Annotated in this window: 49 protein-coding genes and 1 riboswitch (1 of these 50 only partly in view); of the genes, 12 read left to right on the forward strand and 37 right to left on the reverse strand. The window is 59.3% G+C overall.

Annotation, left to right across the window (positions count from 1 at the left end; genetic code table 11):
* Positions 1-863, reverse strand: the 5' end (the start) of a protein-coding gene (gene dnaE, locus HMPREF2751_RS05005) for a DNA polymerase III subunit alpha (RefSeq protein ID WP_016422978.1). The gene continues 2,695 nt to the left of window position 1, outside the view; the window shows 863 of its 3,558 coding nt (coding positions 1-863); its start codon is at positions 861-863; its stop codon lies off the left edge, out of view.
* 243 nt (positions 864-1,106) lie between these two features.
* Here dnaE and HMPREF2751_RS10800 point away from each other — a divergent pair, with 243 nt between their 5' ends.
* From HMPREF2751_RS10800 to HMPREF2751_RS05015, 3 genes are all read left to right on the forward strand, one after another.
* Positions 1,107-1,271 (forward strand): hypothetical protein, encoded by a 165-nt coding sequence (locus HMPREF2751_RS10800; protein WP_016422979.1) that lies wholly within the window; start codon positions 1,107-1,109, stop codon positions 1,269-1,271.
* An 80-nt stretch (positions 1,272-1,351) separates the two neighbouring features.
* Complete coding sequence (locus tag HMPREF2751_RS05010) at positions 1,352-2,641, forward strand: alanine racemase (protein WP_070595603.1); 1,290 nt, start codon at positions 1,352-1,354, stop codon at positions 2,639-2,641.
* On the forward strand, positions 2,638-4,065 hold the full coding sequence (locus tag HMPREF2751_RS05015; protein WP_048734784.1) for a D-arabinono-1,4-lactone oxidase: 1,428 nt from the start codon (positions 2,638-2,640) through the stop codon (positions 4,063-4,065). The genes HMPREF2751_RS05010 and HMPREF2751_RS05015 overlap by 4 nt, the downstream gene beginning before the upstream one ends.
* On the opposite strand, the gene rarD is transcribed toward HMPREF2751_RS05015, so the two are convergent.
* The 4 genes from rarD to lspA form a co-directional block, all read right to left on the reverse strand.
* Positions 4,062-5,030 (reverse strand): EamA family transporter RarD, encoded by a 969-nt coding sequence (gene rarD, locus HMPREF2751_RS05020; RefSeq protein WP_049193996.1) that lies wholly within the window; start codon positions 5,028-5,030, stop codon positions 4,062-4,064. The two genes, HMPREF2751_RS05015 and rarD, sit on opposite strands and share 4 nt — an antisense overlap.
* 123 nt (positions 5,031-5,153) lie before the next feature.
* On the reverse strand, positions 5,154-5,879 hold the full coding sequence (locus tag HMPREF2751_RS05025; RefSeq protein ID WP_049170281.1) for a hypothetical protein: 726 nt from the start codon (positions 5,877-5,879) through the stop codon (positions 5,154-5,156).
* Positions 5,876-6,787, reverse strand: a complete 912-nt coding sequence (locus tag HMPREF2751_RS05030; protein WP_042389388.1) for an RluA family pseudouridine synthase — start codon at positions 6,785-6,787, stop codon at positions 5,876-5,878. Before HMPREF2751_RS05030 ends, HMPREF2751_RS05025 begins: the two co-directional genes overlap by 4 nt.
* Before the next feature lie 68 nt (positions 6,788-6,855).
* Positions 6,856-7,425 (reverse strand): signal peptidase II, encoded by a 570-nt coding sequence (lspA, locus tag HMPREF2751_RS05035; protein WP_070429556.1) that lies wholly within the window; start codon positions 7,423-7,425, stop codon positions 6,856-6,858.
* Positions 7,426-7,515: 90 nt separating this feature from the next.
* Between lspA and HMPREF2751_RS05040 the strand changes: the two genes are divergently transcribed.
* Positions 7,516-8,544: a hypothetical protein gene (locus HMPREF2751_RS05040; RefSeq protein ID WP_224433257.1), complete on the forward strand. Its 1,029-nt coding sequence runs from the start codon at positions 7,516-7,518 to the stop codon at positions 8,542-8,544.
* A gap of 178 nt (positions 8,545-8,722) precedes the next feature.
* Here HMPREF2751_RS05040 and HMPREF2751_RS05045 read toward each other — a convergent pair whose 3' ends face one another.
* Positions 8,723-9,490: a WKL family lipoprotein gene (locus HMPREF2751_RS05045; protein ID WP_049190453.1), complete on the reverse strand. Its 768-nt coding sequence runs from the start codon at positions 9,488-9,490 to the stop codon at positions 8,723-8,725.
* A 91-nt stretch (positions 9,491-9,581) separates the two neighbouring features.
* On the opposite strand from HMPREF2751_RS05045, the gene HMPREF2751_RS05050 reads away from it, so the two are divergent.
* Positions 9,582-10,568, forward strand: coding sequence for an asparaginase (locus tag HMPREF2751_RS05050; RefSeq protein ID WP_080969603.1), 987 nt, complete (start codon positions 9,582-9,584; stop codon positions 10,566-10,568).
* Position 10,569: 1 nt separating this feature from the next.
* On the opposite strand, the gene HMPREF2751_RS05055 is transcribed toward HMPREF2751_RS05050, so the two are convergent.
* The 22 genes from HMPREF2751_RS05055 to HMPREF2751_RS05160 all read right to left on the reverse strand — a co-directional run bounded on the left by HMPREF2751_RS05055 (position 10,570) and on the right by HMPREF2751_RS05160 (position 39,151).
* Complete coding sequence (locus HMPREF2751_RS05055) at positions 10,570-11,232, reverse strand: DapH/DapD/GlmU-related protein (protein ID WP_080969604.1); 663 nt, start codon at positions 11,230-11,232, stop codon at positions 10,570-10,572.
* Between the two features lie 66 nt (positions 11,233-11,298).
* On the reverse strand, positions 11,299-12,765 hold the full coding sequence (locus HMPREF2751_RS05060; protein WP_049190455.1) for a DNA polymerase IV: 1,467 nt from the start codon (positions 12,763-12,765) through the stop codon (positions 11,299-11,301).
* A gap of 15 nt (positions 12,766-12,780) precedes the next feature.
* On the reverse strand, positions 12,781-16,041 hold the full coding sequence (gene ileS / locus HMPREF2751_RS05065) for an isoleucine--tRNA ligase (RefSeq protein ID WP_080969605.1): 3,261 nt from the start codon (positions 16,039-16,041) through the stop codon (positions 12,781-12,783).
* 420 nt (positions 16,042-16,461) lie between these two features.
* Positions 16,462-17,475 carry a DivIVA domain-containing protein gene (locus HMPREF2751_RS05070; protein WP_049170271.1) on the reverse strand — a complete coding sequence of 338 codons (1,014 nt, stop codon included), beginning with the start codon at positions 17,473-17,475 and terminating at the stop codon, positions 16,462-16,464.
* 398 nt (positions 17,476-17,873) lie between these two features.
* Positions 17,874-18,173, reverse strand: coding sequence for a YggT family protein (locus HMPREF2751_RS05075; RefSeq protein WP_048731166.1), 300 nt, complete (start codon positions 18,171-18,173; stop codon positions 17,874-17,876).
* Positions 18,174-18,236: 63 nt separating this feature from the next.
* Entirely contained in the window at positions 18,237-18,758 is a 522-nt protein-coding gene (sepF, locus tag HMPREF2751_RS05080; RefSeq protein WP_048731168.1) for a cell division protein SepF, read from the reverse strand.
* Positions 18,759-18,880: 122 nt separating this feature from the next.
* Positions 18,881-19,603 carry a peptidoglycan editing factor PgeF gene (pgeF, locus tag HMPREF2751_RS05085; RefSeq protein WP_049190457.1) on the reverse strand — a complete coding sequence of 241 codons (723 nt, stop codon included), beginning with the start codon at positions 19,601-19,603 and terminating at the stop codon, positions 18,881-18,883.
* Between the two features lie 6 nt (positions 19,604-19,609).
* Entirely contained in the window at positions 19,610-20,917 is a 1,308-nt protein-coding gene (gene ftsZ, locus HMPREF2751_RS05090; protein WP_016422996.1) for a cell division protein FtsZ, read from the reverse strand.
* Between the two features lie 268 nt (positions 20,918-21,185).
* On the reverse strand, positions 21,186-21,962 hold the full coding sequence (locus HMPREF2751_RS05095; protein ID WP_016422997.1) for a cell division protein FtsQ/DivIB: 777 nt from the start codon (positions 21,960-21,962) through the stop codon (positions 21,186-21,188).
* Positions 21,963-21,966: 4 nt separating this feature from the next.
* Complete coding sequence (gene murC / locus HMPREF2751_RS05100; RefSeq protein WP_016422998.1) at positions 21,967-23,460, reverse strand: UDP-N-acetylmuramate--L-alanine ligase; 1,494 nt, start codon at positions 23,458-23,460, stop codon at positions 21,967-21,969.
* Between the two features lie 13 nt (positions 23,461-23,473).
* Complete coding sequence (gene murG / locus HMPREF2751_RS05105) at positions 23,474-24,646, reverse strand: undecaprenyldiphospho-muramoylpentapeptide beta-N-acetylglucosaminyltransferase (protein ID WP_070595606.1); 1,173 nt, start codon at positions 24,644-24,646, stop codon at positions 23,474-23,476.
* 4 nt (positions 24,647-24,650) lie between these two features.
* Positions 24,651-26,459 carry a putative lipid II flippase FtsW gene (ftsW, locus tag HMPREF2751_RS05110; RefSeq protein WP_049190464.1) on the reverse strand — a complete coding sequence of 603 codons (1,809 nt, stop codon included), beginning with the start codon at positions 26,457-26,459 and terminating at the stop codon, positions 24,651-24,653.
* Entirely contained in the window at positions 26,452-27,930 is a 1,479-nt protein-coding gene (murD, locus tag HMPREF2751_RS05115; RefSeq protein WP_049190466.1) for a UDP-N-acetylmuramoyl-L-alanine--D-glutamate ligase, read from the reverse strand. The genes ftsW and murD overlap by 8 nt, the downstream gene beginning before the upstream one ends.
* Complete coding sequence (gene mraY, locus HMPREF2751_RS05120) at positions 27,927-29,033, reverse strand: phospho-N-acetylmuramoyl-pentapeptide-transferase (RefSeq protein WP_016423002.1); 1,107 nt, start codon at positions 29,031-29,033, stop codon at positions 27,927-27,929. Before mraY ends, murD begins: the two co-directional genes overlap by 4 nt.
* Positions 29,034-30,560 (reverse strand): UDP-N-acetylmuramoyl-tripeptide--D-alanyl-D-alanine ligase, encoded by a 1,527-nt coding sequence (gene murF, locus HMPREF2751_RS05125; RefSeq protein WP_049192948.1) that lies wholly within the window; start codon positions 30,558-30,560, stop codon positions 29,034-29,036.
* A gap of 132 nt (positions 30,561-30,692) precedes the next feature.
* On the reverse strand, positions 30,693-32,267 hold the full coding sequence (locus HMPREF2751_RS05130; protein ID WP_070595608.1) for a UDP-N-acetylmuramoyl-L-alanyl-D-glutamate--2,6-diaminopimelate ligase: 1,575 nt from the start codon (positions 32,265-32,267) through the stop codon (positions 30,693-30,695).
* A 138-nt stretch (positions 32,268-32,405) separates the two neighbouring features.
* Complete coding sequence (locus HMPREF2751_RS05135) at positions 32,406-34,487, reverse strand: peptidoglycan D,D-transpeptidase FtsI family protein (protein WP_083304411.1); 2,082 nt, start codon at positions 34,485-34,487, stop codon at positions 32,406-32,408.
* 170 nt (positions 34,488-34,657) lie between these two features.
* Positions 34,658-35,482, reverse strand: a complete 825-nt coding sequence (locus tag HMPREF2751_RS05140) for a cell division protein FtsL (protein ID WP_070595612.1) — start codon at positions 35,480-35,482, stop codon at positions 34,658-34,660.
* Between the two features lie 64 nt (positions 35,483-35,546).
* Positions 35,547-36,587 (reverse strand): 16S rRNA (cytosine(1402)-N(4))-methyltransferase RsmH, encoded by a 1,041-nt coding sequence (gene rsmH, locus HMPREF2751_RS05145; RefSeq protein ID WP_049170260.1) that lies wholly within the window; start codon positions 36,585-36,587, stop codon positions 35,547-35,549.
* A 261-nt stretch (positions 36,588-36,848) separates the two neighbouring features.
* Complete coding sequence (mraZ, locus tag HMPREF2751_RS05150) at positions 36,849-37,280, reverse strand: division/cell wall cluster transcriptional repressor MraZ (RefSeq protein ID WP_005510286.1); 432 nt, start codon at positions 37,278-37,280, stop codon at positions 36,849-36,851.
* 708 nt (positions 37,281-37,988) lie between these two features.
* Positions 37,989-38,432 (reverse strand): DUF3040 domain-containing protein, encoded by a 444-nt coding sequence (locus HMPREF2751_RS05155; RefSeq protein WP_016423008.1) that lies wholly within the window; start codon positions 38,430-38,432, stop codon positions 37,989-37,991.
* A 230-nt stretch (positions 38,433-38,662) separates the two neighbouring features.
* Entirely contained in the window at positions 38,663-39,151 is a 489-nt protein-coding gene (locus tag HMPREF2751_RS05160) for an SAV_6107 family HEPN domain-containing protein (RefSeq protein WP_049170259.1), read from the reverse strand.
* 206 nt (positions 39,152-39,357) lie between these two features.
* On the opposite strand from HMPREF2751_RS05160, the gene HMPREF2751_RS05165 reads away from it, so the two are divergent.
* Both HMPREF2751_RS05165 and HMPREF2751_RS05170 read left to right on the forward strand, forming a co-directional pair.
* A complete protein-coding gene (locus HMPREF2751_RS05165; RefSeq protein ID WP_049170258.1) occupies positions 39,358-39,948 on the forward strand; it encodes a GNAT family N-acetyltransferase in 591 nt (196 codons plus the stop codon).
* On the forward strand, positions 39,929-40,603 hold the full coding sequence (locus HMPREF2751_RS05170; protein WP_016423011.1) for an LppM family (lipo)protein: 675 nt from the start codon (positions 39,929-39,931) through the stop codon (positions 40,601-40,603). Before HMPREF2751_RS05165 ends, HMPREF2751_RS05170 begins: the two co-directional genes overlap by 20 nt.
* Before the next feature lie 3 nt (positions 40,604-40,606).
* On the opposite strand, the gene metF is transcribed toward HMPREF2751_RS05170, so the two are convergent.
* The gene (gene metF, locus HMPREF2751_RS05175; RefSeq protein WP_016423012.1) at positions 40,607-41,593 is read right to left on the reverse strand and encodes a methylenetetrahydrofolate reductase [NAD(P)H]; all 987 of its coding nucleotides are present in this window, start codon (positions 41,591-41,593) and stop codon (positions 40,607-40,609) included.
* Between the two features lie 66 nt (positions 41,594-41,659).
* Between metF and HMPREF2751_RS05180 the strand changes: the two genes are divergently transcribed.
* From HMPREF2751_RS05180 to HMPREF2751_RS05195, 4 genes are all read left to right on the forward strand, one after another.
* Complete coding sequence (locus HMPREF2751_RS05180) at positions 41,660-42,772, forward strand: polyprenyl synthetase family protein (protein ID WP_049170256.1); 1,113 nt, start codon at positions 41,660-41,662, stop codon at positions 42,770-42,772.
* A gap of 18 nt (positions 42,773-42,790) precedes the next feature.
* Entirely contained in the window at positions 42,791-44,491 is a 1,701-nt protein-coding gene (gene crtI / locus HMPREF2751_RS05185; RefSeq protein WP_070595614.1) for a phytoene desaturase family protein, read from the forward strand.
* A gap of 86 nt (positions 44,492-44,577) precedes the next feature.
* Complete coding sequence (locus HMPREF2751_RS05190) at positions 44,578-46,194, forward strand: alpha-(1->6)-mannopyranosyltransferase A (RefSeq protein WP_049190488.1); 1,617 nt, start codon at positions 44,578-44,580, stop codon at positions 46,192-46,194.
* A gap of 6 nt (positions 46,195-46,200) precedes the next feature.
* Positions 46,201-47,181, forward strand: a complete 981-nt coding sequence (locus HMPREF2751_RS05195) for a phytoene/squalene synthase family protein (RefSeq protein ID WP_049170403.1) — start codon at positions 46,201-46,203, stop codon at positions 47,179-47,181.
* A gap of 30 nt (positions 47,182-47,211) precedes the next feature.
* Here the strand turns inward: HMPREF2751_RS05195 and HMPREF2751_RS05200 are convergent, their stop codons facing one another.
* The gene (locus HMPREF2751_RS05200) at positions 47,212-47,586 is read right to left on the reverse strand and encodes an Rv2175c family DNA-binding protein (RefSeq protein ID WP_070595616.1); all 375 of its coding nucleotides are present in this window, start codon (positions 47,584-47,586) and stop codon (positions 47,212-47,214) included.
* A 79-nt stretch (positions 47,587-47,665) separates the two neighbouring features.
* Here HMPREF2751_RS05200 and HMPREF2751_RS05205 point away from each other — a divergent pair, with 79 nt between their 5' ends.
* A complete protein-coding gene (locus tag HMPREF2751_RS05205) occupies positions 47,666-50,038 on the forward strand; it encodes a Stk1 family PASTA domain-containing Ser/Thr kinase (protein WP_070595618.1) in 2,373 nt (790 codons plus the stop codon).
* Between the two features lie 71 nt (positions 50,039-50,109).
* On the opposite strand, the gene HMPREF2751_RS05210 is transcribed toward HMPREF2751_RS05205, so the two are convergent.
* The 7 genes from HMPREF2751_RS05210 to HMPREF2751_RS05240 form a co-directional block, all read right to left on the reverse strand.
* A complete protein-coding gene (locus HMPREF2751_RS05210) occupies positions 50,110-51,495 on the reverse strand; it encodes a class II 3-deoxy-7-phosphoheptulonate synthase (RefSeq protein ID WP_049170253.1) in 1,386 nt (461 codons plus the stop codon).
* Positions 51,496-51,563: 68 nt separating this feature from the next.
* On the reverse strand, positions 51,564-52,055 hold the full coding sequence (locus HMPREF2751_RS05215; protein WP_048731205.1) for a polyadenylate-specific 3'-exoribonuclease AS: 492 nt from the start codon (positions 52,053-52,055) through the stop codon (positions 51,564-51,566).
* A 151-nt stretch (positions 52,056-52,206) separates the two neighbouring features.
* Positions 52,207-52,998 (reverse strand): lysophospholipid acyltransferase family protein, encoded by a 792-nt coding sequence (locus HMPREF2751_RS05220; RefSeq protein WP_070595620.1) that lies wholly within the window; start codon positions 52,996-52,998, stop codon positions 52,207-52,209.
* Positions 52,999-53,100: 102 nt separating this feature from the next.
* The gene (locus HMPREF2751_RS05225; protein WP_070595622.1) at positions 53,101-54,114 is read right to left on the reverse strand and encodes an ROK family glucokinase; all 1,014 of its coding nucleotides are present in this window, start codon (positions 54,112-54,114) and stop codon (positions 53,101-53,103) included.
* A 9-nt stretch (positions 54,115-54,123) separates the two neighbouring features.
* Positions 54,124-55,278, reverse strand: coding sequence for a glycosyltransferase family 4 protein (locus HMPREF2751_RS05230; RefSeq protein ID WP_049192937.1), 1,155 nt, complete (start codon positions 55,276-55,278; stop codon positions 54,124-54,126).
* A 53-nt stretch (positions 55,279-55,331) separates the two neighbouring features.
* Positions 55,332-56,402: an NlpC/P60 family protein gene (locus tag HMPREF2751_RS05235; RefSeq protein ID WP_350309571.1), complete on the reverse strand. Its 1,071-nt coding sequence runs from the start codon at positions 56,400-56,402 to the stop codon at positions 55,332-55,334.
* 346 nt (positions 56,403-56,748) lie between these two features.
* Entirely contained in the window at positions 56,749-57,327 is a 579-nt protein-coding gene (locus tag HMPREF2751_RS05240) for a C40 family peptidase (protein ID WP_048731217.1), read from the reverse strand.
* A 14-nt stretch (positions 57,328-57,341) separates the two neighbouring features.
* Positions 57,342-57,484, reverse strand: a riboswitch (cyclic di-AMP (ydaO/yuaA leader).
* Between the last annotated feature and the right edge of the window lie 187 nt (positions 57,485-57,671).

A 57,671-nucleotide genomic window follows, 5' to 3' on the forward strand; every position in this document is an offset into this window, starting at 1 on the left:
CGCTCTGCGATGAGCAGCGTGTTATCGCAGGCACCCGGGACTAGGTGATCCCAGGTCGCGCGCATTTCTTCGGCGGACTTAATAAAGTAGCCGTCACCGTCGAACTTAAAACGGTCCGGGTCATTGAGCGTCTTACCCGTCTGCACACAGAGCATGGCCTCGTGAGCCTTGGCCTGGTCACGGGTGACATAGTGACAGTCATTCGTAACCAGTGGCGGCAGGTTCAGCTTCCGGCCAATCTCCAGTAACTCACTTCGCACACGGGTCTCAATATCCAGCCCGTGATCCATCAGCTCAAGGAAGTAGTTTTCCTTGCCGTAGATGTCCTGCCACATTCCGGCGGCCTGCAGAGCCTCGTCGAACTGCCCCAGACGCAGACGCGTCTGCACATCACCCGACGGGCAACCAGTGGTCGCGATAATGCCCTCGGCGCGTTCCGCCACCAACTCGGCATCCATACGCGGGTACTTACTAATCTGCCCCTCATACGACGCCATCGACGACAGGTAGAACAGGTTCCGCAGACCCTGCGCATTCGCAGCCAACATGGTCTGGTGCAAGTAGGAACCGCGACCCGAGACGTCATCTCGACGCTGATGCGGCTCACCCCACTGAATGCGCTTTTTATTAAAACGGCTCTCCGGCGCCATATATGCCTCAATGCCGATGATTGGCTTGATGCCCTTGGACTTCATCTGCCGATAGAACGCATTCGAGCCAAACATATTGCCGTGGTCGGTGACACCGACCGCAGGCATTCCCTGTCGCGCAACCTCGTCGGCAAGCAAATCAATCTTCGCCATACCGTCGAGCATGGAGTACTCGGTGTGATTGTGGAGGTGCACGAAGGAGGAGTTAGCCATGAGTCCAGATTGTAGACAATCCCCCGGATTGAACACGATTCCATCGAACACCCAAAATGAAGCAGCCCCTTATGCCTGCACAGTTATAGCTAAAGACGTGTGCAACATCACTCTTACTTTTCCTTTACTTTTCAAAACCAGTTGACAATACTCGACATCACAGTTCGTGAGGAAGTCCTCATATTTCCTCGCGACCATAGAGAAACACACTGCCCTCGAGCAAAGAACCAAAGGAGCAATACAGTGTTCGCACCACTTTCCGATGGCCACTTCACCTACTTCCCCAAGCCCGAGCTTGACGAGGTTCTTGCAACCATCGACCGCCGCCCAGTTGCCGCCGGCTACCTCATCGATGGCGATGTCATCACCTCCAACATGGATGCCGCCCGCTACAGCTGGCTGGTCTAAAAGGGCGCAGACCTGGAAAATTCTGACTTTCTTTTCAAAATCAAAGACAGTACAGGTTTTCAATGATTACGTTTTAGGGCATGAAACTTTCTCGAGCTTCTGCCCCGGAGTCCTCGGACACATCCCGCCCGGCTCCGACATCGATGTCTCACCTGCCTGAAGCGCTGTCGCCACAGACGCCCCAGACAGCCCGCCCGCCACTAGCTACCGACACGCTGCTTAACTGCACTTCCCTTCCTGCAGTCGTCGTCGACCTCGCGGCGGTCGAAGCCAATGCCCGCGATATGCTCCGCCGTGCAAACGGGATGCCTATCCGCGTGGCCTCGAAATCGATTCGCATTCCACAGCTTATTTCGCACGTCCTGGCCTTCCCCGGTTTCCAGGGCGTGCTGGCATATTCGCTGGCAGAGGCGCTGTACCTATTCCGAGAAGGCATTAGCGACGACATCGTCGTCGCCTACCCAACACTTGACGCCCGCGCTATCTCAGAGCTTGCCGACGATGATGCAGCGCGTGCCGCCATCTGCGTCATGGTTGACCGTCCCGAGCATCTGGAGGCGCTGGCGTCGTCGGCAAGCGAAAATGCGCCAATCCGCGTGTGCATGGACGTCGACGCATCCTTTCGTCCCCTCCCCGGCGTGCATATCGGTACGCTGCGCTCAAGCCTGTTCTCGCCGAAGCAGGCAGCGGCGTTTGCCAAGCAGATCATTGCCCACCCGGAGCTGCAGCTGGCCGGAATCATGATGTATGAGGGACACATTGCCGGAGTGGGCGATGCCGGAAACTCCCTGCGTGCGCGCGCAATTCGAGTGATGCAGGCCGTCTCAAAGAAGGAATTGGCAAAGCGCCGCGCGAAGGTTGTCGCTGCAGTCGAGAAAGTGGCGGGGCCGCTGGAGTTTGTCAACGGTGGTGGCACGGGGTCGCTGGAGTCGACGTGCGCCGAGGCCGCAGTCACCGAGGCAGCGGCGGGGTCGGGGTTCCTGGCACCAACCGTCTTCGATAACTATCGCGCATTCAATCTGCGCCCGGCGTCCTGGTTTGTGTTGCCGGCGACGCGACGCCCTAAGAAGGGCGTGGTCACGGTGTCCGGCGGTGGTCGAATTGCCTCTGGACCGGCGGGAGCTGACCGGCTGCCAACCCCCTGGTACCCCACTGGCCTGCGCTACGCGGCAGAGGAAGGACCAGGTGAGGTGCAGACTCCGCTGCTCGGCAAGACCGCCGACGCAATTTCGCTGGGAGATCCCGTGTGGTTCCGCCACGCCAAGGCCGGCGAAATAGCCGAGCACACACAAGAAGTCATTGCAGTTCGAGATGGCGCCATCATCGCCCACTGGCCCACGTACCGAGGAAAGGGATTGATCTTCACATGAGCAATTCACGCAACAACGCCCGCTTCACAGTCTCTACAGTTGAGTCCCGCGTACCACGCGTACGTCGGCGTGCGCAGGCAAAAGCCGTCGCCAACTCTCATTGGAGCAATTGGGCGCACACGCAATCGTGCACCCCGTCCTACACTCATCAGCCGCACGATGATGAGGGCGTTATCTCGGTAATTAAAGCGGCGAAGACCGAAGGAACTACGGTGCGCCCGCTAGGGGCCGGTCATTCTTTTACTTCCGTGGCCACCACCGATGGGCACCGCATTCAACTCGACCGCTGCTCTGGTCTGGTCGAACTCGACGCCGCCAACCAGACCGCCACGCTGCGTGCCGGCACTCGCCTGCGCGACACTCCAGGTATTCTGCGCCCGCTCGGTTGGGCACTTCCCAACCAGGGCGATGTCGATCCGCAGTCGCTGGCCGGTGCTATCTCTACTGGCACACACGGCACCGGGCTTGGATTCACCGGCTTCGCAGGCACCGTGAAAGGATTCAAGATTGTCACCGCGGATGGCGTCGTCAGGCACTGCCATCCGGACGCTGAGGGAATCGACGGCGAGCTCTACCGCCTCGGACGGCTGGGACTGGGTGTCTTCGGCGTGCTTACGGAGGTCACGATGTCCGTCGTGCCAGCGTTTGATCTGCACGCCGACGAGCACCGCGAAGAGTTTGATTCCCTGCGCAAGAGTTTCGCCGAGCGCTGCAAAGAAGCTGACCACCTGGAGTTTTTCTGGTTCCCGGGACAGCGCGAGACGCTGGTCAAGCACAATACTCGCATTGAACCGCAGCGCCACCGCCGCCCGAGCCGCAATAGCCTGAAGCAGCGCCTGGGCAGCGCGCGTACGTATCTTAACGACGAAGTCGTCAACAACATGGGACTCTTGGCGTGCTGCGAGATTGCTAAGGCCATTCCCGCTACGACCGATACCATCAACCGGATTGCCACCAACACCGTGCCAGAGCGCAGCTACTCCAATGAGGCGCACAAGGTCTTTGTCTCGCCGCGCCGAGTGCGTTTTTCCGAGATGGAGTACTCCGTCCCGCTCGAGGCCGCTTCCGATGTCCTCGGGGAAATCCGCGACGCGATTGCCCGCAAGAGGATGAAAGTCTCCTTCCCCATCGAGGTGCGCTCCGCGAAAGCCGATGATGTGGCCCTATCCACTGCGTACGGTCGCGACAGTGCCTACATCGCCATCCACCGCTACTGGAAGGAAAATTATCGAGAGTACTTCAACCTCATCGAGCCGATTTTCAAGGCCCACGAAGGTCGCCCGCACTGGGGCAAATTGCACACGCTTCGCGCGGAGGATTTCGCGGAACGTTATCCGCTGTTCGGCGAGGTCCAGGCACTACGGGAAAAGGTCGACCCGCAGGGAATCTTCCTCAACGAGCACCTGCGCGAACTTTTCTGCTAATTATCTGCCGGCTTTACGACGTCCCGGGTAACCGCCCCATCCGCCTGGTCAGCGGCATCGTCGGAAACCGCGGCCGGTTCAACACCGGCCTTGCGGAGTTCCCGGCGAACCCGACGCTGCCGGAGCATCTTCAAGATGAGGTCGCAGATGAACAGCGCGACGGCACCCCAGATGATGAAGAACCCGATCCAGCGCTCCGGTTCGAGCTGCTCGCCCAGCACAGTGACTGCCAGGGTGATTTGGAGAACCGGAGTGAGGTACTGCATCAGACCCAAGGTGGCCAGCGGCAGGCGTTTGGCACCTTCGCCGAAGAGCAGCAACGGAATGGCGGTAGCAACACCGGCGCTCATCATGAGCAGCGTGTGGCCTGTTCCTTCGGAGCTAAACGTGCTCTGCCCGTTGTAGGTCAACCAGAGGATGTAGGCCAGAGCAATCGGTGTGATTACGGCGGACTCGGCCGTCAGCGAAGCTGCGGAGGAAAGCGATACCCGCTTCTTCATTAGTCCGTAAAAACCGAAACTGAACGCCAGCGCCAGCGCACCCAACGGCGGATGTCCCACACCAATTGTGAGAACAATGACCGCAATGGTTGCCAGGATGACACTGCCGAGCTGCAACCGCGAGATGCTTTCACGGAAGAAAATCATCGCCAACAAAACGCTGACCAGCGGGTTGATGAAGTAGCCGAGCGCAGCCTCCGCCACCTGCCCATTGTTGACCAGGTAGACGTACACACCCCAGTTGACGGAGATCAACAGTGCGGCAATAAAAATAGTGCCCCAGGTCTTGGCACTCGCGGCCTTCAGCTCTGGCCATGCGCGCATGAAGCTGAGGGCAATAACCATAAAGACAAGGGTCCAGACGAATCGGTGCGCCAAAATCTCTACGGCCCCTGCTGGTTCCAGCAAGGGGAAATAGAGCGGAAACAGCGCCCACAAAAGGTACGCACCGAATGCCTGAATCACTGTTGACTGACTCCTTTTCGTTCTTGTTGAAACTGACTGCGTACTGGCAGCAGAGTTCTAGCCGCTTCATCCTAGTCGTTTGGACTTGGCCGCTTAGTCCTGGCTTCTATTAGGTCTGGCCGCTTAGTTCTGGCTCAGCCCCGGCGCAAAGAGCGGATCTTTATCCGTGAAGCCGGAACTCAGCACCGGGCGAATACCAAAACGGCCACGCGCCGCATCTGACGGCAGCGCCTCGACAGCTTTCACATCGGGCATTTTCTTGACATCCATCAACGATTCAGCGTCACCATAGACCAGTAACCCGTTGAAGCCGAGCCGTTCGTCGTCAATCGCGACGTCTGCGTAAGCAGCCGCTAACTCCAGCTGATCTTGCAGCAGCTTTTCTTCGCTCGCTGTTTTACTCGGCTGCGGCAAATACCGGGTGCTCACACCGCCGATGATTGCAGTCGATACTCGCAGAGAGGGCTCTTTTTCATAGACCTGTGCCGCTTCTTGCGCATCGAGCAGCCGGTCAAAAGTCACCATCGCCCAGAACTTCGGGTCCTCCACGACTGGCTGGCCGGTCTTTAGCCGGTAGTCCTCTTTCTTCATATTCGCGAGGGACTCGTCGGCACGCTCTACGTACTGCTCGGTTGCTTCCCACGGGTCCGGGCCGAGCGCATCGCCGTTGAGATTTTGCGGCTTGCTTACCCGATCGGAGGTCGAAGCGACTGCTAAAACAATCACCAATACGACAACACAGAAACCAGAGATCAGTGCCATCACTGGCGAAATACTGCCGTCACCAGTGCTTTTCGCACGAGTTTCACGGCGTGGTGGGTTCTTGGATCCCGATGGGGTCTGCGTCATGCGCTCTGCCTCAAAACTTCCAATGCGTGGTTCAAATCATCTGGGTATGGACATTCGATTTCCATCCAGCGCCCATCTGCCGGATGGTGGAAACCAAGCGAGACCGCGTGAAGCCACTGGCGGTTGAGCCCCAGGCGCTTGGCCAATGCCGGATCGGAACCGTACATGGGATCGCCGCAGCATGGGTGATTCAGCGCAGAGAAGTGCACGCGAATCTGGTGCGTGCGCCCAGTCTCTAGATTCACCTTCAGCAGCGTTGCTGGGGCGAAGGCCTCAAGCGTTTCGTAGTGCGTCACAGCATGCTTGCCATCCTGGCGGACGGCAAAGCGCCAACCCGCCGAAGGATGACGGCCAATCGGCGCATCAATTGTCCCCGACAGCGGATCCGGATGCCCCTGAACCAGAGCGTGATAGGTCTTGGACACCTCACGGTTTTTGAACGCCCGCTTGAGCACGGAGTAGCCCCGTTCGGAGCAGGCGACAACCATCACGCCAGAGGTGCCAACATCGAGGCGATGCACGATGCCTTTTCGCTCGGGCGGACCGGAGGTAGAAATGCGGAAACCAGCAGCCGCCAGTCCGCCGATAACCGTTGGGCCTTCCCAACCGACCGACGGATGTGCGGCCACACCGACAGGCTTGTGAACAGCCACCAAATCGGAGTCGTGGTAGAGCACGTCCATGCCCTCGACGAGTTCCTCTTTGGGAACCAATGGCTTTTCCACCGGCGGCAACAACACAGAGAGGAAAGCGTTTTCTTCCAATCGGTCGGACTTACCAACGCTCACGCCATCGACCGTGATGTCCCCAGCCGCTGCCAAATCAGCCACCGCTGTGCGCGAGAGTCCCAGCAACTTAGCCACACCGGCGTCTACCCGCATACCGGCCAAGCCCGGTGGAACGGGCATCTGCCGGGTTTCTCGGTCGGGCTGGTGCGCTCCCCCGAGTGCTGCACCGGTATTTACTGCATTGTCGTTCACTGCTGTCCTCCCTCCGCCGACTGCTTCTGATCCGTCTGGGAAGATTTCTTCTCCGCTGCAATCTGATCAGCGAAGAGATCCGGCTCCTTGGAAAAAACCATCCAGATAACGAGGATAATAACGCCCACTGTAATCGCGGAGTCCGCGATATTAAATACGGCAAAACCCTTCACCGACAGGAAATCGACGACGTGGCCGACGTAGAAACCGGGTTCCCGAAACAGCCTATCGATGAGGTTGCCCAGCGCACCACCAGCAATAAGCCCCGCTGCAGTCGCCGATATAGGACTGCGCAGCCAATGGGAAAAGCACATCACAGCCAGGATGTAAACCAGCTGCAACGTGGTAAAAACCCAGGTGGCGTTCGTGCCAAAGGAAAAGGCCGCACCAGGGTTAAAAACGAGCCGCAACTCGAAGAGATTGCCGATCACCTGCACCGCAGGACGGCCATCGAGAGTCTTCAAAGCGATAATCTTGGTCAGCTGATCAATGATCGCAACTGACACAATAACCACAGCGAGAATCCCCCGCCGCGGGAAATATGTCCTCGTTTCCTTCTTAGTCACTGTCCCATAATGGCCTAACAAACCCATATTCAGCCAACTGACACCGCCCGGGTGGTTCCTATCCACCGCGAAACCGGTACGCTAACCGGTGTGACTCGACGTTTCCAATCTCAGTTTGTTCCGGCCTCCTCTGCTTTACGACGTGCAGGAGGCACCACCTCCTCGTGGTTCCGTCGACCTAGCCGCAGCGACCAGCCTGGTCACACCAAGCGTGGCCTGCTGGCGAGGGTCGGCACCGCTGTTGTTGCCGCTACCACTGTGGTGTCATTGGCCGCGTGCTCGTCGGAAAGCTCGGTGGAAACGCAACCCGTGGACGTTGCACAACCCAAGGTCGAATTGACCAGTGCTGGTAGCGGTGAGCTGGCGAGCGTGCGCTGGAAGGACGACGGTGCAGAGCAGGAGTCGACCGTGGCGGTGACGCAGGGCTTCGCGCAGCGTGGCGGAAACGCCGATAGCGACCAGACGTTCCCGGACACCCGCCTGGAAATCCCCCTGACCAGCACTGTTACCAGCGATAACGATACTCGTGTGGTGACGTCAGAGGTGGGTAAACCCCACGGCTCCAACGATGAGCTGAATGAGGATATCGCTACCGCACAGGGCTTTATCTCTGATTGGTCAACAACAGCCACTGGTGAGGTCAAGGAACTCAAGCTGGGAGCGCCGGAGAAGGCGACCGACACCGCTCGCGCTGGTGTGGAGATGGCGCTGCAGCAGCTGCATTCCGTACCTATCGTCTTCCCTTCCGAGGACATCGGAAAGGATGCGACCTGGACGGTCGAAAGCGAGGTCGAAGGCCAGACCACGATGACGCAGAAGGTGACCTATACCCTGCTCAGCCGTGCGGGCGACATTGTTAATTTGAAGGTCGATGTCAAGCAGGTGCCGACCGTCACGGAGTTGGACACTGGCGGAGAGGGTGCACTGAAGGTTGTCGAGGCCACGACTGACATGCTTGCCGACCGCGTCACCATCGACCTGACTAAGCCCCTTCCGATGAAGGGCAACATCGACTTTGTGACCTCCGTGACCTACGGCGACGGCAACTCCGATGTGCGCATCACTCAGCAGACGCACCGCGGGCTGGAGTTTAAGGACGGCAGCGAGTCGAAGAAGTAGCCCAGAGCCCAGAAGAAATAGCTCTGGCCAGCGCAAGGTTAGAAGACGAGAAAGTGTCTAGGTTTATGTCACTTTTCTTCCCAAAAAATGGGCGGAACTGTCATAAACCTAGACACTTTCTTTTGTCTGCCCCAGTGCACCCGACCGGGCTAGGCTGTGATGCCTGGGCCAACGGCACCTAAGCCGGTGGAGGTGGAGGAGGCGCGTCCTCCGCCGGAGCCGGAGCTGGCGGTGGCGGGACCTCCTCAGCCGGCGGTTCAGGCGCGGGTGGCGGAACTTCCTCAGCGGGTGGTTCGGGCGCCGGAGCCGGGGCTGGCTCCTCGACCGGTGCTGGGGCCTCCTCAACCGGAGCCTCTTCAACTGGGGCTTCTTCCTCCGGCTCAGGTGGCGGCGGAGGGGTTTCGCCCGGCGCGAGGCAGAACCCAGGCTTGTGCTCCGGATCAAGCGTCGATGCCAGGTTGCAGGCCCATTCCTTGCTCAGCATCCAACGGCCATCCCTGTAAATGAAGTCCACCTGATCCACGAGCATCGGATCTTCCTCCGGGCGGAGGATATTGACACCGGCTACGGCCTGCTTCGTCGTGAAGCCGGGCGTAATCGGATCAATGACATCAAAGCTGATTTCCTGCTCATTGGCACTATTGGTGACAATGTCGAAGAAATCGCCGGCAGTATCGCCGTCCTCAATGGTCAGCGCCTTTTCCTCGATAGGTAAATCGGGGTTGATAAGGCGTGCGAGGACGTCGTTAAGCTCTGCGCGCGTCGGCAGCATGATGACGGGTTCCGCCGAGCTGGATGTCTTCGATTCAGTCGTCGGCGCTGCAGTATTGCCACCACCGCAGGCAGCTAGCCCAAGTGCGCTGACCGAGACCATCGCCGCTACTGTCACACCACGCGCTGTGCGCCAACGCATTCCGCTAACGCGCTGGTTGCAGGGGACTTTCATATGTGCACTACTCCAATAAAATCTGCATGAAGATTCGCTGGCTTCACGCCTTCCATAATCCTACACAAGGCCAAAACATCGCCTGGGTAAGATGGTGGACATGTCGACTCAGGATCATTCCCCGGCTAGCTCGACCTCGTCTAGCACGGCCTCCCCTCGCCGAATCGTTGTCATCACCACCGGCGGCACCATCGCCTGCACCACAGATCGCAGCGGTGCGCTAACCCCGACCATCTCGGGCACGGAGCTCGTCGCAGCGGTCGCGCAGCGTTATCCAGAGGGCATGTTAGAGCTGGAAGTTCGTGAGCTCGGGATGCTGGACTCGTCGAATCTCGCGTTCACCGACGTTGACCGTGTTCTCGCCGCTATTCACGAAGTGCTTGATGACGACTCCGTGGACGGTGTCGTCGTAACTCATGGCACGGACACGATGGAGGAAACGGCCATGGCTGCCGATATTTTCCATGCTGACTCGCGTCCGGTTGTCTTTACTGGTGCACAACTTCCCTATGATCATCCGGAAACCGACGGACCGGGGAACCTCTTTGAGGCCGTGACCATTGCTTCCGATGCCTCTGCGCAGGGAATTGGCGTTCTTATTGTCTTTGGCCACGCAGTCTTGCCGGTACGAGGTGCGACGAAGTGGCACACAACCGATCCTTTGGCTTTTGCCACTAATGCACCGGAGGAGCCGGTTCGTCCAGATCCGCTGCCTCTGGCGGCTTTGGCGGGCTCGAAGGTAGAGATTATCCCCGCCTACTTGGGTGCAGATGGATCACTGCTGGATTCGGCAGTCGCCGCCGGTGCACGCGGCATTGTCGTAGAAGGCCTGGGGTCGGGCAATGTCTCCGATGAGTTTGCCGCTGCCATTGCCCGGGCCATTGCCGCTGATGTGACCGTCGTGATGGCAACGCGCGTCCCGCGTGGTGATGTCCACGCCGCCTACGGCGGTGCCGGTGGCGGTGCGACGCTGGCTCGGCACGGTGTGATTAGCGCTGGTTGCGTGCATGCACCGCAGGCGCGCATCATTCTCGCCGCCGCGCTGGCTGCGAATGTGCATCCGCAGACGCTGTTCTAATTCACGCCTCGATGATGCGGATGATTTTCGCCGGGTTTCCAGCCACGACTACGCCCGCGGGAACGTCCTTAGTCACCACGGCACCCGCGGCGACCACGGAATTGTCGCCGACGTGTACACCGCCCAGGATGATGGCTCCGCCACCGATCCAGGCATTGCGTCCGATGATGATTTCATCTCCAGACTCTAGATAAGCGGCGCGGGCCTCAGCTCCCAGTGGGTGTACTGGTGGAAGAAGCTGCACGTTGGGCCCGAGCTGCGCGTAGTCGCAGATTGTCACCTTCACCACGTCAAGTGCGGTGAGCCCAAAGTTGATGAAAACGTTGTCGCCGATGTGGATGTTATCGCCGTAGTCCAGGTAAATGGGCGGGCGAACGGTGCTGCTCTCTCCGAAAGACCCCAATGCCGGTGCCAGCACTTGCTGTGCTGCCTGCTGGTTTTCGCGGAACGCGACCTCAAATTCAGCAGCCACCTGGCCAATTCGCACGTTCAGAGCCTGCGATTCCGGATGGTCCGCGATATACCACTGACCGTTTAACATGCGCTGGCGGTTATCCAGACCGTCGTCGGGAAGTGTGGTCGACGGATTCGGATCTCGATCGGTGTTGCGCAACGAGGCGCGGCGAGCTGCCTCGAGCTCTGCAATGCGGGATTCGGTAGTCATAGTGCCCCAATTTACGGACAGCGCATAAACAGAGCGCCGCGAACGGCATCGAGGCAGGCAACCGCATCACGCATCCGCGTCGGGGCCGAGTTCGTCTTCGCTTTCCCGCTCAGGTTGCGGCAAGTCGAGAGCTGCTGCTTCGTCGGATGCCAGCCACTCCGGCCAGTCCAAACTGCACACCGCAGAGCACGGGCGCAGCTCCGGGTCGTCTTCCTTCAGCGTGATCATGCGCCCGGGGCCGCTGGTGCGGCTTTCAAAGCGGACAGTCACAATCCCGTGGCCCGACCCCTGCACCCAACCATGTCCATACTCGCTGTGGTGTACGTCCGAGGTGGGTGCCCACTTGGAGTCGGAAAGCCGAACGGTCGGCAACGCACCGGTTCCAGATAGCTCGACCAGGCCGGCGGGAGCGTCGGAAAGCGCAGGTGCTGGCACTCGATCTTCGACGGTGATTGCGCGGTCGAGCTCAGGAAACAGGACTTCTTGTATGTGCGAATCCAGCCCGGAGAAACCGACGCCCACCAATCGCACTGGGCCGACCTCCGCGGGCGTGAACGCGATTCGGTGCGCCACCGCCATGAGGGTGTCGAAATCCTGTGTGGCGTAGGCGAGCGTCTCAGATCGGGTATGGATGCTCAGGTCAGACAGACGCACCTTGCAAGTGATGGTGCGAGCACCACGGCCATCTTTTTTGAGCCGTCGAAATGCGGACTCACCTGCGCGATCGACGGCGGTGTGGAGCTGGGCCTGCGACTCCAAATCCTCAGGATAGGTGTACTCCGCCGATACAGACTTGGCGACATCGCGCTCCTTAACCGGCCGATCGTCCGTCCCCTGCGCCAGCTGCCACAGCATCACACCGGTTTTGGATGTCAGCGAAACCTCGACATCGCGCTGGGACATGGCGGCAAAATCACCGATCGTCTCCACGCCCAGCGTGTGCAGTTTCGCAGCGGTGACAGGGCCAATACCCCAGAGCTTCTCTACCGGCAATGGGTGTAGAAGCTCGTGATTGCGTGCGGGGTCCAGCACGTACACGCCATCGGGTTTCGCCAGGCCGGAAGCAATTTTCGCGAACTGCTTGCCCGCGCCCGCGCCTATCGACGAGGCCAAGCCGGTCTCCCGCCGGATATCTGTCCGCAGCTGCTCCGCCCAGGCAATGACCTGCTCCTTCGAGGCTCCCTGAAGCTCTTCGGGTTCCATGAAAGCCTCGTCGACGCTGAGCTGCTCGACCACGGGCACGCGCTCGCGGATTACAGAGAACACGCGGCGCGACACCGGCCCGTAGATGCCCTTGCGCGCGCTGACCGTCACTGCGGTCGGTGGCATGAGACGACGTGCGCGAGCCATCGGCATAGCCGAGTGCGCGCCGTACGCGCGGGCCTCATAGGAGGCACCGGCGACCACACCTCGACCGCCCAGTCCGCCGACGAGGACTGGCCGCCCGCGCAGAGTCGGGCGGGTGAGCTGCTCGACGGACGCGAAGAACGCGTCCATGTCGATGTGCAGAACCCACCGCCCGGAAGTCGGCATAGAGATTACTCTCCCCTACTGCTTGGCAATATCCGCCGAGCAGCCGTCCGCCACGTCGTAGCTCAGCGACTCTCCGCCAGCGACGACCTCGAAAGCGGTTGCGAGAACCTCGCGGGCGATGAGGTCAGCGTGGCGGTTGGCCCACTCCTCACGCTCGGCCGGCACCTGCAACTTCACCGAAATGCGGTCGGTGACCTCAAGGCCAGCGTTCTTGCGGGCATCCTGCAGACCACGGATGCGGTCAGCGGCCCAACCGCGGGACTCCAGGTCCTCGTCGAGCTCAGTGTCGAGCACAACCAGGCCATTGACGCCGTCGACCTCAGCGGTGGAATCCGGCGAGATCGCGACCAGGTTGCGGGTGTACTCGCCCTCCTGCAGCGGAATGCCATCGGCGACAACCGCGCCGTCGACAACCTCATAGTTGCCAGACTTCACAGCCTTAATGACCTTCTGGACGTCCTTACCCAGGCGCGGACCGGCCACGCGAGCGTTGACGGAGACCTCGAATCGTCCCACCGAGTCCACGTCGGAGGTGAACTCCACCTTGTCGACGTTGACCTCGGAGGAAACGATGTCGGTGTACTCACGCAGACGCTCGGCATCCGGGAATGCCAGGGTCAGCTTCTTCAGCGGCAGGCGGTTACGCAGCTGGTTGGCCTTGCGGATGCGCGATGTTGCCGAGCAGACATTGCGGACAATATCCATGGACTCAACGAGTTCGTCATCGGTCGGCAGCTTGTCGACGTCCGGCCAATCCTCCAGGTGCACCGAGCGGCCGCCAGTGAGCGAGCGCCAGATGACCTCGGTGGCCATCGGCAGCAGCGGAGCAGCCACGCGGGTGAGAACCTCCAGCACCGTGTACAAGGTATTGAAGGCCTCTGGGTGCTTGACATCGCCGGCCCAGAAGCGGTCGCGGGAGCGACGCACGTACCAGTTGGTCAGTGCGTCACAGAACTGACGGACCTCATCGGTGGCAGCAGCAATGTCAGTGTTGTCCAGGCATTCAGTGACAGCACGGACGGTTGCTGCAAGCTTGGCCAGGATGTACTTGTCCAGGATGTTGTCGGAGTCTACCGACCACTCGGCCGGTTTGGAAGCGTAGAGCTGCAGGAACGAGTATGCGTTCCACATCGGGAGCAGCGCCTGGCGCACGCCCTCACGAATGCCCTGCTCGGTGACAATCAGGTTGCCGCCGCGCAGAATCGGGCTGGACATGAGGAACCAGCGCATGGCGTCGGAGCCGTCGCGGTCGAAGACCTCGTTGACGTCCGGGTAGTTGCGCTTGGACTTACTCATCTTGTTGCCGTCATCGCCCAACACGATGCCGTGGGCGACGACCTTCTTGAACGCCGGGCGGTCGAACAGTGCAACCGACAGGACGTGAAGCAGGTAGAACCAGCCGCGGGACTGGCCGATGTATTCCACAATGAAGTCGGCCGGTGCGTGGGACTCGAACCACTCCTTGTTCTCGAACGGGTAGTGGAACTGCGCAAACGGCATGGAACCGGAGTCGAACCAGACATCCAGGACATCCGGGACGCGGCGCATCATGGACTTACCTGTCGGGTCGTCCGGGTTCGGGCGCACCAGCTCGTCAATCTCCGGGCGGTGCAGTGTGGTCGGGCGAACGCCGAAGTCCGCCTCCAGCTCATCGAGGGAACCGTAGACGTCGACACGCGGGTACTCGTCGTTGTCGGAAACCCACACCGGAATAGGCGATCCCCAGTAGCGGGTACGGGAGATGTTCCAGTCACGTGCGCCCTCGAGCCACTTGCCGAACTGACCGTCGCGGACGTGCTCCGGCATCCACTCAATCTCGTTGTGGTTGAGCTCCACCATGCGCTCGCGGATCTTGGTAACGGACACAAACCAGCTCGGCAGTGCCATGTAGATCAGCGGCTCGCCCGAACGCCAGGAGTGCGGGTAGGAGTGCTCGATGGTGCGGTGCTGGACGACGCGGCCAGCGGCCTTCAGGTCACGGATGATGTCCTTGTTGGCGTCAAAGACCAACTTGCCCTGGTACTCCGGCACCTGTGAAGTGAACTTACCGTCCATGTCCACCGGAATGATGACATCAATGCCGTATTCATTACAGGTGTTCATATCGTCTTCACCGAAGGCCGGCGCCTGGTGGACCACACCAGTACCGTCCTCGGTGGTGACATAGTCCGCCACCATAATCTGGAAAGCGTTCGGGTGATCTGCGAAGTAGTCGAAGATCGGCTGATAGGTCAGGCCTTCCAGGTCAGCACCAGCGAAGGTAGCCACGACCTCGTGTTCCTTGCCCAATTCCTTGGCGTAGGCACCAATCAGTGCTTCTGCCAGCAGGAAGGTCTTACCTGCAAACTCCGGCACGGAGGAATCCTCGCCGACCTTAACTACGGCGTAGGTGACCTTCGGGTTCACGGCCAGACCAAGGTTGGACGGCAGCGTCCACGGCGTGGTGGTCCAAGCGATAGCCGCAGTGTCAGCGAGCACCGGGTTGTCCGCCAGCGTCTTCTCCGCTGCCGAGCCTGCCTTGGCGCCGGTGAACGGGAAGGTCACGGTCAGGGTCGGGTCCTGCCGCATCTTGTAGGAGTCATCCAGGCGGGTCTCCTGGTTGGACAGCGGGGTGTGCTCTGCCCAGGAGTACGGCAGCACGCGGAATCCCTGGTAGACCAGGCCCTTGTTGTAGAGCTCCTTGAAGGCCCAAATCACGGACTCCATGTAACTCATGTCCATGGTCTTGTATCCGCCGTCAAAATCAACCCAACGCGCTTGACGAGTGACATATTCCTTCCACTCGCCCGCGTACCGCAACACCGACTCAGCGCAGTACTTGTTGAAGTTAGCCAGACCCATTTCCTCGATCTGGCCCTTGTCCTTAATACCGAGCTGCTTCTCTGCCTCCAGCTCAGCCGGAAGACCGTGGCAGTCCCAGCCGAAGACGCGACCAACCTGGTAGCCACGCATGGTCTTGTAACGAGGGACGATGTCCTTGACGTAACCGGTCAGCAGGTGACCGTAGTGCGGTAGACCGTTGGCGAACGGCGGGCCATCATAAAAGACGTATTCGTCAGCACCATCACGCTGATCGATAGAGGCCTGGAAAGTGCTGTCCTTGCCCCAGTACTCCAGAACCTTTTCCTCCAGTTCCGGAAACTTCGGGCTGGAGGTGTACTTACCAAAGTCAGCAGTGCGCGGATACGCGCCACCTGCCGGAGTGGCCTCAGCAGAGGCATTTACATCGTTCGAATTAGACACCGTTTCTACGTCACTTCCGTGGTCGAACATCATTAATACTCACCACGGGGACGCATGCCTAGCCCCTTCAGCGTTGTTACTGGTGACGCTGAAAAGGAGTCTCGCGCGGTACCACCCCGCTTGGCATCACGCTTTACGACGGTTCTTGCGAACAAGAACCATGCGGCTTCACGCGATAGCCCGCTTATTTAATAAGGCTTTGTAACGGTGCCAAACCGTTCGGTTCTACTGGGCCCATTTTCTACTGGACTGTTCTTCCGAAACGCTCCCCGGTGATGGCCGGCTCATTGCGCGTATGGGTGTCAGTATAGCAGTGTCTCAGGCAACTACTACAACCCTGACCGGAACAAAGAATGCGATTGGTTCGCAGGGAAAGATAGCAAAAACCACCGCGCTCTGCCTCCCCTCCCTGGGGAGCCGAGCGTGGTGGTTTTCTACGTGTTGGCTACGTAATTAGTTGTTGTAGCCGTCGGCCGGGGCAGCCGACTCGCGAGAGTTCAGGTCGTCGAGCTGGGACTCCAGGAAGGTCTTCAGGCGAGTGCGGTACTCGCGCTCGAAGATGTGCAGCTCCTCGATGCGCCCCTCCAGAGCGGTCTGCTGCTCCTTGACGGTGGTCATGATCTCGTGGTGCTTGCGCTCTGCATCGTCCTGCAGCGCGGTTGCCTTCTGCTGCGCTGCGGTGATGGTGGCGTTAGAGCGAGCGTCTGCGTCGCTGATCATCTGCTCGCTGCGCTGGCGAGCGTCAGTGAGGGTCGACTCAGACTCGTTACGGGCATCAGCCAACAGCTGCTCACTGCGCTTCTTGGCATCAGCCAAAGTTGCTTCTGCCTCATTGCGAGCGTTGGTGATAGTGCGCTCGGCCTCTTCATTGGCCTCTGCCACGGTGCGGTCAGCGTTTTCACGAGCCTCGGTGACAAGCTTGTTGGCCTCAGCGTCGGCGTCAGTGGTGACGCGATCAGCGGTGTCCTGAGCAGCCTGCAGGATACGAGCAGCGCGGAGGCTAACTTCCTGCGACTCGGTGCCGGTGCTTGCTGCAACTGCCTGCGGCTGCTCCGCAGCTGCGGAGGAAGCCTGCTGTGCAGAAGCCTCTGCCTCAGAAGCACGCTTCTCAAGAGCATCCAGACGATCCTGGTAGTGAGCCTCAATCTCCTGCTGCTGAGCGCTCAGGCGCTCGTTGTACTCAGCGCGCAGCTCCTGCTCAATTTCCTTGCGCAGCTTGTCCTCATCGACAGCCGGCGCCGCAGCGGCAGCACCGGAAGCAGCGTAGTCTGCGCCGCCACCCTGCTCTAGCTGACCCTCAAGGTCCTCAACCCGCTGGCGCAGCTCAGCGTTTTCATCCTGGAGCTCACCCAGTGCGTCCTCTACGAGGTCGAGGAACTGATCGACCTCGTCCTCGTTGTAACCACGCTTGCCAATCGGAGGCTTGCTGAAAGCCACATTATGCACATCAGCCGGAGTCAACGGCATGGTGAGTTCCCCTAACACTTTGAGCGGACAGTTCTTAAGAAATCTTAAGAGAATTATTTCCAGTAGTACTGTTTACCCGGCCAATCCTACCTGCTCTAGTCACAGTCCTCACCCCATTTATTTTGGGCAGGACTCTATCCCCCACGTTCTAACCAATGGCAAAGTTCTAGTAAAACGTTAAACCTCGCCCTTACCCTGCACCTTTAGCCACAGAACTTTACCCCCGACACAATAAAAACCCATTGGGGATTACATTCCCCAACGGGTTCCTATTGTTGCCCCCGATTAACACCCCCGGCGGCAATTCAATGCCCGAGAACATCGCATTCGGGACAGTCAAAACAACACAGCTCCACCGAAATCCACATTGTGGATCCCAAGCAAACAGTTAGCGATATTTACGCCACCGCGCCGAGAGCTACCTGCAGCACCATTCGCAGAATCATAAGGATGAAGAACAAAACAAGCACAGACATGTCCACCATCACGTTGCCCATCGGCATAGGCGGGATGAGTCGGCGCAACAGCTTCACCGGCGGGTCGGTAATGACAAAAACAACTTCGCCAATCGACGAAAACACCCTGCCTGGTCGCCAAGAGCGAGAAAATGACTGAATCATTTCAATCACAATGCGAGCCAACAGCAGATAGGTGAAAAGCTTCAGCAGGATTAGCAGAACTAGCAGTAGTGAAGACACGAATAAACAGTCTAGCTAATTAATCGAAATACGAAACACTAACAAGCCATGCGAGCCGGCTGACTAGCCGGACATCCGGTCGAACTGGCCCTCGTTGACATCGCAGCCATGCGGGTACAGGGTGAACACGGAGCCGTCAGCCTTGATTCGACCGCGCAGACCGAAAACCAGTCCAGCAACGAAGTCGACGTAGCGCTTAGCCTCAGATGGGTCAAGCTCACTCAGATCGAAGGTGACAATGTCACCGTCGCGGAAGTGCGAACCGATGTCCGGAGCCTTGGAGTACTTGTCCTGGAAACCACTTTCCGGCTTGATGAAGACCTGCTCCGGTTCCTTGGTCTCAGCAACGGAGTGCAGGTTGCCGTAGCGGTAGTCCTCCTCGCGGGAGTTCACACTTGCAGTCTCACGTGGAGCCTCTTCGCGCAGCTCGTAGCGGTGGCGCTCCGCACGACGCGAGTCGGCATAGGAGTCATCAAAACGCTCCTCGTCACGGCGGTCAAACTCGTCGTAGTGCTCGTCGTAAGCCGCGTCATCAGTCGGGGTAAGACCGAAAAAATTTGAAACCCCACGGAAGAAATCAGCCATCTTCTGCTACGTCCTTCTTAGTGTGCGAATTTAAGTCTGTGCTACCCACAACCTACCGGCTGGGTTGGCAATATCGCATAGACACGCGCAAATTTGGCGCGCCAAAATTACAACTTTGAAACTTAGCCCTGCTCAGGCAGGATTACGATGCCCGCCTGACGGCCAGTCTTCCCCTCCCGCCGGTAGGAAAAGTACTGCTCATTGTCAATAGTGCAGCTGGGCTCGACATTGACATGCCGTACACCGAGGTCATAGAGCTGACGCATCAGGCCGGCGCGCACGTCGACACCGGCAGTCCCCTGCTTCGTTCGCATCTTCGCTCCGGGCAAATGCTTATCGACGTCATCGGCCATCGACTCAGGCACCTCGTAATTGTGGCCAGAAGCCGCCGCACCGAGAAGCGCATGGATATTCTCGGGCGTGGCACCGAGCTCAATCATCTTCTCGACAGATTTACGAACGATTCCGTTGCGGGCACCGGTCCGCCCTGCGTGTACCGCAGCGGCGACACCCGCATAATCGTCGGAAAGCAAGACGGGAACGCAATCGGCAACGAGCACTACCAGCGCGAGACCCGGCGTGGTCGTGACGATGGCGTCGGTAGCCGAGACAGGCTCAGTTTGTGGTTCGTTGACGACGGTGACCGTGTTGGTGTGAAGCTGCTCCATGTAGACGAAGCGGGCACGGTCGATTCCCAGAGAATCGGCCAAGCGCTGGCGGTTGCGTTCGACTGCGGACGGGTCATCGCCGACATGATCTCCAAGATTGAAGGAATCATATGGTGGCAGCGAAAACCCGCCGCGCCGATTCGTCAGAATTTTTCGGCTGCGGCGGGATTCAGTCATGATTTCTTAGAAGCCCCACTCCGGCAGGTCACTGGAAGCCTGGTAGCCGCCACGACGGTCGTCGCGGTCATCGCGGTGAGCACCACGGTAGTTGCGGTTTTCCTGCGTACGCGGTGTCGGGTTATCGGTGAACAGACCACCGCTGTTCGGGTTGGTGCGCGGGACAAAGCGGTCGCGATCCTCACGCTCGCGCGGCTGTGCGACCGGGCGCTCTTCCTCCACACGCGGGGCCGGAGCGCCGAGGTTGTCACCGCCCGGCAGTGCGCTGCCCTGTCGCGGTGCCTGCTCAGCGGCCGGACGCGCCTCGGCATCCTGTGCAGCCGGACGTGCAGCGGCACCTGCAGCTGGCTTGTCCAGCGGGTTGCCGTTACCCTGCTCAAAACCGGTAGCAATCACAGTGACGCGAACTTCGTCACCGAGGTTGTCGTCGATAATGGTACCGAAGATGATGTTGGCATCCGGATCAGCCTTTTCCTCCACGATGGACGCGGCGGCGTTGACCTCCATCAGGCCGAGATCGGAGCCACCGGCGACGGAAATAAGCACACCCTGTGCACCATCCATGGTGGACTCCAGCAGCGGGGAGTTAATGGCCTGAGTCGCGGCATTCATCACACGGTCGTCGCCGCGTGCGGAGCCAACGCCCATCAGAGCCGAGCCAGCCTCAGCCATTACCGAGCGGACGTCGGCGAAGTCGACGTTAATCATGCCCGGAATGGTAATCAGGTCAGTAATACCCTGGACACCGTTGTAAAGAATCTCGTCGGCAAAGCGGAACGCGTCCATCATGGACAGATCCTGCTCACCAATCTGCAGCAGACGCTGGTTCGGAATGGTGATAAGGGTGTCACAGACCTCCTTGAGGGTTTCAATGCCCTCAGCGGCCTGGCGCGCACGGCGCTTGCCCTCGAAGTCGAACGGCTTGGTTACCACGCCGACGGTCAGGGCACCGGACTTCTTGGCGATGCTCGCGACAACCGGAGCTGCACCGGTACCGGTTCCACCGCCCTCACCTGCGGTAACGAAGACCATGTCGGCGCCCTTGAGGGTCTCTTCAATCTCGTCCTTGTGGTCTTCCGCGGAAGTGCGGCCAACCTCGGGGTTAGCGCCAGCTCCCAGACCACGAGTTGCCTCACGCCCAATGTCGAGCTTGACATCAGCGTCGGAGAACATCAGGGCCTGCGAGTCGGTGTTGACTGCGATAAATTCGACACCCTTCAGCCCCTCCTCGATCATGCGGTTGACAGCATTGACGCCACCGCCGCCGACACCGACGACTTTGATAACGGCGAGGTAGTTATTCGGGGAGGTCATTGCGCGTTTCTCGCCCTTTCCTATAGGTCCTAAATAATTTCATCTAGCCACGTTGCACATGGGCCGCACGACAGCATTGGCACCGCCGGGCAGTACAGCTCTCCATGACACCGCACGGAAGAAGTGCATCATGGCCGAAAAGCTGTTGACCCCATTGTGGTCGAAAACTGCAAATAATTCAGCGACCTTTTAGCGCGTGTCGCTACCTTAAACCTGCACTTGAGGGATAGTGTTTAGCCACAGAAATCACTCCAGACACCACCATTCTCTACTCTCCCTTAGCAGCGGGTAGTCGGGGGTTGGAGACATTCCAAATCTTCTCGCCACGGTTCAGCACAATCTCCGTCGCGCGTGCCTTTTCTGCCGCATTATCCGAGGACCCGAAGTACACCTCGTATCCATCGGTCAGAAATAGCTTGATCTCTGCCTCGGAAGGAGCGCTAATCCGCTCCACACGGTGTGCAACGGGCTCTGGCAACGCCTTGACGACGTTCAAAACCGCCTTGATAACGCGCGGTTCGGGGTCAACTTTGCCGTCTGTTGGCTCATCCACACGAGGTGCATCAACAACCTCGATGACACCCGCCGGCGGGGCTGCCGTGACGAACTCCTGACCATTTGCGGAAAACAGATGCTCTCCGTCAGTGGCACGGACAAACACCACCGGGGTGAATTCTCGTACCGAAATAGTCACGCCCTGCGGCCACGAACGACTGACAGTCACGCTATCGACCCACGGCTGCCCCGCCACGGAGCGCGCTGAGGCATCCGTGTCCAAGCGAATGAGCTTTTGATTCTCGGAGATACCACTGGCCTCGACAATCGCGTCTTTATCCCCGTGGACGACGCCCTCAACATCGATGTTTTTCACAACCAGCCACGGCGAAAACCACACCACCGCTGCAACGATGGCGATAATCGCGACCAGGCCACCGCCGACGAGCCAGCCGCGTCGCGGGGCGCGCGCTGAACGCCGACGCCGCGACGCTGTTGCGCCCCGGCCTGCACCGTCGGTCTGCTGAGATTGCTTTCGGCTGGTTTTCACAGTGCTACGACTCCACCTGTTCGTCGTTGTCTCCGCTGAGCTCGCGCACGATTTCGTCGGCAAGCATCGTCACAGAGCCAGCGCCGATGGTCAGGATGACGTCGTGCGGTTCGGCGATTTCGCGAACGCGAGCCGGGACGCTGGTGAAATGCGGCTCATACGTCACAGGGATGGTCATTTTGTTGGCAATGAGCGCGCCGTCGACGCCCGGCAGTGGCTCCTCGCGGGCGCCGAAGACATCGAGCAATACGGCCTTGTCCGCCAGAGACAGGGCGGCAGCGAACTCGTCGGCAAAGTTGCGAGTACGCGAGTACAAGTGAGGCTGGAACACAGCGATGACCTTGCCACGACCGGCCTCGGTGACCAACTCCCGAGCTGCGCCGAGAACTGCGGAGACCTCGGTCGGGTGATGCGCGTAGTCGTCGTAGATACGAGCGCCAACAAATGGCCCCTCGCCGATACTGCCGTGGTAGTCAAAGCGGCGACGGACACCGGTGAATTCACCGAGACCGCGCGCCATACGCCCCAAATCTGCCCCGACGCAGTCGCCACCGACCATTGCAGCCAGCGCGTTGAGCGCCATGTGACGGCCGGGCTGATGAAGTTCAAACCTCACCGATGTCGAGCCAACAGTGGCCTCCACGCGGGCACCACCACCGACCGGAGTCCAGCCGTGCAAAACGGCACCGACCGGCAGCGTCGGGTGTTGAGCCAAGGCTTCTTCCCCACCATAAGCCAGCACGTTAATGCCGCGCTCCACCGCGCGCTCGCCCAATGCGGCCGCATGCGGATCCTCAGCACAGATGACCAGATGACCGCCATCCTTAATGCGCTCTGCAAAAGCGTCAAAGACGGCGTAGTAGGTCTCGTCGTCACCGAAAAAGTCAAGGTGATCGGGCTCGATGTTGGTAATTACGGCCACTTCCGGCTGGTAGGTCAACAACGAGGCATCCGACTCATCGGCCTCAGCAACAAAGACATCGCCACTGCCCTGGTGAGCATTGACACCGGCCTTGCTCATCAGACCGCCAACGGCAAAAGACGGATCCAAACCAGCTGCCTGCAAAGCGGCGACGGTCATCGACGTAGTCGAGGTCTTGCCGTGAGTACCGGCAATCAGGAGAGCCTTGGAGTCCTGCATCAACAGCGCTAACACATCGGAGCGCTTGAGCACCGGAATGTCCAGCTCATGTGCACCGGCCAGCTCCGGATTCGTCTTCGGAATAGCTGCGAAGGAAATGACCACTGCGTCCGGCAGCTCTCCCTCGCCAGCAAGCTCAAGATTCGCACGGTCATGCCCAATGGCGATGGTGGCTCCCATCGCACGCAGTCCCACCACCGCGCGGGACTCCTTGACATCGGAACCGGTAACACGAATGCCACGCGCCAACAGGATGCGAGCGATACCGGACATACCGGCACCGCCAATGCCAATCATGTGGACACTTGCGGGCAGCTCTCCCGTTACCGGCTGAAAGTCATCGAAATTAACGTTCATGTTTATGCTCGCTTTACTTCTTAGAGTTCACAGCCGCAGACAGCACCCGACGGGCGATGTTCTCCGCAGCGTTACCATGTCCAATGTTGGCCAGGGCGCGGCGCCCGTCGGCAAGCTTTTCTGGGGACGTGACCAGCGGAATCACGATATCCGAAACTGATGCCGCAGTCAGCGACTCGTCGGCGATGAGAATACCGCCACCAGCATCGATGACATCGTTGGCGTTGAGCGCCTGTTCCCCATTTCCGTGTGGCAGCGGTACATACACCGCAGGCAAGCCGACAGCTGAGACTTCAGCCACCGTCATCGCACCGGAACGGCACAAAATCAGGTCAGCGGCGGAGTACGCCAAATCCATCCGGTCGATGTACGGCACAGCGACATAGGGGGCGTCCTCGCGGATGGACTCGACCTCGACGTGATTCTTCTTGCCGTAGGCATGCAGTACAGATACACCGGCGTTGGCGAGCTCTGCGGCTGCACCGGTAACAGCTTCGTTGATGGAACGTGCCCCCTGCGAACCACCGGTGACAAAGAGCACCGGTCCCTCCTGCGGTAAACCGAAGAACTCGCGGGCTTCGGCACGCTTGGCGTCGCGGTCCAACGCCGCGAGACTGGCACGCACGGGATTGCCAACGACCTCGGCCTTCAGACCAGAGCCAGTCACGGCGGCCAAGCCGACGCCCCCGAGTGCGACACCGAGCTTATTGGCCAGGCCCGCACGGGCGTTGGCCTCGTGAACCAGGAACGGAATCTTCTTCCCCGCACGGCACGCCATGTAGGCCGGTGCCGATACGTAGCCACCAAAGCCGATGACCGCATCAGCGTCAATGCGCTTGAAAACCTTGCGGGTCTCACGCACCGCACGAGCGACGTTGAGAGGCAGCTTGAACAAATCCGCAGTCGGCTTGCGCGGCACCGGCACTGGCGGAATCAGCTCCAGGTCATAGCCTCGCGCCGGTACGAGGGTCGACTCCAACCCCCGATTCGTACCGAGTGCAATGACGCGGGCATCCGGCTGCAGTTTCAAAATCGCATCCGCCACAGCCAATGCGGGTTCGATATGGCCAGCCGTACCACCGCCGGCCACCACAATGGTCGGAGCAGAGCCATCTTCCTTAAGAAACTGCTCAGACTCCGAAGCGCCTTTCGCCCCAGCGGCTGCGCCCAGATTCTTGTCTGCCATGGTGTTATCGATTCCTCCTCCGCGGTGCTGAACCGCCGTTCCTATTGTTTCGGCCCGGGCGCTGGCGCGAACGCGACTGTCCGCCACGACCTTCGCCCCGAATCCTACTGCCCCGGCCTGAGCTTGACGACGACCAGGAGCCCTGTGACCGTCCAGTCCGCGGCGACCTCGCCGTAAATCCCCGCGTCCTTCCGTCGTCACTACGAGGGGAATAATCCACTTCGCGGCCACGAACACTGCCCGAGTTTCCGGAGCTTCCGGACGCTCGGAAGCCACGCTGCGGGGTGGCACCTCGGCCACTGCGGCTGCCTCCACTACGGCCGGCCCGGTTGGGTCGGTCAGCTCGGCCACTGTAGGTTTCCCGCACCTGCGCCCCCTCGCCACGTGGAGTACGCGCTCCACTGGTCACCACGGGCGGACCAAAGCGTTGCGGATCGCGATGGGCACGCACCTTCGGCGCGTGGCGACGCGATTCGTCATACGGGATTGGTTCCGGAATACCCAGGAACCTGTCCAGCCCCGGACGTCCCGAAGTCTGCATTGCAGAGACTGCCTCCGATTCGTGGCGGGCACATGTGGCCAGCAGACCCATCGAGAACAACGTCACCATCGCCGATGTACCACCGGCGGAAATCAGCGGCAGCTGCAGACCAGTCACTGGCAACGCACCAACGACGTAGCCGATGTTGATGAAAGCCTGCACCACGGTTGCAGCAGTAATCGTGCCCGCGAGCAGACGGAGAAACGGATCGTTCTGACGACCGGCGATACGAAGTCCCACCCAGCCGAGCGCTGCGTAGAGCAAAATAACCATCAGCGCGCCGAGGAAACCAGTCTCCTCACCGATAATGGCGAAAATGAAGTCATTCTTCGCCTCCGGTAGGTATCCCCACTTCGCGCTCGACTGACCGAGACCGACACCGGTGAGAGAGCCGTCGGCAAGCGAAAGAAAGCCTTGGTAGGACTGGTAGGCATCGCCCTGCACGTCGTTGAAGTTACCAAGCAGCGAGTCCAAGTAGACCCTGATTCGCGCCGAACGGAAACCCGCGGTGACGGTAAAAATCACCAGGGCGAAAGCCGCAGCGGCAAGCAGCCCGGTGATGAATACGCGCGGCAGGCCAGCGAACCACGCCAACGCCACCACGACGAACGCCATGGAAGCAACCATGCCGAGGTCACGCTGCAGCATCACCAGTGCCAATACCACGAAGCTGACCGCACCGAACAGCCCGAACAAATCGGTATAGGACACAGCAGTGCGGACCTTTTCAGCCAGCAGCTTCGAACCCCACAGTGCCAGCGCGATCTTCGCGATTTCTGACGGCTGCATGGTGATACCACCAATACTCAGCCACGAACGCGCACCGGTTTCCTCCAGGCCGATGCCGATACCAGGGATAATCACCAAAACCAGCAGCACAAAGGACAAAATCAGCGCTGCTGTCGATAGCGAGCGAATCAATTCCACCCGCATTCGCAGCACGATCCACATGGAGATGAGACCCGCCACCACCATGACCAGCTGACGGATGAACACCGACCACACGCTGCCCGAGTCATTACCCGCGCTGGCCATGGATGCCGACAGCACCATCACCAGTCCGATTGACGTCAGCAGCGCGACGATAATCATCAGTAGGTGGTAGTCGAACAGCGGACGCGACTTCCAGTCGTTAAAACGCTCCACCCACGCCGGCCGCTCTCGAGCACTAGAGCTAGACGACGAGGGCCGCTGTGAACTGGTAGCCTTCGTCCCCTTTTGTGCCGTCGCGGCACTAGCGCTTAAATTACGAGCCTTGCGGGAGTTATCCATCAGTTGACGTCACCTTCTGCGCCCATTGCGCGAACAAGTCGCCACGTTCAGCCATTCCGGAGTACATGTCCAAGCTGGCGGCAGCTGGTGCCAACAGCACCACATCCCCAGGGTTGGCATATTCACTAGCTGCCATACAGGCCTTTGCCATGGCATCAACCTTGTCGGTGTCATCAATGACAACGACCGGCACAGCAGGTGCGATGCGGGAGAGCGCATCGCTGACTAGTTGCCTATCGACGCCCAGAACCACGGCGGCCTGCAGGCGATGAGCATGCTTCGCCACTAGCGGAGAGATTTCCGCGCCCTTGAGCTGACCACCGACGATCCAAACGACACGCTCATGACCGGACAGTGCAGCGTCGGCAGCGTGGGGGTTGGTGGCCTTGGAGTCATCAATCCACACGACATCATTTGCCTTATGGACAATCTGACCGCGGTGTGCGCGAACTTCGAAAGTCTCCAATGCCGCTGCAATTTGCTCCGGTGAGGTACCGATACTGCGCGCCATCGCAGTGGCGGCCACCGCGTCGAGAACACCTGCCCGGCCGGGAGGAGAAATTCCCGCTACCGGTGCGATGACAATGCCCGGACCAGAGTCGTCAGCTGCGGCATCGCCGCCGCCAAAAGCGCGGTCGACAATCATGCCGTCGCGAACTCCGACCTGGTGTGCCTCCGGGGGACCATCGGTAAAGCCCACGACGGAGTTGCCGAGCTCGTCGTTTTTCAGCATCTTTTCCACGTGCTCGACGACATCTGCGTCATCCGCACCGTAGATTGCGACAGTACCGCGCAGCGCACGGGTCTTGTCCAGACCGTAGTTTTCGTAAGAACCGTGCCAGTCGATGTGGTCTTCCGCCAGGTTCAGCAGTACTCCCGCATCTGGGCGAATGTTTGGAGCCCAGTGCAGCTGGAAGCTGGACAGCTCTGCGGCCAAGACCTCGATACGAGGCTCAGCAGTCAGTGCGTCGTACAGAGCCACACCAATGTTGCCCACAGCTGCGCCCTGCTCCCCGAGCATGGCGGCCAGCATGGAGGTGGTTGTGGTCTTGCCGTTAGTGCCGGTGACTACCAGCCAGGTACGTTTCGGCCCCCACAGCTGGGCACAGTCGCCGGCGAAAGCCAGCGCCACATCGCCGAATACCGGGACACCGGCCTCAGCGGCGGCGCCGAACAGCGGACTGGTCGGACGCCACCCTGGCGAGGTCACAATCGCAACCGCGTCGGCAAGCTCGTCGCGAGCGTCTGCGGTCGTGACATGCCGAACCGAAAAGTCAGCGGCAACCAGTGCGCCGAGAGCGGAATCGTCCACGACGACAACTTCCGGACAGCCGATGTCCTTGAGCATCGCAATGGCACCGCGACCGGAAACTCCGGCTCCTGCCACCAGAACTCGACCAGAGCGCACCGTAGCGACTAAGTCGAGATTTCGGATATCGGTGAGGTTGGTCGGGTCTGGTGAGTTAATCATTGAAATACGCCTACCTGAGAGAGCCAGTCACTGTAGAAGATGGCTGCGCCAATCATGTTGAAAATGCCTGCGAGTAGCCAGAAGCGAACGACAACAGTTGTCTCCGCCCAACCTCCGTTTTCGAAGTGGTGATGGAGAGGAGCCATGCGGAATACGCGCTTGCCAGTCGTCTGGAAAACCGCGATCTGGATTGCCACGGAAGCAACTTCCATCACGAAGATGAAGCCAATGATAACCATCAGCAGCTCAGTCTTGGTGACAAATGACAGACCCGCTACCAAACCGCCAAGAGCCAGCGAACCGGTATCTCCCATGAAGATCTTTGCCGGCGCTGCATTCCACCACAGGAAGCCCAAACAGGCGCCCAGACCCGCGACGGAAATAACGGCGATATCCAGCGGATCGCGGACGTTGTAGCAACCGCTGCCCAGCGAAGCCTCGCAAGAGTTACGGAACTGCCAGAAGGAAATCAGCGTGTAGGTGGCCAGTAGCAGCGCGGTGGCGCCAGCGGCCAGGCCGTCAAGGCCATCAGTGAGATTGACGGCATTCGTCCATGCGGCAATGACGATGAAGACAAATACCAGGAAGACAATCATGCCGAACCACACAGGCCCCGGTGCCAGATTCAGGAACGGAATATCTCGAATCAGCGACAAGCTCGTCGAACCGGGAGTCAAGCCAGACGCATCCGGGAACTGCAGCAGCAGCACGCCGAAAATCAGCGCTGCCGCCAGCTGCCCAACCAGCTTCGCTGTCTTGTTCAGCCCCAGGTTGCGTCCTTTGTAGAGTTTGATGAAGTCATCGGCAAAACCCAATGCGCCCATCGCCAGAACAAGGAACATCACCAACAGACCGGAGGCGGACGGCCCCACGCCAGTCTGGATATACGTAACGAGGTGTGAGAGGAAATAGCCAGCGACGATTGCGGCGATGATGGCGATGCCGCCCATAGTCGGAGTTCCCCGCTTGCGCAGGTGGCTCTTCGGCCCTTCTTCACGAATCTCCTGGCCAAGACCTTCAGCAGAGAATTTGCGAATAAGCACTGGTGTTAAAAAGACACTCACCAGGAATGCAATCGCACCACTGAGAATAAGTTGAATCACTTACTTTTCCTCTCCGCTTTCACCTTCGGGCGTAGTCCCAACCTTGGCAGCCAGCGAGTCCGCGACCCGCCACATACCGTCCGCATAGGAGGCCTTGACTAACACCACATCGTCCGGACGCACCTCGGCCGCCACCAAATCCGCGGCAGTGGATGTATCCGGCACCCTAGAAGTATTTAACCCCAACTCTTCCGCTTTGTCGGCCAGGGCATGCACATTAGAACTCTCTCCGACTGCAATTAGTCGATCGATGCCGCGGCCCACAAGGTACTCGCCAAGCGACGAGTGCTCATCTTCAGCGGAATCACCAAGCTCACCCATCTGTCCCAGCACGGCCCACGATGAGGCGTCCTGGTGCGTTGGGCTAGCTGCTGTACGTGCCAGAGCGTCAATCCCCGCACGCATCGAATCAGGGTTGGCATTATAGGAGTCGTTAATGACGACGATATTGCCAGTGAGCTGCTGGACATCCATGCGCCGCTCTGACGCTGCCACATGCGCGGCCATCGCCTTTGTGACCTGCTCAGCATCAATACCGGACTCCACTGCCACCGCAATCGCCGCCAGGGCATTGGCCACTTGGTGCGCACCATAGACCTGCAGTTGGATCGGGAATGTACGCCCATCCGGTACATGCAGGTCAAAAGATGCACGAGCAAAATCATCGAGCTGCACATTCGTGGCGCGGTAATCCGCGGTTGCGTGGCGTTCGGAGTTCTCATCGGCAGAGAAGAACACCACCTTCGCCTGGGTACGCGGAGCCATGCCAGTGACGTAGTCATCGTCGGCATTGAGTACGGCCACACCGCCCTGCTCCGCAGCCGGCAGCGCTTCCACGAGCTCGCCCTTAGCCTGCGCGATTGCCTCGCGCGAGCCAAACTCACCAAGGTGCGCCGTGCCAACATTGAGCACCGCACCGATCGTCGGTGGCGCGATGCGCGCCAGGTGGGCCACATGCCCAATTCCGCGTGCGCTCATCTCCGCAACCAGGTACTTCGTCTCCGGAGTGCACTGCAGCACCGTGTACGGATGCCCAATTTCGTTATTAAACGACCCCTTCGGCGCCACCGTCGGACCGTCGGTACGCAGCAGCGTCGCCATCATGTCCTTCGTCGACGTCTTTCCCGCCGAACCCGTGACACCGACAACATGCAGCTGATCCTTCTTCAGCTCGTCGACGACGTAACGCGCCAACTTACCAAGCGCTTCCAGCACCGCCGCCCCGGAACCATCCGGATCGTGTGCAAATGCGTCGGCATTGGAGTCCTGCTTACCAAGGGGCTTGACGACGACCGCAGGTTGCCCAACATCTCGTGCCGCCAGTGCCATCGTCGCTCCAGCGGCCACAGCCTGATCGATGAAGTCGTGGCCGTCGACACGCGCGCCCGGCAGGGCGAGGAAGAGCGAGCCTTCGCGAATCTTTCGGGAGTCGAATTCTGCGGGCTGAGTCACTGTGGCGTCATCATCGACGTGGACGAGTTCACCTCCCACGATGTGAGCGATTTCCGCGGCGGTCAGGGCAATCATGATGTCTATAGTCCTTGTTGGTTAGAGTTCCAGGCGCCTAGTAAAGGATGATTTCTTGATTTTATTCGCTTACCGCGAATGGTTCGCGGTAGGCATGTCAGGTGGTGCGCTTCCTCAGCGATTTCAGCAATCTCAATCAGCGGATCCCTCCAGTCGCTGTGTGAGTGCTTCGGCCAGCTGTTCACGGTCATCGAACGGGTGAATCACGCCACCGATATCCTGGCCGGTTTCGTGTCCCTTGCCAGCCACCACGATGCTGTCACCGCTGTGGGCGAGCTCGACGACACGGCGAATTGCCTGGCCGCGATCGCCGATTTCCTCAACAACCGTGTCAGAACTGGCCTTGCCGCTGGCAACGGCTTCCTTCGCACCGGCGACCACGGCCGCACGGATTTCAGAGGGCACCTCGGAGCGTGGGTTGTCATCGGTGATGATGACGACATCGGCACCGCATGCAGCCTCAGCTCCCATAATTGGACGCTTGGCACTATCGCGGTCGCCACCGGCGCCGACGACAACCAGCACGCGACCTTCGGTCTGTGCGCGCAATGTGGCCAACACCTCAGCTACTGCGGCTGGCTTGTGGGCATAGTCCACCACAGCCAAGAAGTCCTGTCCGCGGTCGATGCGCTCCATGCGGCCTGGCACACGCACCTGCGCCAGGCCGCTCTTGGCCGCGTCATTGGCATGCCCAATCGCATCGAGCACAGCCCATGCGACTGCGGCATTGGCAACGTTGAAAGCACCCGGCAGAGGAACTTCCACCTCAACTGTGTCAGTGTTGTTTCGCGTTAGCTCCACATGCTGGACACCGTTAGTGGCGACAGTGGCTGCAGCGGCGTGCCATTCTGCAAAGACCTCGACAGCTGGCGTCTTGTCGGTTACGCGATGCTGAGTATGGACAGTGGTGACTTGGACATCCGGGTCGCCGGCAGCGATATCTGCCATGCGGACCCCCCAGTCGTCGTCGATGCACACGACAGCCTTCGGTGCATGTGTCGGACCTGCGGGATCAAAGAGCTTGGCCTTGGCTTGGAAATACTCTTCCAAGGTCTTGTGGAAGTCCAGGTGATCCTGCGAGAGGTTGAGGAAACACCCGACGTCGAAACTGACTCCGTCGACACGCCCCAACGACAGTGCGTGAGAAGAAACCTCCATGACAACGTGCGTAACACCCTCGGAGAGCATCTGATGGAACAGGCGCTGGAGGGCCGGAGCCTCTGGGGTAGTCAGGCTCGACGGAACGGCACGGCCATTGATGCGCGTGCCGGTAGTACCAATGATGCCTGTCGAGCATCCAGCTGCCAGCAGCGCGCCCTCCAGCATGTAGGTCGTGGTGGTCTTGCCAGAGGTGCCGGTAACCCCAATGATGGTCAGTGAATCCGAGGGGTGATCGTAGATTTCTGCAGCAACGTGCCCCATGACGGCCCGGACATCGTCGACAACCAGGACTGGGCGCGTCTCCCCTGCTTCCCGCAGGATTTTCAGACCTTCCTCATCAGTCAGGATCGCTGTAGCAGCCGACTGCTGCGCGTAGCGCGCACCATGCGTGCGAGTACCTGGGACGGCAGCAAACATTCCGCCTTCAGGCACTTCGGCAGCGTTGAGTTCGATCGCGGCGATATCCGCTCCTGCCGCCGCGGATTCGGTAATACCGTCAAGTCGGCCATGCGCGAGGTTACACAATTTCGCAAGGGTGGCGGTCATTGGCTGTTCCCTCTTTCAAGTCAGTCGTTGGTGTACAACAAATTGGAAAAATTCAAGAGATTCACTTTGCAGAAACCAAAGTAATAAAAGTCTGTGTATTAGTGCTGTCGCGGTAACTTCATTGTGGTGGTGACCTCGTTACGGCTGCAGCAACAACTTGCCCTCGCGGGGTGGCGACGGCGGTACGTTGTAGCGGTTAAGCGCCCAAGCGGCGATGTCCTTAAACAGTGGGGCCGCTGACTGGCCGCCGTCACCATGGACACCACGCTGGGGTTCGTCAAGCATAATGCCAATGACGAAACGGGGATCGTCGGCAGGCGCGATGCCTGCAAACGTGATGTAGTACTTGGAATTCGAGTACGCGCCGGTGTCGGGGTCGACCTTCTGCGCCGTACCTGTCTTGCCTGTGAGCGAGTATCCCTCAATACTATTGCCGGCCGCGGTACCCGACTGCTGCCCCGTGGGATCAGACTGCATAACGCCTTCAAACATAGCGCGCACAGTTTGGGCGGTCTCCGGGCTAACCACACGCACTGTTTCCGGGCGCTCTGTTGCCGTCTTCGTGCCGTCCGGGGAAATTGTCGAACGAATCATACGCGGCGGGATGCGCTCGCCATCGTTGGCGATTGCCTGGAAAACTCCTGTCATCTGCAGCAGTGTCATGGCCATACCCTGACCGATGGGCAGGTTCGCAAATGTACCGCCGGACCACTGCGGACGCTGCGGCACCAAGCCGGACGATTCACTGGGCAACTCGATACCCGTGGACTGCCCCAGCCCGAAGAGATGCAGCATCTCAGCGAAGCGGTCCTGCCCCAAACGCTCTGCCAGCATTAGGGTGCCGACATTGGAGGACTTGCCGAATACACCGGTCGTCGTGAAAGCTTCCGTGCCGTGCTCCCATGCATCGCGCACGGTGACACCCGCCATATCAATCGTGCCCGGGACCTGCAGAACCTCATCCGGTGTGGTCTTGCCATCTTCGATAGCGGCCGCGGCGGTAATGATCTTTGCTACAGAGCCCGGCTCAAATGGGTTCGATACAGCGGAGTTTCCGATAGTGCGCCCCTCTTCGAGCTCGGCCCCCATATCCTTATTCGGGTTAGCCGTGTCCGCCTGCGCCATTGCAAGCACTTCGCCGGTCTTCGCGTCGAGCACGACTGCCGACGCATCCTTCGCTCCCGAGTTGGCCTTCGCCTGGTTGACCTGCTGCTGGACAAAGTACTGCATGTCTAGGTCCAGGGTCAGCTCGTAAGTCGTACCGTCCACAGCTGCGTGGACATCGCGCGTGGATCCCGGGATTGCCACACCGTTAGAGGCAATATCAATGGTCTTGCCACCGTTAATACCCTGCAAAGTGGCATCACGAGAGGCTTCAAAGCCGAACTGGCCGACGCCATCCATGCCAATCTTGCCGATGACGTTCGCCGCCGTCGCCCCATTCGGGTACTGGCGAATATCCTGACGCTCCGCCACCAGTTCCGGATACTTTTCCACGATGGCAGCGGCCTTGTCCGGGTCGACATTACGCACGAGTACCTCATAGGTGCTGTCCTCATTGCGCAGCTTCTCTAGAATGTCCTTCGAGCTCACCCGGGACGGCGCGCTCATCACCGAGTTCTCCTCGGTTTCGGGTTCCGCTTGACGACGGCGACTGCTTCCCGACTTCTCCGCGTCGATGTCGGCCACGTCGAGTAGCTTCGGCAAATCCTTGGCGATCTGCTCGAGGCGTTCATCGTAGGCAGCGACATCATCCGGGCGCTGCTTATGTGCGTCCCCAATCCACTTGCGCAAAGTGTTCGGGTGCACGGTAATACTGCGTGCCTCCATCGTGAAGGCAAGCTGAGCTCCATTACGGTCGAGAATCGCACCGCGCCGAGCTGCATCAACAACTTCCACCGTGCGCTGATTCTGTGCCGCCGCCGACAGGTCAGGACCTGCGACGAGCTGCACCCAAGCCAAACGGGAGACCAGCACTACAACTGCGATAGCGCCTATAAATTGCAGCCAGTTGCGACGCCGGATGAAGTCCTTATTACTAATGCGCATTTTTTCGCGCGGGGGCACGCTTCGGTTGGTATTAGCATCGAGCCCCCGGCTGCGCTGACCATCCCGAACGCGACTTTGGCCTCTGCGCTCACGGGATGTAATTCGGTAAGCACGTTCGCCGAAGTCATACCCCCCTCCACGGTTGGGGTAGTCGTCTTCAGATCGAATCATGCGCTAGTGCTTTCTACTAAGTCGATTCTCCCGCGCGCGATAACGTTAGGCGGTATTCCCTGCCATCGCGAGTACTGAATTAATTAGTCTACAGTCGCCTGACCAGAAACAGTGGAACCGCCAGAATATCGGACAGTTGGCCAGTTTGGCCCAGTTTGTTTTCTAAGTTCCTACGGTGCTGGAGCTGGCTCGGGTGCCGGAGCTTCCGGCGCTTCCGGCGCTTCCGGCGCCGCGACTGGCGCTTCTGGGGCTGGCGCTGGCGCTTCAGCCTCAGGCGCGGGTGCCGGAGCCGGCGCAGGTGCTGGTGCGGGCTCATGGTTCTGCGGCGCATACGGAGCGGTTGCCGGCAACCCGTTCGGACGTGGGTGCGCTTCCTCAATGGCCGGTGCCTGCATCCCCGGAACATTCTCGGTGTCCTTCGGGTTCGACGACGGCGCATGCGGAACATTCGGCGACTCACTGTTGAGGTCGATAATCTTCTGCTGCTTCTCATCGCCCGGTCGCACTTCCACGACCTTGCCTTCCGGATCAGTCGTCAAAACGGCAGGCTGCTCCGGATTGACCATGCCCTCTTCCACAGCACGCTGCGCGATAGCACCGGTTGACTTCATGTAAGCAACATCCCGCTCGAGCACCTCCAGCTGGTTACGCAGCTCCTTTTCCTTGGTCTGCGCAGCATCCAGCTGCAAGGATGTCGAGGTCGAAATACCCGACAGCCACATCGCCGCCACGATTCCGGCAACGACGAGAATAATCATCACGGCCGCACCGGCAAACTTGTGGTTATCCCTCGAGGACGTCGTAACGCGACGCCCACGCACCGAGATGACCTGCTGAGAACCTGTGCGCCCAAACCGCCTGCGCTGATAAAGATCCTGTTTCGTGCGGGCGCTGCGGCCGCGCTGACGAGTCTTCGTCTTGGCACCGGCGACGGTTGCAGATGCGCCGCGGGAGGTGCGCCGGGTGGGGGCGTGCTCCGTGATTGTCGTTGCCATGCTCGAAAGTTCTCCCAGTACTTAGATTGTGAAGGGTGCGTTTGGTGCGGTTGAAAGGTTTGGGTCAATCGGCTCGAATTCGCTCGATACAGCGAACTCTCACCGGTGCGGCTCGGGGGTTGTCTTCGATCTCGCTTGCCGACGCCTTTTCCGCACCTCTCGTGATGAGAGCAAAGTGCGGTTCATGCCCCGGAAGCTCCATCGGGAGCCCCGGTGGGGTTGTCGACTTCACGCGCTCCGCAAAGTCCTTCTTGACGATGCGGTCTTCCAGGCTCTGGTAGCTCATGAACACTGCACGCCCATCGACTGCGAGTGCATCGCAGACCTGTGGCAGTACATTTTCCAGAGCTTCAAGCTCACGATTTACCTCGATACGAAGAGCCTGAAACGTACGCTTGGCCGGGTGTCCGCCCTTGCGGCGAGATGCCGCCGGAATGGTTTCGTAGAGCAGCTCAACCAGACGGCCGGAGGTCGTAAACGGTTCCTTCTCCCGCTCACGCAGGATTGCCGAGGCGATCTTGCCGGCGAAGCGCTCGTCGCCGTAGGTCGATAGGATGCGCGCGATATCACCGTGCGAATAGGTATTGAGCACATCCGCTGCGGTAATCCCCTGGCTTGCATCCATGCGCATGTCCAGCGGGGCGTCGACTCGGTAGGCGAATCCACGATTGACCTGGTCAAGCTGCATCGAGGAAACACCGAGATCGAAAAGCGCACCTGCAATGCCCTTCTCAGCGGCGCGGGCGAGAATATCCTCCGCGCCACTTCCACCAGCGGCTGCAGGAATCTCACCACTGAGCACCTCGGCGAGCGAATCGAAACGCACACGGAAGGCTACAAAGCGATCACCGAAGCGCGCGAGACGCTCTTCTGCCCCTCGCAGTGCATTGTCATCGCGATCGAGTCCAATGACGCAGAGATTCGGGAACTGCTCCAGCAGATATTCCGTGTGCCCACCGGCACCAAGAGTGCCGTCGACAACTACTGCGTCGTCACCCAGTGCCTCGATGCCCGGGCGCAACAAATCAGTTACTCGATGAAGCAAAACGGGGACATGACCAAACTCGCCGGACTTGCGATCATCCGCAGGTGCCGATCCGTTCATTTCCCCCTCCTCACCGGGTATGTTTGCACTGGTCAGAGAATCTATCGAGTGTATTCCCGGTTTGCTTAACGACGAGTGCCGCGCCAGCAACCAGACCGCACCTCATGAGCACTACTGGGAATGCTGCTATCGGTGCTTAAAACAAAAAGCGGGGATGTTCACAGGGCCCCGCCTGACAGAACCTGGTATCGGGGAAGTACACCAGGGGCTATCAGGCAGAGTCCATGCGGACATTCCCTCTTTTCGGTTATTCCATGCGGTTTATAAAACGCCGAACAGCGAGTCATCCTCACCTTCGGAGAAATCAGCTTCATGCTCCGCCTGGTAGGCCTCCCAGGACTCTTTGTCCCAGATCTCCAGAAAGTCAATAGAGCCGATAACCACGCACTCCTTGGAGAGATTCGCGTACCGACGGTGATCCATCGATAACGTGATTCGCCCCGAACCATCGGGCCGCTGCTCATCGGTGCTCGCCGCAAGATTTCGGATGAAAGCTCGCGCCTTGGCATTCGTACGAGAGGCCTTAGTAGCCCGCTGAGCTAATTTGACGAACTCCTCTTTCGGATACACCGCCAGAGAATGATCCTGTCCCTTAGTGACCATCAGGCCACCTGCGAGATCCTCGCGGAACTTCGCCGGCAACGTCAGGCGCCCTTTGTCATCAAGCTTCGGCGTATAGGTGCCCAGAAACATGCGTCACTGGCCTCCTATCCCCGTGTCAACCTCAATGTCAACGCACAAACGCTTACCGAATTCAGGGATTTAGGCGTTGCCTTCAAGCAGAGCCGGAGGGCTGTGCTTTCCCGCTGTGCCAAAATCTCGCCAAACTTTAAGCGCAAATCGGATATTCACTTCTGCAATGTTGACCAACCTCAATCAACATCATGCCCCACTTTACCCCACTATCTGCCACTATCAACACAAGAAGGAGAAAAATAGTCACAGCATCAGCGCAACCCCACCGCCAGGACATCCATTTTAACCCAATTGACCTGGGATTTTAAAGAATCCTCTCGACAATTAAAGTGCGAATAAAAAGTGGGGCACCCACCCGCGACCACGCCGACAACGACGCCACACCAACCACATTGTTAACAGAAAGCAGTTTACGCCCCACTACCCACCACCTACCTGCTAGAAACTATCCAGATTGAACCTGATCGCCAGAATTAGCGCGTTGACCTGCAATTTTGTGTCGCCAGAGCCAAACATTCGGAAATACCAGCAACGACCGAAGATAAGAATTCCCTCACCCCAATAGCTAAGTGGAGGAAAGTGGGGACTCGGGGTGGGGCAAAGTGGGTGAGATCTTGTGGAGACGATTCACGTCTAGAAAAACAAAAAAGTGAGGGCAAGCCATCGCTGGCTTGCCCTCACTTGTTAATTCTTGAGGCTTATCCCCTAACGCCCCTCGAAGCGGCCACGGAAACGCGATTCCAACGTGGAATCACCAGAGGAGCCACGGCTACCCGAGGTCCCTCGACGACTCTTTGCCGCCCCGGACTTAGACTTTCCAAAGCTCAGCCCCGAAGCAGAACTAGCCTTCTCCTGCTTACCGGCACCGGTCAGAGCCCAAACGCCGGAACCGAACATAAGGCCAAAGCCGGCAACCGATAACACAATGAACCAATTGCTCACAGAGAAAAGAGCGACGCCGCCAATCAACATCAGCAGACCGAGGAGCATGAGCGCAAAAACCTGGATGGAAAACCCACGAGGTGCGCTGTTTTCCTCCGGAAAGCTGAACGCATTTCCGGCCATCGTCGAACTAAATTTAGGATCCTCAGCGTAGAGTGCAGACTCGATTTCGTCGAGCATCCGCTGTTCGTGCTCAGATAGTCCCACAATTCCTCCATCGCCTACTTGAGCATTGCCCACCGCGATACTGGCGAGCCTTGACCCCTCAACTAACAATGCCGATACAACAAAGTTAATTACAGGCCACGTGCTGCTAACGCGGCGTCCGTTAGCTTCATTCTTACCCCTTCAACGGGCGACTCACCTCTATTGTTCCATGAATCCGAACAATCCCCCATTTATTTAGGAAAGCAACGCTCTAACACGCCCCCACCGGCTTACGCAGCCGCGGACAGAACACCCAGCTCAGCCCGGACAGCCCCCAAGAATGCACAACTTAAATCCCACAACTCCTGCGCCCGCCGAGAGTCAATGCGACGCGAAATACCCAACCGGACTTCCTCACGCAGCGCGGTGAACTGCTCAAACTTGGTGACCCAGCTATCAAATTCGGGCTGCTCTTTCTTTAAACGCAACCAGGCACTCTGTGTTGCCGAACGACGACGCTTAACTACCGAGCCCGAACGAGCGCCCGAGCCAGAACCCCCAGCCACCGACACATCGTCGCGATTCAACAGCGCGCCTGCGCAACGCAGCGCCGCACAGTAGGAAAGCTCCAACATCTCATCAGAGCTGGCATTCCAAGCATTCGCTAGCAGAGCCTCTGCCCGCCCCAGCAGCTCCAGCGATTGCCTTGAGACACCGACCGGGGCGACCAAACCCGACTGCGAAATCGCCCTAAACTCCACCACGTTCGACCTTGCCACCACCCTGCTTCTCCTTTCACACAGCATTCACATGAGCACGGATTTTCCGCTTCCCCTTAGCGGGATTGACTGCAATCTATCCCCAACCCCGGACTACGCCAGGCATACTTTCGCACAACTGTTCGACTCGATGTTATTGCAGTAATCTCACAACTAAGTTCGTCTAAGTCGCTAATCTGGTCACTGTGAAATACAGCGTGGTTCCGATGACAGCAGGAGACTTCAATCTCCGCCTGCAAGAAGCAGTGGCTCTCTACATCACCGCGATGCAGTACAACCCCGCGATCTTGCCCGGTCGTCTCCACGAATGGCAGAAGCAAACCACTCAACCCGGCTTCATGGCTGCTGCAGCCATAGCTCACCCCGAAGAGCTCTCCCCTGCCCACGCTCTCCGCGACCCGCGCTGCAGGTTGGTCGGCATCGGCTACTGCCGTACAGGATTGGACACGCACTGGTGGTATCGCCAGGTAAGAGATGGACTGCTCATGGACGGGCGCTCGCTACCGGACGTCGTCAAGCTCTTGGGCAACTACGCCGAACTGTCTGAGATTCACATTCACCCCAGCTTTCAGGGGCGGGGACTCGGTAAACGGTTGCTCCACGAGTTGGTCGATTCCCGCCCGGAGACGCGAGTTCTGTTGTCAACCCCGGAATACCCGAATGAGGCCAATAGGGCATGGCAGCTCTACCGCCAATTTGGTTTCAAAGATGTTTTAAGGAACTTTTATTTCACAGGGGACTCTCGTCCCTTCGCAGTTCTAGGAGTAGATCTTCCCCGTGACATCATCACCGAGTGAACCTTCCACACCACGTCGACGGCTTTCGCCTCTGCGCATTGCCACAGCAATGGCCGGAATTGCCGCCATCTTGCCGCTCAGCGGCTGCTTTGACGCACAGGCTGGCATTACCATTTCCGGCGACGACAGAGTCTCGGGCACAATTCACGTAACACCCACGGAGGAAGTCCGTTCCCAATTTGAGCAGTGGCAAGTACCGGAAGATCTCTCCGACCGCGTCTCGCAGGGAGTAATCGACTCCTCCACAGGAAAGATGGAAGTCTCGTTCAACGAGCTGCACTTCATTGAACTCACCGATACGCTCCGACAGCTTTCCGACGATCGCGTAGACATCGACCTAGACCGTACCGGTGGCGGCAAGATTTCGATGAACGGCCACATGGATTTGACTCACCTGCCCGGCGCGAAGGTTGATTTCGTCGTCGCGTTCCCGGAGCAGGTTACTGACTCCAATGGCCGCCAGACCGAACCGAACAAGGTGGAATGGCAGCTCGCCAGTGGCGAGAACCATAATGTATGGGCTTCGTCGCCGGCTGGATCCACCAAGCGGAATCAATTCCTATTATTTGCCGGTGTGACCACAGCCGCCGGTGTCCTAGCCTCAGTGCTAGGTGTCCTGTGGGCGCGAAGAGTTCGCGACATGCAGGACTTTTAGCAATTAAAAACCGCCGCGCAGCATATCCTGGCCGGTGCCCCATTCGGGCGCCATGCCGAGGTTGTGCAAAACTTCCTGGGAGGCGCGAGCGAAGTTCATAGTCATAAAGTGCAGCCCCGGCACGCCTTCGGCGATGAGCCGCTCTGCCATGTTGGTCGAAAACTCGATACCAATCTTGCGAATCTCATCTTTATTGGCCTGCTCGTCACCATCTGCTGCCTTAATCAGGCGTTCCTCCAAATCGGATGGCAACTGTGCCCCGGAGAGCTCAACCTGCCTGCGCACTGAGCGCAGCGATGTAATCGGCATCAGCCCCGGAATGATGGGCTTGGCACCGTGCACTGGGTCGGCTTCCACCAGGCGGTCTCGAAGGCGCAAGTAGTGCTCAATATCGAAGAACATCTGCGTAATCGAGTATTCGGCTCCCGCGCGCAGCTTGGCCAGCGTGTACTGCGTGTCATGGTCCAAATCCGGCGAGCGGTAATGTCCCTCCGGGAACGACGCAATGCCGATTTCAAATTTCTCGAACTCCGGCTCGGCCTTAATTAGCTCAATCAGTTCGCTGGCGTAGTGCAGACCGCCCTCGGTCTCCACCCAAGGGCCAAGCGGGTCTCCCGGCGGGTCACCACGCAGAACGAGCAGATTCGTCAGCCCCGCGCTGAGATAAGAGCGCAGGATTTCCCGCAGCTCGTCGACAGTGTGCTCTACCAATGTCAGGTGCACAAGCGTTGTAAGCGGCTGCCTCGAAACGCGCTGGGCGATTCGCAGGGTGCGGTCGCGGCTAGAACCACCGGCGCCGTAGGTCACGGATGCAAAGGAGGCACCAAGATCATGGAAAGCCTCAGCTGCTCGGAGAAGACGTTCCTCGGCCGCGTCGTCACGCGGGGGCATGAACTCGACCGAGAAGGGAATACTGCCCGCGCTCGGCATTGAAAGCGCCTGGCGGATTGTCACTTGGCGGCCTGGCGACAGTGGCATTGTTGAGGACATAGTCACTCATACTAAGCGGTGTCCTATTCTTGAGTCAGCATTACCCGTCATCGACGAGAGGCTCACATGAGCGAAGAACTGGATTTGGCCGCGCTACAGCCCCGCGAAGTACCAGCTACTGTTACCAAAACGCTGGAGAATTACCTCAAAAGCCGTGGCGACGATGTCGCGTCGGTCGATGCGGTGTACACCGAGGCCATAGATTCGCTCCACTCCTTCGTCCTCAATGGGGGCAAGCGCGTGCGTCCAGCCTTCGCCTGGCAGGGGTGGTTGGGGGCAGGCGGCCTCGAAGGCCGTTTCTCCCCAGCCGAGGATTCCCTGGCTGTGATGAACGCGGTGAGTGCCTTGGAACTCATTCAAGCCTGCGCACTCATTCATGACGACATCATCGATGACGCTGATACGCGCCGTGGCGCACCGACTATCCACAAGGTATTCGAGGCCAAGCACGAGGCCAATAGCTGGAATGGAGCCGCCGACCGCTTCGGTATTTCCGCCGCGATTCTCATTGGCGATGTCGCCCTGACCTGGGCTGATGACATGATGCACTCTTCAGGCCTCAGCTCGGAGGCGCTAACCCGCGCACTTGTCCCCTGGCGGGCGATGCGCACTGAAGTACTTGGCGGCCAACTGCTCGATATCACGGCCGAAGCCAGCCGGGACAGTCGCGTCGAGACCGCTGAGAAAATCAATCTGTTCAAGACCGCCGCCTACACCATCGAGCGGCCGCTCCACATTGGTGCTGCGATTGCCGGCGCCCCAGCGGAATTGGTTGAGGCCTACCGCAGCTTCGGCCGCGATATCGGTGTGGCATTCCAGCTCCGCGACGATCAGCTGGGTGTTTTCGGCGATCCCGAAGTCACGGGCAAGCCTGCCGGCGATGACCTCCGCGAGGGCAAGCGAACCGTACTGGTCGGCCAGGCTTTAAGCCTCTACCTCGATTCCGCACCTGAAAAGGCCCGCTTTATCGATGAACGCCTGGGAGCGGTCTCGTCTGCTGCAGATATTGATGAGCTACGAAATCTCATCGCTGATTCCGGCGCTGCCGATGCCGTCGAACGTGAAATTGACCGCCTGACCAGCCGCGCTTTCTCCACTATCGAGAATGCCGACCTGCCTGCAACGTCGCGCGAGAACCTCATTGCTATGGGCGTTCGCGCCACCGCTCGTCAGCATTAGACCAGGTGTTGCGTAGTCATGCCCGCTGCTTCCCCCACTCGTGCCCCCATTAATTCCCCGCGTCTGCGACGTGCGGTCACTCGTCCTCATAAGGGCTCCAAACCACGACTGACCATCATCGGCGCAGGCCTGTCCGGACTTACCGCCGCGCTCTACGCCATCGCCGATGGCTACGATGTCACCGTTGTCGAGCGGGGAAGTTTCGTCGGCGGACGCTGCGCCAGTGAACCCATCACAGTCGATATCGACGAGCAATCGCTCACCGCAGTCTTCGACACTGGCGCAACTGTATGGACCATGCCCTCGCTTGTCGACGATGCCCTCGCCGCCGTCGGCCTCTACGCGCGCGATATCGACCCGGGTTTTTCGGCCTCCCCAATCACGCCCACCTACCGTGCGGAATTTGCCACCCGCGGCGGACTCGACGTGTTTTCCAACGAAGACATGATGGCCGATGAACTCGCGCGCTTCGGTGCCTCTGACTCCACCGTCGCCGGTTACCGCAAACTTCGCACGTGGCTGCAAACTCTCTTCAATGCCTGCTTCGACAACTTCATGTCCCGCAGCTTTGACCGCGTTACGGACCTATTCACCGGGCCCGGCGCGCTTCGCGACCTCACTACGCTCCTCCGACTCGGTGCCTTCGGCGCCCTCGAACCTAAGATTCGTGCCTTCCTCGGAGATAATGATCTCGCTCGCGTTTTCAGCTTCCAGGCGCTTTACGCAGGTGTGCCTCCCGCTAAGGCCCGTGCGGTCTACGGCTGCATTTCCCACATGGATACCTCGATGGGGGTTTACTATCCGCACTCCCCCGCATTTGGTTCGGGTATAGGCGCCGTCAGCGAGTTGCTCGCCGAGGCCGTCCGTCGAGCTGGCGGAACCATCGACTTCGGCGTTGATGTCACTGGGCTGAAAGTTGACGAAGCAGGCTTTGTCTCCGCCATCACCACCGCAACTGGCGAGCGTCCCACCGATGCCGTCATCGCTACGACCGATTTACCTGTGGTGCAGAGCTGGCTTCACGACGCGGCTACCTCTGCCGCCGGTAGCTCATCGAAGCGGCGAGGCCTTCGGAGCGTCGTAAAGCGGACGGGAGCGCGACGGTTGTTCCCAGTTCGATTTTCTCCATCGGCGGTGGTGGCGCACGGGCTGATTCCGGTTTCGGAGACTGCGACGTGGCCGAAGCGGCATCACCTGATTTCGTTTGGCGAAAAGTGGAACGAAACCTTTGAGGAGATCTCGTCACCGCGTCATGGAAAGCTAATGTCGGACCCATCATTGCTGGTCACCCGGCCTGCGGTGAGCGCGCCGGAGCGTATTGTCACAGATGCGAACGGCGTGCAGTGGGAGCCCGTCAGTGTGCTCGCGCCGTGCCCCAACTTGCAGTCGGCCAATCTGATCTGGTCACGAATCGGTGGGGACTACATTGCGAAAATAACCGCTGAGCTGGAGCGGCGCGGACTGACCGGGATTTCTACGAAGTGGCGAGTCGGTCGGATCGATACCCCTCAGCAGTGGCAAGAACGCGACATGGGCGTTGGCTCGCCGTTTGGGCTGGCGCATCTGTTCCGACAGACGGGGCCGTTCCGTCCCCGCAACTTCTCTCCGAAGATGCCAAAGAATCTGACGCTGGCGGGATCGACGACGGTGCCGGGGGTTGGCGTGCCGACGGTCATGATTTCGGGACGACTTGCGGCACAGCGGTTTGAAACGCCTTAGCTCATGAATGTCTCCCGGATGTCTGCCGGTGGTCACTGACCAACTAGGATTAATGCATCAGCAATGTATCGATTGTTTAGGTTGACATGAATTTATCGCGGAGTGCTCAGCTGGGTGTCTACGGTGGCATCCTCATTGCTCTGGGCTCCTACGGTTCCGGTGCGAATCGCTACCGTGGCGGCCTTGTCCACGCTCTGGGACTCGACTGGATCACCTACGGTCACGGTCAGATTTTCTGTGAGATTGTGATTTGGGTAGGTATCGCCCTGCTGCTTATCTCGTGGCTGCGCATCGGGCGGGAACTGCTGTTCTCGAAGGGGACCATCCGGGACATTGTGGCCGGTTCTGCCCATGATGGCGACGCAGCAGACGCTGCGGTTCCAGCGAACGCTGGCGGCGATGAGTCCACGTTGCGTCGGTTCAATTCAATCCTGATGGCCTGGGCAATTCCCCTCGCGCTGGCCGCACCGCTGTTCTCTCGCGATGTCTATTCGTATCTCATGCAGGGCGCGATGGTCCGCGATGGGTTTGATCCCTACACTGAGGGAGCTGCAGCCAATCCAGGGCCGATGCTGCTGGAGGTATCCGCAGATTGGCGGAATACCACCACCCCGTATGGCCCGCTGCATCTGGGAATTGGCGAGGTCATCACGCGGATTGTCGGCGACAACATCACCGTCGGCGTGATTCTCTACCGCATTGTGTGTCTGCTGGGCTTCGCCGCCATTGTCTGGTCGATCCCGCGAATCGCCCGGGAGCTTGGAGCAAATCCGGCTTTCGCACAGTGGCTCGGTGTGCTCAATCCACTGGTGCTACTGCATCTGATTGCGGGTATGCACAACGAGGCACTGATGGTCGGATTGGTCAGCCTGGCACTAGTCGCCGCACTGCACATGGAGCGCATGCGGGGTGGCCTGGTCGCTGCTGTCCTCATCGGAATTGGCGTCGCGCTGAAAGCCACCGCTGTCCTGGCGCTGCCCTTCGTCGTGTGGATTGTGTTGACCAGGCGCGAGCCCATCGCCACGGTTCAAGAGATGCTGCGCAAGATTCCGGCGATTGCCGGTGTGGGCATCGTGTTGGTCGCAGTTTGCGTCGGCACGCTTGCAGTGGTGACGTGGCTGACCGGCTCGAGCTGGGGCTGGATTTCCGAGATCAGTGGCAATACCAAGGTGATTAACCCCCTGGCAGCACCGTCAGCGGTCGCTGGTGTGATCTCGGGCGTCACGGCGTGGTTCAACGACGACATCGGTTTCAATGTCATCGTCAGCCACACACGCGTGGTCTCCTCCATCATCATGCTGGTGGGACTCGTGATCTCCTGGTTCTACTTCCGAGCCACCCCTCGTAACAATGTCGCTGGCATGATTGCCGCCTACGTGGTGGCCTGCGTATTTAATGCCGTGGCACTTCCCTGGTACTACGCCAGCTTATTGACTCCCATGGGAACGATTCGCCCGCCACGATGGGTGGTTCAAGGCACCGTGTTGTTCACATTCATCCTGTCGCTGTCCTTCGCCGGCGGCGGCAATCACCGCTTCTACGACGTGCCCTGGATGGTTATCATTACCGTTCTCGGCTGGCTGGCCGTCGGCTGGCTGACCACTGGAAAATTCAGCTGGAAGTACCCGTGGCGTGACGATAAAACCGCCGCAGACACGGATTCCACGGTGGCGCCCCTGTCGCGGTCGACCGAGGTCGCATAGTTGTCCATGCCCACCCCACAGCCTCTCTCGACCATCGCGCTGCCACAATCCTACGAGCTCTGCCGCGATATTATGGCCTCCCACGGTCGCACGTATTCCCTGGCCACGCGACTATTGGCACCCCGCCAACAGCGTGCGGTGTGGTCTCTCTACGCCTGGGCACGCATCGTCGATGACTACGTCGACTGCCCCGCCGACGCCGACCGCTCCCCCACGCACATCGAAGCCACGGTCACACGTTTAAGCGAGCTTTTCCACTCAGCTGTCGTCATCGGTTCGCTTGACGACGTCCACCGCGACCGCGACCGTGCCGTCATCTCGGCGGCCGCACAGACTTTTCGCGACTACGACATCGATCCACAGCTCTCTGCGGACTTTGTTCACTCCATGTTGATGGACGTGCCCGACACATCGTGCCACATTGCGCATTTTGAAACATGGGAGCAACTCGACTCGTATATGTGGGGCTCCGCAGCAGTCATCGGCCTTGAGATGATGCCCATCCTAGGCACCCGCACAGGGGTCTCCCGTGAGGAAGCCACTCCCTACGCAGAGCTCCTGGGAAAAGCCTTTCAGGTGACAAATTTCCTCCGCGACATCGCCGAGGATTTTCGCCGTGGCCGTATTTACCTACCACTGAATGAGTGGGAGGCCTTCGGAGTGGGTACCGAGGAGATCGGCTACTGTGCCGCCACGGGACAGACGACCCCGGCGGTACGTCAGGCATTGGCCTTCTTCATCGCTCGCAACCGCGCCCTCTATGCCGAAGCCAGCAGCGGCGTGGACATGTTAGAGGTGCCAGGGCGTCAGGCTATCCGTGCCGCGGAGATTCTCTACTCAGACATTCTCGGCGAAATTGAGCGCATGAACTACAACGTCTTTGCGCAACGCGCTCAAGTGGGACGCGCTCGAAAAGCAAAAATCGCCCTCCCGCTGCTTTTCACAGCAGTGGCCGGGCGATTACGACAGGAGCTATCGCGGGCGTAGGACGGCGGGCGTAGGACGCCGTCCGGGTCTTTACAACGCCATAGCCTGTGCGCGACGCATTACTTCGCGTGCAAGGTGACCGTGCAGGGCGTCCACCGGACGTCCAGGCAGAGATTCATCTTCGGTGAATAGCCACTCCAGCGTTTCTTCTCGCGTGTAGCCGCCGTCGGCAAGCAATGCGAGTGCGCCAGGTACAAAACGCGCGACCTCATCATCTTCAAAGAAGAGGGCGGGAATTTGTGCAATGCCGTCGCGGTGGACTGCAATAAGGCGACCCTCCTGCAGCAACGCGTGAATTCGGGTGACGGTGACGCCAATGAGGTCAGCGGCATCGGGCAGCGCAAGAGTGGGTTCGTCGGCGCTCAGGACATCGTGGCAAGTTGGAATCTTTCTCACACTGGTCACTTTAGCGCGTTGGCCTTGCAGTAGGTACGTCCCCATATACTTATTAGAAGCAACTGATTGGAACAGGGAAGGCTGGTTTATGTCGCAGCTTGTCGAGGGGCAGATTCTCGATGGTCGCTACCGCATCGGAGCCACCATCGCACACGGTGGCATGAGCACCGTGTACTGCGCCACCGATTTGCGGCTCGATCGCAGGGTGGCCGCAAAGGTCATGGATCCGCGTTTTGTCGACGACGAGTCTTTCCGCATCCGCTTCGAACGTGAGGCCCGCGCGGTCGCGCACCTCAATGACGAGTCGCTCGTCAACGTCTACGACCAGGGCACGGACCCGGCGGGGCATGTTTTCCTCATTATGGAATTCGTCGACGGTGGGACCCTCCGCGAACTGCTCCGTCAGCGCGGTCCGATGCCTCCGCATGCAGCTGCCGTCGTAATGCGCTCGGTTCTGCGCGCCCTATCGGTGGCGCATTCCCGCGGCATGGTGCACCGCGATATCAAGCCGGAAAATGTGCTGATTGCCTCGGACGGGCGAGTGAAGCTGGCGGACTTCGGTCTAGTGCGCGCGGCCGCTGATGCCAAGGTGACCTCTAACTCGGTCATCGTCGGCACCGTCGCTTATCTGGCTCCGGAGCAGGTCACGGGTGAATCCATCTCCCCTGCCTCCGATGTGTATGCGGCGGGTATTTTGCTCTTTGAGCTGCTTACCGGCACCACTCCATTCATCGCCGATTCTTCGCTGGGCGTTGCCATGAAGCGATTGAACGAAGATGTCCCGCCCCCCTCGGAGCTCATCGACGGCGTTCCCGAGGAGTTCGACGAGTTGGTCGCCCGCGCTTGTTCCCGCAGGCCGGAGGATCGGTTTGAAACGGCCGAGGAATTCGGTGACGCACTCGAAGACATTGCGGACAAACTCGCGCTGCCACCATTCCGCGTGCCGTCGCCCGTCAATTCAGCAGCCGCCAACGCTGCCGCCATGGAGGGGCTCACAGAGGACTTCCACCGACCAGGCAACGACCATTTCGATGACAGACACGGCACCTCAGAGACGGCACCCGAGCGCTTCGGTCACGACGGCTATGGCTTCTCGACGGACGCACCCGGTAGCCCCGTTTCTTCCCGACCACCGGGACCACCAAACGTTTTCGATGATTTCGACGACCCGGATGCGGGGCGGACACGCACTTTCGATCGCTATGACGAGTACAACCCCACCGGCTGGGAATCCCCGGAGCCGTCTGGTGGAGCTCTCGTACCAGCCGACGTTCCAGGCGCTCCGGAATATCCGCTGCCGCCGGACACTCGGGGTCCACAGCACCCACAGCATCCGCAGCCGCGATCTGCTCAGACTCAGACGCCTAAGAGCCGTCGAGCTACCCGACAGCGGACGCGCCGTGGATGTGCATTGTGGCTGATTATCGCCCTGGTTGCCACGTTGGGCATGGGGCTTGGCGCGTGGTGGCTGGGCTCTGGCCGTTATGGCGAAGTGCCCTCTATCACTGGGCTGTCGCAACCACAGGCGATGACCGCAATCAGTGAGGCGGGCTTTGAACCGGTGGTTGATGAGCGCTACGACAACGATGTCGCAGTGTCCCAGATTATTGGCTCGGACCCCCTGGCTGGAGCGCGGGTTGTCCGCGGTGATGATGTTCGCGTACTGGTCAGTCTCGGCCGCCCGACTGTGCCCGCATATCCCGCGAACCACTCAAAGGAAGTGTTCAGCGCTGCCCTAGCTAAGCGGACGTTGAAAGAAGAGGTCGGAGACCCCGTCTTTTCCGATGATGTCTCCACCGGCGGCTTGGTCTTTGCGGTTCCTGCTCCAGGACAGACCGTCGAGGTTGGCTCAGTTGTGACTGTGCATTACTCCAAGGGGCCAGCACCGGTGAAGGTGCCAAAGATCGTGGGGCTTCAAGAGGATGAAGCTCGTGAGCTGTTGAGCAAGGCCGGGCTGGAGGTCCGAGAAGTATCGGCGGAGTTCTCCTCCTCTGCTGAGCCGGAAGAGGTTCTTTCCGTGTCTCCTGAGGAAGGCACTGGCCTCGAACGCGGTAGTTCTGTGACGTTGACCATTAACAACGGCATCGAAGTGCCCAATGTAGTGGGCAAGTCGGAGGATACTGCTCGCCAAATTCTGCAGCGCGAGGGCATTGAGGTAAGCGAAGTAAAGGACGCGTCCTCCTCCTCGCGCGACTACGGCCGTGTCGACGCAGTCTCACCGAGTGCGGGTCGTCTGGTTAACCCCAATGATGCGACTGTCACGCTGACCGTATCCAGAGCAGTGAAGGTTCCGCAGCTGCTGGGTAAAACTGTTGCACAGGCACGTCGTGAAGCGGAGAAACAGCATCTTCAGCTCGACATCGACGGCTCTGCGAACGAGGACGATCGCATCGTATTGCAGTCACCCCGACCGGGCGCTAAGGCCACGGCGGGTGACAGCATTTCGGTCAGCACTCTGTAAAAAGTGCGGCGCGCTAATGAGTGCGGCGGTGCACTAGCTGGGCTAGTTGTACCTAGCTGAGCTGGATGCAACTAGTTGCGCAGCATCTCGGCAACCAGGAAGGCCAGCTCCAGCGACTGCTGAGTGTTCAAACGCGGGTCACAAGCGGATGCGTAACGGCCTGGCAGGTCGACATCGGAAATGTCCTGCGCGCCACCGAGGCACTCAGTGACATCTTCGCCGGTCAGCTCCACGTGGATACCGCCCGGGTGCGAACCGATCGAGCGGTGCACCTCGAAGAAGCCCTGAACCTCGTCGACAATGCGGTCGAAATGGCGGGTCTTGTAACCATTGGAGGCCGAGTAAGTGTTGCCGTGCATCGGGTCGCACTGCCAAATGACCTTGTGACCAGAAGCTTCCACAGCCTCAACGATGGGAGGCAGCACGGAGCGAACCTTGTCATTGCCCAGACGCGAAGTCAGGGTCAGGCGACCAGGCTGGAAGAACGGGTCGAGCTTGTCGGCGTAAGCGACAGCCTCCTCCGGCGTGGTGGTCGGGCCAATCTTCACACCGACGGGGTTGCCAATCATGGCAGCCAGGTTGATGTGGAAATCCTCAATGCCACGGGTGCGCTCACCAATCCACAGCTGATGCGCGGAGAGGTTGAACAGCTCCTGGCTGCCATCGTTTTCAGAAAGGCGCAGCATAGCGCGCTCGTAGTCAACAACCAGCGCCTCATGCGAGCAGTAAATCTGCGCGGTCTGCAGGTTCGAGTCCGCAACACCACAGGCAGCCATGAACTGCAGTGCGTGGTCAATCTCGCGTGCCAGGTCCTCGTAGCGGGCGCCAGCCGGCGAGTTGCTGACGAACTCACGGTTCCACTCGTGCAGACGGTGCAGGTCAGCGGTGCCCGAACCTGTCAGTGCACGTACCAGGTTCATCGCCGCGGAGGCATTGGCGTAGGCACGCACCATTCGAGCTGGGTCGTGAACTCGAGCTTCTTCGGTCGGCTCAACGCCGTTGACCATGTCACCGCGGTAGCTGAGCAAACCGTCGCCGTCGATGTCCTTCGAGCGCGGCTTGGCGTACTGACCAGCGATACGAGCCATCTTTACGACCGGGGTGGATGCGCCGTAGGTCAGCACAACGGCCATCTGCAGCAAGGTCTTCACATTGGCGCGGATGTGCGGCTCAGTATTGGACTCAAAGGTCTCCGCACAATCACCGCCCTGCAACAGGAAGGCCTTACCATTAGCGACGTCGGCAAGCTCCTGACGAAGCTTACGAACCTCAGGCGCGACCACAATTGGCGGCACCGATTCGAGAATGCGACGCACGTTTGCAGCGGCGCGGGCATCCCAGCTTGGCTGCTGTAGGGCTTGGCGGGATACGACATCAGCAAAGCGCTCAGCCATGTCGCCGGGAAGCGGAGGCAGATCGGGCAGGTCATCTACAGGGAGATCAATAGTCCAACTCACAGAAGTTCATTGTAGTGCCCCTGCTAGAAGGGTGTTAGTCAGGTCACCAAATATTCGAATTCCGCTGCTTAATCGAGCGGCAATTTCTGTGCAATCTTTTGAAACTTCAGCAGATTGTGCTGGGCATCTGCCAGCGCGTCGTGCTTACCTGCAGTCTGTTTTGGCAACCGTGGCTTACCCGCCATCTCCCAGTACTGCTTGAGTTCACGGGTATAGCGCGGCATAAACTGCGGCAACTTGGTCATATCGCCCCAAAGCTGCACCAACGCAATGTGGTCGTAGGCACCTACCCAGGCCCACAGCTCTGGGCTGCCCGTACCGGGTTCGGTGAAAAATGCCAGCAGTTCCTCGCGGATCGTGTCCCGGTTCTTCCACAGCGGAGATGAGGGGTTGGGCAGCTGATTGAGCACATTGGTCCGAACCCACGGCCCGGCCTTGCTCTCATTGAACTCGGTAGACACCGCGTAGTACTCGCGGCCATCCTCAGCTACGACACCGATGGAGACAAGATCAATAGTCTTGCCGTCTTCAATAAACTCGGTGTCATAAAAATAACGCACGGTGTGGAATCCTCTCCAGCCTCGGCCTCGCGTCGGCTACCTCGCGACCAAAAGACCGTGGAGCCCTACCGAGCAAATCTTACCCATGCACCGAATCGCCATAGGAAGTGTGCAGCCCCACTGTCGCGAAAACTATCTGCGCCTAATTATTCTAGCGAGCGCGTCGAAACCAGCGACGAGGGGTCGGCTTCGGCCCCGGAGCCGGAGTGGTCAGCTCTCCACCCGGCTCGGTTCCCGCTGGATAGCCGGTGCCGGCCTCCAAGGACTTCTTCACCTCAGTCGCGTAAGCATCGACATATTCCTGGCCCGAAAGCTTCTGAATTTCCTTAATCAGGTCATCCGTCAGTGCCCTGGCCGCTTCATACTCATCGCTGTACTTGGCTTTGTACTCCGACGGATCAATCGGATCGCCGATAATCGTTCCGACCTTCACCGGACGAGGAATCCACGAACCAATCGGGTTGGCCTTCTCCGTATCAATCATCGCCATTGGGAACACCGGCACACCGGACTCCAGCGCTACACGTGCCGCACCGGTTTTACCGCGGTACAGTCGACCATCCGGACTACGGGTGCCTTCCAAGGAAATGCCCAGCAGGTCACCGCGTGACAGCACCTTCAAGCCGGCGTTCAGCGCATCGCGAGCTGCATCACCAGAGGTACGGTCAATCGGCACCTGCCCCACCGAGGAGAAGAAGAACTTCTGGATACCGCCGACAAAGCCCGGCGTGGTGAAGTACTCCGCCTTCGCCAGGAACGTCAGCTGACGACGGCAGACCAGTGGGAAGAAAAAGTGATCCATCACAGCAAGGTGGTTCGACGCCATCAGCGCTGGACCTTCCTGAGGAATCTTCTCACCACCGATGTAGTACGGGCGATTATAGATCCGCAGCCAAGGGCCAATGAGGATGTACTTAAAGAACTTGTACCAGCGATTATTCACAGTTTAAAACTATACAGGTTCAGGTGGTCCGACGATCCATCTCCGCAGCCATTCCCCCACCTTTTCGCGGGCGAATTCCCCTGCAATCCCCCAATTGACGCTTTACGACGATGCCGCGCCCTCGGCAGCCACAACGCTGCGCGCAATATCCGCCGCACCGATCAACCCAGCATCCGCACCTAGTTCAGCGACCCGCACATCCGCTACCGGACGATAGCCAGCGCCGGTGAGATTGCGGGCAAACTCGGCCTTGGCCTTGTCCAGGTATAGATCAGACGCCGAGGCAACACCGCCACCGATAACAATCAATTCCGGATCAAAGACATCGCCCACCATCGACAGGCCACGCCCCAGCCAGGTAGCAAAGTCATCAATCGCAGCTAGAGCCAATTCATCCCCCTGGCGAGCAGCCGAGACGACATCGGTACCAGTTACCGAGCCGGCCACGAGTCCGTCGGTAAGCCGCGAGAAGTAGCGACCGGATTCAGAGAGTTCCTGAGCGGTGGTAACCAACGCCGTACCCGAGCAGTAACGCTCCAAGCAACCACGCTTTCCGCAGGAGCAAGGTCGACCATCCGGCACAACGGTGAGGTGGCCGAATTCCGGCGCCGTGCCGTACGCGCCACGGTAAATCTCACCACCCTGCATCATCGCGCCGCCGATTCCCGTACCCAGCGCAAACAGCACCCAATTATCCGCACCGCGAGCCGCACCAAAGCGATACTCACCCCAGGCGGCCGAGTTGGCATCGTGCTCAAGCTGCAGCGGACATGGGAGAAGCAAGGATAAACGCTTGACGACGTTCGCATCGCGCCACGGCAGATGCGGGGCAAAACGAACCGTCTGGCGGTCAGAATCCAAAAAACCAGCTACAGCTAAACCGATGGCGCTGACATCTGGAAAGCGTTCAACCAAGCGCTCGGATGTCTGGACAATGCCACGTTCAATGGCATCCACACTGCCGTCAGAACTAGTCTGAACTCGATACAGCACCTGCCCATCAGCGCTGACCACTGCAGCGCGCAGGTTTGTTCCACCAATATCAAAACCGATAGCCGGGCGATCAGCGGCGTCGGACTCGTCTGAGCTCGGATGAATCGGAATATCGGTGGACATAATAGTTGATTATAAAGGGATTGCGCAGGTTCGGAGAATTCGGCGAGCCCGAGCAGCCATGACCTCCCAGGTCCACGACTGCACAACATGCTCCCGACCACAGGCTCCCATCGCCGCCGCGCGCTCCGGATTATCCAAAATCTCAACCAGCCCGGTGGCGACGCTGCGCTTCGAGGCCCCGTCGACAACGATGCCAGTTTCGCCATCGATAACTGTCTCCGGGGCGCCACCAGACTTGCCAGCTATGACAGGGACACCGCAGGCCTGTGCTTCCAAGTAGACAATGCCGAGGCCTTCTACATCGAGGCCACGTCCGCGGGTTCGGGCGGGCATGGCAAAAATGCTGGCCGCATTGTAATAGGCGGGGAGGTCATCATAAGAGACCTTGCCGGCAAAAATGACCTGCTCGGAGACCCCGAGCTTTACTGCCAGCTTTTTCAATTCTCGGTTCAACGGACCAACACCCACGATCAGCAACCTGGCATCCGGGTGCTGCTCAAGAACCTTAGGCATGCTGCGAATCAGCATATCTTGGCCTTTTCGGCGCACTAGCCGAGAAATACAGACGATAAGCGGCTGAGACTCACCGATTCCGTGGTGCTGCCGGATCTTCTGTCCCGCCTCGGGGTCCGGAGAAAATCGCTCGATATCGACACCGGAAGGCAGGCGTTCAAATGCTGTTTGCGGACCAAAGGCTGCCGCAAATCGACCACGGGTGTAGCGGGAAATATAGGTCACAACATCGGAGCTCTTACCAATGCGCCTCAGCATCTGGCGGGCCAATGGCAGCATCGACCAGCCCACTTCATGTCCGTGAGTGGTAGCAACGATGCGGGTGGCACCTGCGCGACGGCATGCGTCGGCAAGCAAACCAAGTGGCGCGGCGGCACCAAACCATACGGTGTCAATGCGTTCGGTGCGAATAATCTGAGCGGCGCGACGAGCTACGTGCGGCAGTGGCAGCAGCACGGAATCACGCATGCGGTAAACACGGTACGGTAGCGACTCGTCGTAGGCGCGGAGCTTTTCCTTCGGAGCTCGCGAGGACGCGAGGACTACGAGGTTCTCCGGATCCAAACGAGCACAGAAATCACGCAGGTAGGACTCGATTCCACCATCGCGAGGCGGGAAGTCATTCGTAATGAGCAGTACGCGCGCAGACATGGAGCCGAGTTTATCTACCTTGACTAAAAGGACGCGAGGTCACCTGCCGCTAGTTAGAAGCGGACAGCGCCTTGGTACGGGCCCCCCTGGTCGATGGAAACGACCTGGACTGGAATACCGTAGTCGGAAGCATGGACAATCTGACCATTGCCGATGTACATGCCCACGTGCGTGATTCCCGGGTAGTAACCGATGATGTCGCCCGGCTGCAGCTGGTCGCGGCTCACCGGAGTACCACCGGCGAGCTGCGCCTGCGAGGTCCGCGGGATGGACTTACCAATCTGCTGGTACGCCCAGTACATCAGACCCGAGCAATCGAACTCAGAGGGACCAGCAGCTCCCCACGAGTACGGGGAGCCCAGCTTCGACAGAGCGGCATCAACTGCGGCGGAAGATCCGAGCAGTTTGTCCAACCCTTCGGTAATTGGGTTGTTCTTGGAAATCCAAATTTCCCGCTGTTCGGGGCTCAGCGATTCAACCATGGACTTGACATGCTCGGCGCGCTCATCAAATTCGGCGCTGCGCTTGTCCAAATCATCGCGGCGCTTGGCCAGGTCATCGAGCTGCTTGCGGATATCGTCCTGCAGACGCAGCGCATTGGCCTTACCATCCTCGGCATCCTTGCGGGCTTGCACCGCACGGCTGACAACTTCATCGTTGTCGCGGAACATCTTGTTGATGTAACCGGCACGGTCGATAGCGTCCTGAGCACTGGCAGATCCCAGGGCGGCCGACAATGGGTCGACGATTTCACCACGCATCCGCTTCTTCGCGAAGTAAGAAATCTCACCAGAGAGCGCCTTGAGGTCATCCTGTGCTCGGAGAACCTGATCCTCAGAGTGCTTCAGCTCCCCCTCGGCGTGCCGGAGTTCCTCTTCCTTGGCCTGAACCTGGGAATCCAGCTCGGTAACTTCCTCAGAAACCGCTTCGGTATCCCGAGAAATCTTCTCCAGCTCTGCAATAATGCCGTCTGCAGTAGCCAGATCCGGGGCTGGCTGTTCATCCTGTGCAGAGGCAATCGGCGCCAAACCTACGGCGCCAAAGGTTAGCCCAGTCACGACCGTAAGCCCTACTACACCGCGACGAGAGTTGTGGCGACGACGAGAGACACGGTGACGCGACAAATCCAAACCCTTTTCAAGTTGTGTATTCAAATTTCTTCCCCGAAAAACAAAACATCAAACCACTTGACGCATTCGAGCAAATTGTAGCAGCCTTGCCGCGGAACAACACACCGACAAACCGCCAGCGCAAAGGGGTATCCAAAGGGAGTAACCAGGATAGCCCTTCGACTCCACGCATTGCGTAACCGCAGTAGAAAAACAAAAAATGAGGCGAGCGCCCCTATAGTGCTTTACGACGCGCATAGCGTCAGCACCCGGGCGCTCGCCTCAGTGCCCCCTCGGTAAAAAGAGAGCCAAGGCTCTGCGGGGTATCAAGGCCCCGCAGGTTGTCATCCGTTCAAACAGATTAGAAGCGGACGAAGTTGTGAACCGGCATGTAGTTCATCGGAGCTTCCTTGACGACATCGCCGGACTGCGGAGCGTGAATCACGTTGCCGTTGCCGGAGAAGATGCCGACGTGGGTAGCGCCAGAGTAGAAGGAAACGATGTCACCCAGTGCCGGGCTGGAGACCGCGGTACCCTGGGAAGCCTGCGCCTGGGAGGTACGCGGGATCGACTTACCGACCTGCTGGTATGCCCAGGAGGTCAGACCGGAGCAGTCGAAAGAGTTCGGACCGGTAGCGCCCCACACATACGGGGAACCGATCTTGGAACGTGCAGCGGAGACGATAGCCGAACCAGTGGACGGTGCTGCAACGTTTGCAACGCTGCCGGAGGTAACCTCACCTGCGATGTCGTTGAACTTGCCAACAACATCCTGCATACCTGCAACCTGCGGGGTATCGAAGCCGTTCAGTGCGCCCTGGATGTCGTTCAGCGGGTTAGCGTTAGCGGTCGGAACTGCGAGAGCGGTAACGCCGGCGACAGTTGCGCCAAATGCGACTGCGTTGCGTGCAAAGTTAGAACGGCGGTGGTGCTTGCCCATTGTTTTGAAACTCCAAAATCTTCCTGTTTAGCCGACCGGGTTAGCTGACGGGTTCGGAAGAATGGAAGACTTCCTACCCTCCGGGATTTCCCTTTGGGATTCACCCCATGGTTCGAGGTGGGTCCCCGGCTCGAATCCCCTGAGGCTCTCACTACTTAGACCCTCAGGACCTTCGATAAGGCTCTGTGTTTTCTTATCAATGACCGGCACCAACTCAGTGGCCCCGTTTCAATGTCTCGATAAGGTTACGAAATGGCATCAAGTTTTGTCTAGCCGTTTGCCCAGAAAACCGCTCGAGGCCCGGTTGTTACCATCGATAGAACTAAACCGTTACCAAGCTGTTA

Origin of the sequence: Corynebacterium sp. HMSC063G05 (assembly GCF_001810555.1) — a bacterium.
GTDB classification, from domain to species: Bacteria; Actinomycetota; Actinomycetes; order Mycobacteriales; family Mycobacteriaceae; genus Corynebacterium; species Corynebacterium jeikeium_D.

Coding starts and splice junctions, on each gene's coding strand:
- HMPREF2751_RS05010 (WP_070595603.1), top strand. CDS start 1,352: ATGAAACTTTCTCGAGCTTCTGCCCCGGAGTCCTCGGACACATCCCGC.
- HMPREF2751_RS05015 (WP_048734784.1), top strand. CDS start 2,638: ATGAGCAATTCACGCAACAACGCCCGCTTCACAGTCTCTACAGTTGAG.
- HMPREF2751_RS05025 (WP_049170281.1), bottom strand. CDS start 5,879: ATGACGCAGACCCCATCGGGATCCAAGAACCCACCACGCCGTGAAACT.
- HMPREF2751_RS05030 (WP_042389388.1), bottom strand. CDS start 6,787: ATGCCCGTTCCACCGGGCTTGGCCGGTATGCGGGTAGACGCCGGTGTG.
- HMPREF2751_RS05045 (WP_049190453.1), bottom strand. CDS start 9,490: ATGAAAGTCCCCTGCAACCAGCGCGTTAGCGGAATGCGTTGGCGCACA.
- HMPREF2751_RS05050 (WP_080969603.1), top strand. CDS start 9,582: ATGGTGGACATGTCGACTCAGGATCATTCCCCGGCTAGCTCGACCTCG.
- HMPREF2751_RS05055 (WP_080969604.1), bottom strand. CDS start 11,232: ATGACTACCGAATCCCGCATTGCAGAGCTCGAGGCAGCTCGCCGCGCC.
- HMPREF2751_RS05060 (WP_049190455.1), bottom strand. CDS start 12,765: ATGCCGACTTCCGGGCGGTGGGTTCTGCACATCGACATGGACGCGTTC.
- ileS (WP_080969605.1), bottom strand. CDS start 16,041: ATGATGTTCGACCACGGAAGTGACGTAGAAACGGTGTCTAATTCGAAC.
- HMPREF2751_RS05070 (WP_049170271.1), bottom strand. CDS start 17,475: ATGCCGTTGACTCCGGCTGATGTGCATAATGTGGCTTTCAGCAAGCCT.
- sepF (WP_048731168.1), bottom strand. CDS start 18,758: ATGGCTGATTTCTTCCGTGGGGTTTCAAATTTTTTCGGTCTTACCCCG.
- pgeF (WP_049190457.1), bottom strand. CDS start 19,603: ATGACTGAATCCCGCCGCAGCCGAAAAATTCTGACGAATCGGCGCGGC.
- ftsZ (WP_016422996.1), bottom strand. CDS start 20,917: ATGACCTCCCCGAATAACTACCTCGCCGTTATCAAAGTCGTCGGTGTC.
- murC (WP_016422998.1), bottom strand. CDS start 23,460: ATGAACGTTAATTTCGATGACTTTCAGCCGGTAACGGGAGAGCTGCCC.
- murG (WP_070595606.1), bottom strand. CDS start 24,646: ATGGCAGACAAGAATCTGGGCGCAGCCGCTGGGGCGAAAGGCGCTTCG.
- ftsW (WP_049190464.1), bottom strand. CDS start 26,459: ATGGATAACTCCCGCAAGGCTCGTAATTTAAGCGCTAGTGCCGCGACG.
- murD (WP_049190466.1), bottom strand. CDS start 27,930: ATGATTAACTCACCAGACCCGACCAACCTCACCGATATCCGAAATCTC.
- murF (WP_049192948.1), bottom strand. CDS start 30,560: ATGATTGCCCTGACCGCCGCGGAAATCGCTCACATCGTGGGAGGTGAA.
- HMPREF2751_RS05130 (WP_070595608.1), bottom strand. CDS start 32,267: ATGACCGCCACCCTTGCGAAATTGTGTAACCTCGCGCATGGCCGACTT.
- HMPREF2751_RS05135 (WP_083304411.1), bottom strand. CDS start 34,487: ATGATTCGATCTGAAGACGACTACCCCAACCGTGGAGGGGGGTATGAC.
- HMPREF2751_RS05140 (WP_070595612.1), bottom strand. CDS start 35,482: ATGGCAACGACAATCACGGAGCACGCCCCCACCCGGCGCACCTCCCGC.
- rsmH (WP_049170260.1), bottom strand. CDS start 36,587: ATGAACGGATCGGCACCTGCGGATGATCGCAAGTCCGGCGAGTTTGGT.
- mraZ (WP_005510286.1), bottom strand. CDS start 37,280: ATGTTTCTGGGCACCTATACGCCGAAGCTTGATGACAAAGGGCGCCTG.
- HMPREF2751_RS05165 (WP_049170258.1), top strand. CDS start 39,358: ATGACAGCAGGAGACTTCAATCTCCGCCTGCAAGAAGCAGTGGCTCTC.
- metF (WP_016423012.1), bottom strand. CDS start 41,593: ATGTCCTCAACAATGCCACTGTCGCCAGGCCGCCAAGTGACAATCCGC.
- HMPREF2751_RS05180 (WP_049170256.1), top strand. CDS start 41,660: ATGAGCGAAGAACTGGATTTGGCCGCGCTACAGCCCCGCGAAGTACCA.
- crtI (WP_070595614.1), top strand. CDS start 42,791: ATGCCCGCTGCTTCCCCCACTCGTGCCCCCATTAATTCCCCGCGTCTG.
- HMPREF2751_RS05190 (WP_049190488.1), top strand. CDS start 44,578: ATGAATTTATCGCGGAGTGCTCAGCTGGGTGTCTACGGTGGCATCCTC.
- HMPREF2751_RS05195 (WP_049170403.1), top strand. CDS start 46,201: ATGCCCACCCCACAGCCTCTCTCGACCATCGCGCTGCCACAATCCTAC.
- HMPREF2751_RS05205 (WP_070595618.1), top strand. CDS start 47,666: ATGTCGCAGCTTGTCGAGGGGCAGATTCTCGATGGTCGCTACCGCATC.
- HMPREF2751_RS05225 (WP_070595622.1), bottom strand. CDS start 54,114: ATGTCCACCGATATTCCGATTCATCCGAGCTCAGACGAGTCCGACGCC.
- HMPREF2751_RS05230 (WP_049192937.1), bottom strand. CDS start 55,278: ATGTCTGCGCGCGTACTGCTCATTACGAATGACTTCCCGCCTCGCGAT.
- HMPREF2751_RS05240 (WP_048731217.1), bottom strand. CDS start 57,327: ATGGGCAAGCACCACCGCCGTTCTAACTTTGCACGCAACGCAGTCGCA.